Below are 47,369 nucleotides of genomic sequence, written 5' to 3' on the forward strand. Positions count from 1 at the left end.
ATTAATCAGACCTTCCCTAGTTCAAGACTGTCCGGCTCTCCGCCTTCTATACGATTTTGGCAAAACATCAGGTGTCAGCGACGTTGAGCTATCCAGAAGAATCGCCCTTGCACTCGAGATCAAACTTGGTTTCATTCACACCCATTACGATCTCAGCGGTCTGGCAGGGATGGAGAACAAATACTTAGTTCCAGACATCGCGCGCATGAACTATCGTCCCTATGAAAATTTGCAATCGTTCTCCATTGCCTTACGTCGATCACGATCAGCCTTTTCTCTCATCGCAAGAATCCGATCAGTATGGGACAAGACTTTTCTATGGGTTGCAATGGTAACTGAGGGAGCGGACCTGGTCCGACGACTTCAGGGACAGCGAAGCAAGCGAAGATTTTTCTTCACGCACTTCGCTGCTGGGTTTGACGATGTAACTCCGGAGATGGTCGCTCTCGCTAGCGATGCACTAACAAAGTTCGAGCAAGACTTTCGGACGCCTGAGTTGCATGGATTCGGTAACATCAGGGGATGGGCCTTTGATTCACCTTCTGATTGGCTTTCGCAACACTCTAGCGATCTTATGGGACATTGGGCCGTCCTTTCGGAGTTTCTCTTTGCTGTTTTTGCTAAAAGCAGCACCCAGTGGTCATCATTTGATTGAGAGTAGTCCACCTGGCCAGCCATTAATGGTTTGCGACATTGCTTGACACATTCAATCAGTCGAGTGGACGTCCCAGAGAATCTTCCTCCCCTATTGCGGAACCCAGTCCTCGGCATTTATTGAGCAGATTTCTTGGTCGGCGGTTGCACTCACACAAAACCAGATACCGTCCTCCTAGCCAAGCGTTCTTACCTCCATGCAGTAGATATGCTGCCGCCTACTCTGCAGTAGAATGGCAGCCCCTGCCCGTGAACATCTACGGGCTAGAAGCACAAGATTACGCCAACACCACCGATATCAACTGAGCCCTCAACTGATCTCGAATAAGGGGGGCCGTCGGTTTGATCCCAGTGGGAATTGCCTCCCCGAAAACGCCAACCTCCTCCGGCCTCTCTCTGCATGTATCGGAACCACCCCGCGTCGAGATTCGGCCAAACCATGGTACAGTGGGAGCTGCGGAGTGATTGGAGGAAATCATGCTACGACGACTATCTGTGGTCCTGCTTTGCTGCGCGGGTCTGACTGCATGCGGGGAAAGCGGTGACAGCGCCGGTTCCGGCCTCAAGCCGGTGGGAGAATGGGCCAAGATCGGCGAGACGGACAGCTACGTCTACTACGCCGATTACGCCAGCATCAAGAAAGCCGATGAAACCGTCGTGATGCTCGACCTGTTCGATTACAAGAGCGCACAGACAGAAGGTGGAAACGCTCCCGCTCTTTCCAAAGCCACACAGCGCGAATACGACTGCCAAAACAAGAAAAGCCAGTCGCTCAAGTCGAGCTGGTTTTCCGGGCAAATGGGAGCCGGCACTATCGTGCGCTCCGGCGGCACCTCGAACCAGTGGTCTGCAGCCACACAGGGCACCGCCACCGGGGGGCTCTTGAAAGCCGCCTGCGGGAGTTCCTAGCCCGACTATCAGATTGGGCCGTCCAAGGCAATCTCCACCGGCGCCTCTGCCCAGATGGCCTTGGCACTCTCCGCCTGCTCCCTACTCCACGCACGACGCGTAGACCTTGGGACAGGTCGGATTGAGCCCACGGGCCTGGCCGTCCGCCGCAGACAGCCCACTCATAAATTCCAACACCTTGGGGTAGTAGTTCGGGGCGCGGGTCCAAAAAATGTAGTTCGCCCGTAACCGGTCTCGCGCAAACGCGAACAACTCGGCGATGGTCGGTACTCTCCCTCGTCCGTCGTGTTGCGTGTTCTCATAGTTGGACTGCATCACCGAGGGCGTCAACGGCACGACGCCGGACAACGGCGCATAAAAATGGTATGCCCCTTTAGGCTTATTCGGACGGTCGAAGTTCAAGCCGGGGTCGTCGATGAACACATCAGGCCCGCCCAACGCCGTCCCGATTGTGCGCATCTGGCCGACAAACGAGGGCAACATCTCGCGCGGATAGTTTACAAACTGATACGTCATCGTGTTCGGGAACGCCGCGCGCATCGCTTGCTGCACACTGAGCAGATTGTCGTACTGTCGCTCGACGTCACGCTTGGACACCGGGACGAGCGGTTGTCCCATCGCAGTTTCGGGAAGACCTATGCCCTCGAAATGCGCATGGCCGTTGAAGCGCTTCCCCAATTCACGAATGAGCGCAACGAGGCGATCACGAACCGCCGGGTTCCAGAGTTTCAGATTATTTCCGCGTGGCGCATCCGTACCGTAACTGCTGAACGGGAACGCCCCTCCCTCATATGTCTCGCTTGCCATGTAGAATGGCACGGGCAACACCTGAGGCTTGAAGGATTTCAGCTCCAACAGCACAATCAGCCGCTTGTTGTGCGGCGCCAGTTCGGCCAATACCCGCTCAATTGCCGTAAAGTCATACTGACCTTCCTCAGGTTCCAACTCCGGCCACTCAACACGCATCTGCAGCCCGCGCAACGCGGGGGTCGCCTGCAGCTCGCGATAGACTTGTGCCATGATCTTCGGGTTGGTCCGCATGAACGACATCGGCGCATAGTAGTGGCCGGGGTGCCATTTCACCGCACCGGGATCCGACACATCCGCAGCCGCGGTCTTTACCGGCCAGATTCCCGTACACGCCATGGCGCAGAGCACCACCAGCAAGATGCGCATGGCGGTGTGATGCCTTGGAATCGCCGCGATCACTCCTGGCCGGCCATTGCTCGCGTCCTGCCCATCATCGTACATCTTGCCTCCCTTCATCACTCCCTTGAGACCAGGGCGTCCTGACTGCAGCCACTTGAGCGGCGGTCGACGAGCGACTATTGTGGCAGTACGGAGGTGATGCCGCCATACCAAGCCGCACGGCTTCGGCGTCGTAGCAATGAGGACGCTCTGTAACCACCGGACAACCGGTCGAGACCAGCGGCGGATGATGAGTCCACTACCAGTCGCCGCATGATATGGTGGGGAAGAGGTGCGGCGCCGAGGAATACTCCAGAGCGCCGCCACGGCAAGACCGCAGTACACGGGAGGGCCGGTCGCAGATTGAGGTACGCCGGCGCCTTCCCGTGAACCGGATGAAGCTGATGAACCCGACCAATCTATTATTAGAGTTCGAGCATTTTCTGGTACGCGCGGAGGAGATCTCCCACGGATAACACCCCGATGATCGTGCCGTCTTCCGTCACCGGCAGGTGGCGAATGCCTTCTTTCTTCATCAGCCGGAGAGCCTCCTTGATGGGCTCGCTGTCTTCGATGGTGATCACCACCTTGCTCATACACGACATCACCGTCGTCGTGTTCGGATCCAACCCCTTGGCCACTGCTTTTCGGCTCAGATCCGTATCCGTAATGATGCCGAGATAACGGGAACCGTCGTCGACGAGCAACGATCCGATGCGCCACTTCTGCAGCAGGCGACCGGCCTCTTTAATGGACGCGCCTTTGTGGACGCTTCGGACCTCGGATGACATGAATTCCGCCACCGTACGGCCGTCGATCCGCTCTCCAAGCGTTCGCCGCCAATCACGGCCGATCCTGGTGCTGCGCTTCAGTTCAAGCTGCGCCAGGCAACTTTCCAGCACCTGCTTGCGTTGATGCAGGCTCTCACGATCGAGATTGTGCGTACCCGCCTCCTGCGCCTCCTCCGGAAGAATCGCCGCCTCGCCAAGCTTGGCGTACTGATACGCCTCCAGTTCCTCCGAGGCCCCACCAAACGCCTCGCTCAGCAGTTCCTCGGCCTGCTCGTCAAATGCCTCCAGCGACGCATTCCCCTTCCGCCGAGATAAGAACGTCTGAAAGGTCGCTAGTGTTCCACGGACATCTTCGATATGCCGGCTGAGCACATCAGCCGGTTCCTGGCTCGACTTGAGTTTCTTGGCCATACTGCCTCCTTGTTGAGCCCAGGAGAATAACTCAAGTCCGAAATCGGCTCAAGCCTTACGCCGAAAAGGGTTGCGGCGTGAGGCCGGGCAGGATGGCAGCCCTCTCATTGTCTGACGCCGGTTTCGCCGCGCTCCCGGCCTTGGGCACGACCTTTCCACGAACCCGATGCATTTTGTCCCGCGTATGATACGGCATCACATTTTCCAGTACCGCCGGAAGCTTGTCGCAGGGCACATCCTCCATGATCTTTATGGCCAACTTCGGATCCGGCCCCGAACGGCCACCGACAAAGATGTCGACAGCATCGACGACTTTGCCGTTCACTCGGGCCTTTTTGCCGAGCAATCCAACATCCGCCACGAGATGATTGCCGCAGCCGGCAGGACAGCCTGACCAATGGACGGTGATCGGCTTGAGGGTATCGCCCAACCTCCGCTCCAGCGTCCGCGCCGTTTCCACGGCCCGGCTTTTGGTTTCAATGACGGCCAGGTTGCAATAGTCGCTGCCGACGCAACTCACCAACCCCTTGTAGAGGGCCGATGGATTGTACGCGAATTGCTTCACCAGCGGCTCTTCCGCCAGTTCACCCACCAGCCGGTCGCTGATATGTGGGATGACGAACGCTTGCGCGGGTGAGAGTCGCACTTCACCTGTCCCATATCGATCCGCCAACCCGGCGATGCCGTGTAGCTCCGCGGCTTTGATCCGTCCCACCAGCACTTTGAGCCCGACATAGTTCATGCCACGTTGCTTTTGGCGGAAGATTCCGATGTGATCGCGCTCCGCCGCCGCTCGAGCATCGACGCCCGCAGCAGGCAGCGCTCGCCCCATCCGCACCTCCACCTCATGACGCAGCCGTGCCTCGCCCCAGGCTTCGACCAGAAATGCGAACCGCGCTTGCGTGCGATTCTCTCGTGGCCCGTGGTCCCGATAGATGTGCAGCAGCGTCCGGCACACGTCAAAGGCCTCCGCCGGATTGACGAACATATCCAACGAACTGGCGATGCGATAGCCGCCGGAGCCCAACTTCCCGCCTACCAGGACGTTGTAGCCGTAACACTTGTCGTGGCCCAAGTCGTGATAGGCCGGCACCAACGCGATGTCTTGCGTCTCCGTGTGGAGACAATTGTCCGCGCAGCCGGTCACCGCGATATTGCACTTGCGCGGCAAATTCGTATAGGCCGCATTTCCCAGCACTTCGTGATTGATCGCGCGCACGATGTCGGTTCCGTCGAGCAGTTCGTTGGGATTCAGACCGGCCACTGGGCACGTCATGATATTCCGCACGCTGTCCATGCCGGTTTGCATCGACGTGAGCCCCACCTCCGTCAGCTTGTCGAACACCGCAGGCACCGCTGCGATCGTGAGATGGCGCACTTGCACTTGTTGCCTGGTCGTCACATCGATCACGCCGTTGCCATGCGCCAGCGCGATGTCCGCCAGTACGTGGAGTTGAGCCGCCGTCGTGTGGCCGCCCGGCATGCGCACCCGCAGCATGAAGTACCCGGGCGTGGGATTCCGCAGGAACAGACCGTACCATTTCAACCGTTGAACATCGTCTTCCGGGATGGCCTCCCACCCAGCTTGCGCATAGTGTGCCAGCCTGTCACGAACCGATAATCCGTCTTGTTCCGACTTGATCGCTTCAATTTTGTTCATCACGCGCCCCCCAATGCGACGGAATAGTCCGGTCCGGATTTCCTCAACACCACCGCGCCCTCCCGACTCAACCGATCCACCACCAGCAAGATCTGTGATGCGCTGAGACCGGACAAGGCCACCAACTCTTCGAAGGACTGAGGCGCCTGTCGCTCGAGCAGCGTCAACACCGCCGTTTCTGCAGTCGTCTTCATGGTGTCCTCCCTTCTGTGGGTGCCGTCTCAGCGGCATCACCCGGTTCGTCAACTAGAACGTTTTGTATTCGAGCCACTTCCCATTGAGCGTGATCTTGCACCGGGCCTCGCCCTGGCTGCCGGTCACCTTTTCCATATCCAAGGTAAAATCAATAGCGCTCATGATCCCGTCACCGAACATTTCATTCGCCATCTCCCGCAGTGAGTCGCCGTAGACCCCGATGACTTCCAATAGGCGATACTTAAATGGATCCGTCGCATTCGGGAAATCGGCCCGGACGGGAAATGCGCTCAGCGAACTGATTTGTTCTTTATCCAAATCCAGCAGCTTCCCCACTTTGCCCGCTTCCTCCGGTGATAGGCGGTGGTTCCCGTTCAACGCCGCGGCGACGAACGTCGGATTCTTCCCGACCGTCTTCGCCACCTCTGCAATCGTGACCTTCTTGTTCAACCGCTGCGTCTTTATCGCCTTGCGTACTGCTGCTTTTTCCATTGTGATCTCCCTTTCGTGATTCGCCCGTGAATGCACGCCGCACCGCGCTTCATTACGATCCTGCCACCGCCGACGCCACCGGTTGAGCCACCGGGGCCGCCGTCGCTTCCGTCACGCGATAGGGGCTCACCATCCAATAGAGACCCCCGACAAACAATCCGCCGCCCACCAGGTTCCCCAGCACGACGAACAGCTGGTTGTACCAAAAAGCCCCCCAACTCACAGCGGCGTCATGCGGCAGAAACAACGCCATGCCCAACAACGATTGATTCGCGATGCTATGCTCGAACCCGGTGCCGATGAATGCGAACAGGCACCAGAAGATCAGGAGAATCTTCGCCGTATCGTTGTTCGTTCGACCCGTCATCCAGACTGCCAGACAGATCAGCCAATTGCAGAGAATGCCCCGCACGAACAGCTCCCAGGCAGGCAGCGACATTTTTACCGAAGCCACTTTCTCGATCAGTTCCGTCGTCGGCCCTTTGGCAAACACGCCCGATTGGACAATGAGCCAGGCCAACCCCAACGAACCTGCCAAATTGCCAATCCAGGACCAGGCATTGAGTTGAATGACTTGCGCCCAGCTGAGACTTCTTGTCAGACCACCGATCGTGCCGATGAGGTTGTTGCCGGTGAACAACTCAGACCCCGCGAAGATCACCAGCGTCAAGGCAATCCCGAACGACACCCCCATCACGAGTTTGACCACCGGAGACGCGACCGCCGCCAACGGTCCCCCCACACTGAAGATCAACGCAATTCCAAACCCGAGATAGATCCCGGCCAAAGCCGAAAGGATGAGATATCCGCCCGGTGACCGTTCGAAAAACGACCACTTCCTTGCTGCCACCCCTGCGATCCGCTCGTGATCCGCTGTATGCATGAGGCTCTCCTTTCGGTGGTCATTGCGCCCGAACAATTTAAAAAAAAAGACGTCCCTATCCCCGCAAGTGGGGGAAAGGACGTCTTTGTCCTGCTTGGCGAGGTTGCTGCAACCTCGCCCGGTGCTGTCAGCCGACTTCAACGTCGGCAAAAACGAAAACGGCGTCCGCCACTCTTGGAAGAATGACGGACGCCATTGTCCGTGTACCGTATATGGAGCAGGTTTACAACCAGGCGCCGTTGCCTGTGCTCACCCGCATTCGGCATGTATACCACCGCCTCAAAGATTCGTCAAGCGCCCTCGACGAAGAGGCGATAGATCTACACGTCGTAGTACAGGAAGAATTCGTACGGGTGCGGCCGCAACCGCATCGTATCGACTTCCTTGGTGCGCTTGTAGCCGATCCAGGCCTCAATGAGGTCCTCGCTGAACACCCCGCCCTTGAGGAGGAACTGATGATCCTTCTCCAAGTGGTTGAGCGCCTCGTCGAGGCTGCCCGGCATCGTGCGGATCTTCGCGGCTTCCTTCGCCTCGAGATCGTACAGGTCCTTCTCCGCTGGCTCTCCGGGATTGATCTTGTTCTCGATCCCGTCCAGGCCGGCCATCAACATCGCAGCAAAAGCCAAATAGGGATTGGCAGCCGGATCTGGGAAGCGCACTTCAATCCGCTTGGCCTTCGGGCTGGGGGAATACATCGGAATCCGAATACCAGCCGACCGGTTGCGGCTCGAATAGGCCAACAACACCGGCGCCTCGAAGCCAGGAGTGAGGCGCTTGTATGAGTTGGTCGATGGGTTGGTGAAGGCGGCCAGCGCGGGCGCATGCTTCAAGATACCGCCAATGTAGTGCAGGCACATCTGCGAGACGCCGGCATATTCCTTCCCGGCAAACAGCGGCTTGCCGTCCTTCCAAATGCTCTGGTGGGTATGCATGCCCGATCCGTTGTCGCCAAAAATCGGCTTCGGCATAAAGGTCACGGTCTTGCCGTGCCGACGCGCGACATTCTTGACGATGTATTTGAACATCATCATCTTGTCGGCGGTTCTCAGCAGGCTGTCGAAGCGAATGTCAATTTCGGCCTGCCCTGCCGTCGCCACTTCGTGATGATGCTTTTCAGTGGCGATGCCTGCCTTTTCCATCTCAAGAATCATTTCGGTGCGGATATCCTGCTGCGTATCCGTCGGCGCCACCGGAAAGTAACCTTCCTTGTGGCGAATCTTTCCACCGAGATTGACCCCCTCCTGCCCCATATTCCACACGCCCTCATCGGAATCAATGTGGTAGTAGGCGCTGTGGTTCGTCTGGTCGTACCGCGCATGATCGAAGATAAAGAATTCAGCTTCCGGTCCCCAGTAGGAGGTGTCGCCGATCTTGGTGCTCTGGAGATATTTCTCCGCCTTCTGGGCGATGAACCGCGGGTCGCGGTCGTACATTTCCCGGGTGATCGGATCGACCACGTTGCCGATAAGGCTCAACGTCGGCACCGAACAAAACGGATCCATGCAGGCGGTCGCCGGGTCCGGCACGAGCAGCATGTCGCTGTTGTTGATCGCCCTCCAGCCGCGAATCGATGACCCGTCGAGCCCGGAGCCGTCCTTGAACAGGCCTTCCGTCAGTTCACTGACCGGAATCGTAAAATGCTGCCAGGTGCCGATCAGGTCCACGAACTTCATGTCCACGACCTGGACCTTGTTCTTCTTTGCAAAATCTAACACCTCACGAACGTTCATTCCCTCCTCCTTTCAACCGCCGATAAAAAAACACCTTCACTCGCCGTCCTTACGCCGCATGAGCCCCAAGAAACACTTCAATCTCATTAAGGATCGACGCCCGGATGGTTTCCAGACGGCCGACCTCTTCCACTTTTTTCCCGTCCATACTGGTCACATAGAACACGTCGGCCACCTGATCCAGCCTGGTGGAAATCCGGGACGCATGCACCGACAACCCTAACTGAAAAATGGCGTTCGTGATAATGTACAGCAATCCCTGCCGATCATCCGCAAAAACATCAAGAATGGTAAAGCGGTCGGATGTCTCGTTGTCGATCCGCACTTCCGCCGGCTGTCTGTGAGCGGGCAACGATCGCCCCAGACTCAACCGGGCTCCACGCCGCATCACCGCCTCGATCGATTGCCGACCGGTCAGCACGTCCGTAATCGTTGCCGCAATCGACTCGCGCCGGTCCATAGGAGGCTCACCCTGGTAATCCGGGTCGGCGACCTGAAAGGTATCCACGACCACACCATCCCTTCGTGTCACAATTTGCGCATCCAGGATCTGCAGCCCGCCCGCCGCCATGACCCCGGCGATCTTTGAGAACAAGCCCGGGATCACATCGTTATGCGCTATGACGGCATATTCACAGGTACCCAGCGGCGCGTTGAATTCCGTTTCGATCACGACGCCGCCCGGTTGCAGACGGCGAATGGCGCCCAGATGGACGGCAATCCGCCTCGGACTCGTGCCGTAGGCATACCGCAGAGGGAATTGTTCGAGTTCTGATCGAATCCAGGCCTTGTCGTTCGGCAGATTTTGGTTGTCCGATGCCTGTGCCACCACGTCATCGGCGATGCGCGCCAACCGCTGCGGCTCATCCGCGGTTTCACGCTCGCCGGAGACCTCCTGCATCGCCCGCAGATACAACTCCACGAGCAAAGACTCTTTCCATTTCGTGAGCACATCCGGACCGACCGCTGCGATGTCCGCAGCCGTCAGCGCCAAGAGTTTTCGCAAGACCTCCGGCGTCCCGACTTCGCGGGCAAAGGGAAGCAGCACCTTCTCGTCATACGGATCGCGACGAAATGCCGTGTGAGCCATCAGCAGGTGGCGATGAACGAGCATCACTAGGGTTCGTGACTCCCGCTCATCGAACCCTAGACGTGCGGCAGTCTCTTCCGCCAACCGCTTCCCGACCTCACTGTGGTCTTCTTCATGGCCTTTTCCCAAATCATGAAGGAGCAGGGCCAAATGCAGCAGGTCCTTCCGCTTAATCTCTCGGTACACGTCCCCTAACACGCCGGGATGCTCGGCCAGGGCCTCGGCCTTCGCCACCGCCAGTAAACTATGCTCGTCGACGGTGTACTTGTGGTACTGATTGAACTGCATCAGCCCACGGACCCGCGAGAAGGCCGGCACGAGTTTCTCCAGCAGATGCGCGCGATGCATTGATTCCAAAGCTTTTGCCGTACCGGGCCCGGCCAGAATCGACAGGAAGGTGCGTCCGGTCTCCGGCGAATGGAACTGCTCGACGGACAGTGTTTCGGCATGCCGGTGAATGTCTTCCAGCAGTGACGGATCGATGCTCAGCTTGCGCGATCGCGCGAGATCAAACAGCGTCAGGAGTAATGCCGGTTTTCCCAACACCTGGGAGCGCGACTCGGCGGGCACCGTCAAGGCTTCGCCGTCGATGGCGAAATATCGCTCGATCCGCTGAGCCGGCAACCACCGCGACACCCGCTGCCACAAGGTTCGACGCCGACATCGTTCGACAAATCGCATCAAGGCCGCATGCAGCCCCATGGTGTGCCGGTAGTACTGCTGCATGAACTGTTCGACGGCCAGCAGATGAGGTCGATCGGTGAAGCCCAACTGGTTCGCCAGCCAGACCTGCTCATCAAAGGTGAGAATTTCCTGTGCCATGCCGGCACGAATGTGGAGAAACGAGCGCACGCGGAGGAGAAACTCCCGCGCCTCTTTGAGCGCACGATAGTCGGCCTGGGACAGAATGCCGCGATCGGACAGTTCCCGGATGGTGGGCGCGTGGAACCGGGCCGAACCAATCCATTGCAACAGGTGCAGATCTCGCAAGCCGCCTTGACTCTTCTTGACGTTCGGCTCCAGAAGATACACCGTCTCGCCGAACTTCTGGTATTCACGCTGACGCTCGGCCACTTTCTGTTCGAGATAGGCATCGAACCCGCTCGACACGACTTTCCGCACATACCGCGCATGAAACTGCTGAAACAGTTCGGGGCTCCCCGCAAGAAACCGGGCCTCCATCATCGAGGTCCGGACCGTGAGATCCGCTAAACCCAAATCGATACAGTCCTGAATAGTCCGTACGCTATGTCCGACCTGGAACCCGCTGTCCCAGAGCGGATGGAGCACCTGTTTCACCAACTCCGGCATCACCTTGGCGGCATCCGGATGAAAGAGAAACATCAGATCGATATCGGAATGCGGCGCCAATTCCCGCCGCCCATACCCTCCGATGGCGACCAGACAGCACTGCTGAAAGCCCACCGTCGTCAGCGCTTCGCCGCCGGCGCGGGCTGCAGTCCGGTAGCGGCCGACAATCAGCCCGTCCACCAAATCCGTCGTAGCCGTCACCACCTCCTCACCCGAGGCACCGGCCAGCAATCGCTGCTGAATCGCCTGGCGTTGTTCGGCCAGCAGTTGGGACACCACCAGTGGGGCCTCGTGCACCATATGCGAATCTGCATTCAAGGCGTGCGACATACGTTAGAGGGCGCTTTCCCCCGTTTCACCCGTCCGAATCCTGACAGCGGAGGTGAGCTCCCGCACGAAGATTTTTCCGTCGCCGATGCTGCCCGTTTTCGCCGCACGCGTGATGGTCTCGAGCACGCGTTGGACCTGCCCATCGTTCACCGCGACTTCGATTTTCACCTTCGGCACGAATTCAATGGTGTACTCCTGGCCGCGGTAGGTTTCCTTATGCCCCTTCTGACGGCCGAAGCCCTTCACTTCCGTGACCGTCATGCCCTGAATCCCGATTTCAAGGAGGGCGTCTTTCACTTCGTCGAGCTTGAACGGTTTGACGATGGCTTCGATTAATTTCATCCTTGCCTCCAGAGGTAGCTGTCAGCTCTCAGCTGCCAGCTCTCAGCTAAAAGAAAGACGCTCCAAGCATCATGCTGAAGGCTGACTGCTGATCGCCGTCGGCTTCACTCATGAGTACGCGCGTTCATTATGTTGGCTCAAATCCAACCCGGTCGCTTCCTCCTCGGACGAAACCCGCAATCCTGTCAGGGCATCAACCAGTTTGAGGATGACAAAGGTAGCGACCAAAGAGAAGACCGTGGTCACGATCACAACCAGGACTTGGACGCCGAAGAACCCAGGACTCCCGAAGAACAATCCATCAGCGCCTCCGGGATTGACGACCTTGCTGGCACAGAGGCCTGTAGCCAGCACCCCGATCACCCCTCCGACTCCGTGGATGCCCACGACGTCAAGCGAGTCATCATAGCCGAATCGCCCCTTCCAGACAATTGCCGCATAGCAGGACATGCCGGCCACCAAGCCGATGCCGATCGCGGATAACGGGCCGATATACCCGGCCGCGGGCGTCACCGTCGCCAGGCCGGCGACCGCACCGCTGGCCACACCCAGGACCGTCGGTTTTCCGCGATGCATCCATTCGGCTCCACACCAGGAAATTGCTCCCATAGCCGCCGCGGCATGGGTGGCGAGAATGGCCGACACCGCAATCCCATTCGCGCCCAACGCACTGCCGCCGTTAAACCCGAACCATCCGAACCAGAGAAACCCGGCCCCCAGGAGGGTCATCGGCAAATTGTGGGGTGCCATATAGTCCGTGCCGTACCCTCGCCGTTTGCCCAAGACAATCGCACAGACCAGAGCCGCCGCGCCGGAACTGATATGAATCACGGCGCCTCCGGCAAAGTCTAACGCCCCCATCTGGGCCAGCCACCCTCCGCCCCAGATCCAATGGGCCAACGGCACATAGACCAGCACCGACCAGAGGGCGCCGAACAGCACGGCCGAGGTAAACCGTTTGCGTTCGGCAAACGCACCGGTGATCAACGCCGGCGCAATGGCCGCAAACATCATCTGAAACAGCATGAAGGCCTGGTGCGGAATCGTCGGCGCGTAACTCGGATGGGGCTGACTGCCGACCCCGCTGAGGCCGATCCAATCCAATCCCCCGATCACCCCGCCCTTGTCCGGCCCGAACGCCAAACTGTAGCCACACAGAATCCACAAGAGGCTGACCACACTCAAAATCATGACGCTCTGCATGATCGTGCCCAGCACGTTCTTCGTGCGCACGAGCCCGCCATAAAACAGCGCCAACCCCGGCATCAGCATCGCCAGCACGAATGCCGACGACACCAGCACCCATGCCGTATCACCACTATCCACCTTGAGCGTTGTCGCGTCCGCCCAGGCTTGCCCGCCTCCGAGCCCCGTGAGCAGGACCAAGCCCGCTGCCGCACCCACGATGACCGTTTTCCGCTGTGCCGATGCCTTCACCATGTCCTCCTTCGGCTGTGCCGCCTGCCCCAAGGCCTCCCCCTTCACGCCGCGAAGGAGGAGGCCAGGACGGGAGCTTAAAACGTCTTCGTGAACTTCAGCTTATAGAAATCTTGATTGTCTGTCAGGTCTTTCCCCGCCGTGAACCGGAAAGCCATGTTGCCCGGCAACTTCATTTCAACGTACGGACCGATCCAGCGGTAATAGTCTTGCGCTGCGCCGGGAGCACTGCTGTCACGCGTGGTCAGCAGATGTTCGTAATGCGCGCCGAGGGACCACATGCTGTTCATGCGCACACCCGCGCTGACCCAGTAGTGGAGAAAGTCCCACGTGCCCCGGCCACCGGTCTGACTGGTGCCCAAGCAATTGGTATCGACGAGCCCGCTGCACCCGGTCGCCCCGCCGCCTCCGCTGCCGCCTTCGCTACGGATTGCCTTGTAGTAGCCCAGATAGAACTCGCCTTCGAAACGATCGTCCACATAGTTCGCGATGATGTTCGGCACCGCACCTTCAAAGGCCGTGGTCCGCTCATTCACACTGCCGCCGCCGTTGGGAAAGAAGCCGCCGCGCGAAGACAGAAGGCTGCCATGCACAAACCCGATCATCGGGGTGACGGACAGGCGTTTGTCGAGGAATGTAAAGTTCAGACCCACGTCCGTTTCGAGCCAGGGCGCATTGTCATGTACGCCCACACCGTTGATCATGGTCCAATAGGTGAAGTTGAAGGCGAGTGCGATGTTATCGGTCAATCCGTAGGTGCCGTATATGGAGGGATTAAACCCGAAAAAACTGTCGGCCTGCATCGCCATGGTCACCGACACGGGGTGTTTGGTCGTATCCATCAGGTCGTCCGTCGTCGCGGCGTGTGCCTCGACGAGCACGCTTCCCGTACCACCCGCCAGCAATGCCAATCCCAACACCCATGCCCGTGCCTTCCGCCCAACCAGCATATTCATGACGCCTCCAAAGAGAGAAGAAGTAAATGTGCCCTGCTCCTGAACCGTCGTACACGACGATTTGTGAGCCCCGTCTCTCTGGCGCCATTGCCAGTGTTGCTGACCGACGTCGTTGTCGGTCGTGAAGATACCCGAGCTACTACCGATATCCGTTGGTAATTGGCATCCGGCGATCTTTGCCGAATGCCCGATGCGTAATCTTGATGCCGAGCGGGGCCTGCCGCCGCTTGTACTCACTGCGATCGACCATCACCATGACCCGTGCGACCGTCTCCCGATCGAACCCCATCGCGACGATGTCTTCCAGTGCGCGATCTTCCTCGACATAGGCTTTCAAAATCGGATCAAGTATGGAATACGGCGGCAGACTGTCTTCGTCCTTTTGGTCGGGGCGCAGCTCCGCGGTCGGTGCTCGCTCCAGCACGCGTTTGGGAATGACCGGCTCCGGCCCGACCAGATTTCGCAGATGCGACAGCTCATACACCATGGTCTTCGGCACGTCCTTGATGACGGCGAATCCTCCGGCCATGTCGCCGTACAACGTGGCGTATCCGACGCTCATCTCGCTCTTATTCCCGGTGGTCAGCACCAGATGGCCGAACTTATTCGAATAGGCCATCAGCAGATTTCCCCTGATCCGGGCCTGCAGATTCTCCTCGGTTGTGTCGGGGCGACTGCCGGCGAACGGCTTCGACAACGTCCTGAGGTAACTCTTGAAGGTCGTCGTGATCGACAGGGTCTCCACCTGAATGCGCAGGCGCCGGGCCAGATCAGCCACATCTTCCCGACTCGCTCGCGACGTGTAGGGCGAGGGCATGAACACCCCCAGCACATTGTCTGCGCCCAATGCATCGACCGCGATGACCGCCGTCAAGGCCGAATCCACGCCGCCGCTGAGCCCTATAACGACCCGCCTGAAGCCGTTCTTGAGCACATAATCCTGCACCCCGAGCACCAGGGCACGGTAGGCCTCATCCACACGCTCCAACGGGAGCCCCAGAGGCGGGACCACCGTGGACGACGATTTTCGCGCCGGCACCCGTACCTCCACCCGATCAATCAGGGCCGCCACGCGCGGCGGCACGGGCTTCTTCCGCCCCTCACCTTGGCGCGCCCGCCCGACAGCCGCCACGTCAAGGTCCGCAACCAACAGATCCTGTGCGAAGGCTTTGCCCCTCGCAACGATCTCACCCGTCTGATCCACGATCACGCTGCAGCCGTCAAAGACCAGTTCATCCTGCCCGCCTACTGTGTTCGTGTAGGTGACGAACACACGATTCTCACGGGCGCGCGTCGCCAAGACCTGCTCTCGCACGCGGCTTTTCCCGACATGAAACGGCGAGGCATTGATGTTGACGATCACCTCGGCGCCAGCCGCCGCTTGCGCGCGAGAGGGACCTTCTGGATACCAGATGTCTTCGCAAATGTTGACCCCGATCGTGGTGCCATTGAGGATCAGCAGGGGAAGGCGAGTGCCGGGATGAAAGTACCGGCTTTCATCGAACACCCCGTAATTCGGCAGGTGTCGTTTGCAGTAATTGGCGACGATCCGGCGTTCGGCCAGCACTGCCGCAGCGTTGTATAAGTCATGCCGACCGGCAGATGGCATGGCCGCCGCCTCGGACGCGGTCACCCCGGTCCCTTCACGGCCGACATAACCCACGACCACCACCAATCCATGGGCCTCCGCTGTAATCGCCTTCAACGCACGCTGCGTGTCATCGATAAAGCGGGCCTTGAACAACAGGTCCTCCGGCGGATAGCCGGTAATGGCCAATTCAGGAAATGCCACGATGTCCGGCTTGGCCCGCCGCGCTTCCTTAATCCAGGCCTTAATCAGCGCCGTATTCCCGTCGATATCACCGACGGTGGGGTTGATCTGAGCCATGGCGATTCGCAGCGATCGCATTAGCGGGCTTCCCCTGCAATCACAGCATGCTCAAATCGGCCATTCAACGAGGCCGCAAGGAGCTCAGACGCCGAGGCGTACTGTGAGTCGTACGTCGAGGTGGATGAGAGACTGAGAACGAAGTTGAGGGCCGATTTCAGCATGCTGATAATAAAAAAAAAGTCCTCAGACCCACCTCGGTGGATCGGAGGACGTCGTTGTCCTGCGCCATCTCTGTAAAGGAGACTTTTCGAAGACTCCGTTGTCCCCGAAAAAGCTGGCGAACAATACCACCGGCCACAATCGGCTGTCAACCGACCTTCACCGGCGTTTTCCCCCAGAGCATGCAGCGTCGGCGCGCCCCATATGCTAGAATCCAGCCCCATGCGCACTCTACCGCACCAGGCTCACGGAGCATTCCGACGCCCCTTACAGGTCTGGCACATAAGCCTGGCCCTCTTCACATGCCTCCATGTAGTCGCCTGCAGCACCGGCTCACCCCTCACCCCGGTCGGGGAAGGCCCGCTTGGAAAGGTAGCGCTCGAGCGGTTAGCCAGCCGGGGGACCACCGCAAAATACGGGAGCCCACAGACGGCCTTTCAGGCCTCGCATCCGGCGACGATCCCGGTTTCGGTGATCTCCCACCTCCTGGCTGGCTTGTCTGTCTCAGGCATTGAGAGGCCAGGAAACGCCGCGACACAGCAGGTTTACCCGCTGTTCTCCCACGAGGAAATGGAGTTCTTGGGCCCCCTCCTCGTCCGCGCCCTTGCAGAGGCACAGGCGGATCAGCGAATACGTTTCACCTTGCACGATGACGGCCTCCGAACGCAGGGCACGATCTATGTGCAAAAATCTCTACTGCGAGTAAGCCTCTCACACTATCGCGCAAGACCCGCACAGACAGACACTCGACCAGCGACGCTGGCGCTCTCCTTTTCGCCGACACAGGCCTTGGTACGTACCGATGTCCCCCAGTCCTGGATGAACATCGAACCGGACCAGCCGCATGTGGCGGTCTCAATTGAGGCGTTGGCCCAACTCCCTCCGTGGCCCACCGCCCCTTCCGAGCACCAGTCGGTCGTAGAGGTCGCTCCGCCGCCTATTCCTGTCGCAAACGAGCAGACAAGGTTGCACCAAGAACTGCAGGCCACGAAGGACCTGGTGGTCAAACAGGCCGAGGAACTGCAGCAGCTCAAGACCGAACTCGACATGCTGAAACGCCAACTCGCGGAGAAAGAGTCGCCCGCCTCCAAGGCCAAGCCCAAACCGGCCCCTCGCAAATCTGCCCCGACTCCATAACCGCTCCCTCTGCCTGATGCGTTAATCGCCGCTCAAGACAACTGCCGACCGGGCCAGCACGTCCCTGGCATCGTAGACATCGTCTGCCCAAACCGGTTTCTGGCCCTTATACATTGTCACCGTCATGGACGTTCGACGCGAGAACGCCAGAACATCGGCGCGCTGAGCCAAGTGAAAAATGTCATACCCTTCGCGCAGCGTCAGTTCGGCACAACGGCGCTGCAAGTATGCGTCCAACTGTGATTGCGAGGTAAACGAACTGACACTGTACTCGACGCGATAGACATTGTCCTTGAGTTGCTCAACTTCCTCTCTCGCAGCTCCCGCCAGCGGCTGGTATTGCCCCGTCGCGCAGGCAGTGGTCGCGACCATCATCAGGAGGAGAACGGCATCCCTCACCCTCGACATGGATCCCTCATCACAGTTCGACTGCTTCATACGAGTGAAGGGCGTCCTCCCCCGACGGCATTTCGACGACATCCAGCTGTGGTAACGATCTGTCATGCATAACTCGCATCTGAGGACTCACCGCGCCGGCTAGTGGCTCGCCTCCAATCCTGCCGCCGACTCTAGGGGTGAATAGTAATATGACGCCCTCATGAGTTCAATTGAGACTGCAGCTCACCGACATGTCTTGCTGTTCGCTCGCACCTGCGCCGCACAGGCTAGCCGGCAAAGACCAACCTCTCCGTCAGGCGCTACCGCGTCGGCGCCAACGGCTTCTCAGCGACTCACTGGTGCAAGGCAACAAAGACACCTGGAATTCAGGGAGTGGGTATGGGCACTACCGGCAGGCATATAGACGCTGGGCAAGACGCGCCGAGATTCCCACACTGGGGGCGCAACGGCTCGCTCGATCGTGGGAGGGAAAGTTCGGCCTCCCCGTTACCCTCTATTCTTATCGGCCCGATCTTCAATCTCGCCGGCCAACAAAATCGCTTCGGCAATTTCGCGCATGGATTTCCGGAGGTCCATGCTCTGCCGCTGAATGAGCTTGAACGCCTCTTCTTCGGACAGGCGCTTCGCCCGCATGAGATAGCCCTTGGCCCGATCGAGCAGCTTGCGGACCTGTAATGCCTCCTGCATCTCGAACGACTTCTCCAACAGCGTCGTGTGCTCGATGGAAATCGCCGCCTGATTGGCGATGGCCTGCATCAGCTTCACTTCTTCGGCCGTGAAGGTGTGCGGCGTGGACGTATAGGTATTGATAACGCCGATCGCCTTTTCCCGTACCAGCATCGGCACGCACAGCAACGAACAGAGCCCTTCTTTCGCGGCCATGTCCGGATACATGTACGAACCTTCTTTGGTCACATCCGGCACAATAATCGGCCGACGGTCTTGCACCGCCCGACCGCTGATGCTCTGGCCAACCTTCACATTCGGTTTTCGTCGATATTCCTCACTGAGGCTTTGCGTGGCGGCGATGCGAAGTTCGCCTGTCGTTTGATCCAACAAGATAATGGAACAGATTTTCGATCCCATCATCTGGGCCGTCATCGTCACGATCAATTGCAGCACGTCTTCGATCAAACGATTGGAGGAGAGGGTCTCCGACACTTGCGACAAGGTATCCAACTGGAGAGCCTTCCGCGTCATCTGGTCATAGAGGCGAGCATTCTCAATCGCCCCGCCGACTTGCGTCGCAATAGTCGACAGGAGCGCCAATTCATCCATGCGATAGCGTCGTGAGCGCTTGTGCTGCACATTGATCACGCCGACCACTTCCTGTTTAGTCGTGATAGGCACGGAGACGAACGCTTGGTAGCGGTCCTCAGGAAGGTTATGAAAAAATTTGAAGCGCGAGTCATCGCTGGCGCTGTTTGGAATCACGACCCGGGTCCGTTCTCGCGCGACCCAGCCGGTAATACCTTCGCCCATTCCGATGGTGATGCGACCGATCAGCTTAGGATGGGGATTCTTCGAGGCTCGTAAAATCAGTTCGTCCCTCTTGTCGGACAGCAGATACAAGAGACAGGCATCGGCCTTCGTCGCTTCCACCACGACGTCGACGATATGACGAAGCACGGATTCCAGATCGAGCGTGCTGCTGATCGACTCACTGATGCGGTGCAGCACATCGACTTCCCGCGTTTTCTCCCGCAAGGCCTGTTCCAATTGAGGCACGGTTCGCTTCGGCGCCATGAGACTCCTACCGCACCCGCCGCCTGCCGGCGACGGCGCTCCGGACGCGTGGTTCACGGCGGCGAACGGTCGCAAACCAGGCCCGTGTCTCCTGCTGGGGAAGGGCGACAACCCGCACCGCTCCGATTGATTCGGGAACTACGCAATAGACTGTTCCAGCGGACACCTTCTTGTCCTGCTGCATGGCGCTCCACAGGTCTTGGAACGTCACGTCGGGCATACGCGCGGGTAGGCCGGACGCTTCCACCAGCCGACGTAACCGATCCACCACCTCCTGGCCGCAGTAGCCGAGGTGTCGTGCCAGATCGGCCTCATACACCATACCAACCGCAACCGCCTCACCGTGAATGAGTCCCTTGTACCCGCCAAGCGATTCCAATGCATGCCCGATCGTATGCCCAAAATTCAGAATACGCCGCCGATCGGCTTCGCGCTCGTCTTCCGACACGACCTCCGCCTTGATTTCACAAGACCGCCTCACAATGTGCGCGACCACCACGTCGTCCAGCGTGAGGATCCGCGCCATGTGCTGCTCCAAATACTCAAAAAACGGTGCGTCCGCGATCACTCCATACTTAATGACTTCCGCCAGCCCTGCGACCCATTCACGCGGGGGCAACGTATGGAGCGTAGCCGGATCGATCAGCACGGCCTTCGGCTGGTTGAAGGCGCCGATCAAGTTCTTTCCTTTGGGATGATCTACCCCAGTTTTCCCCCCCACGCTGGAGTCGACTTGCGCCACCAAACTGGTCGGGACCTGCACAAAGGGAATACCTCGCTGATAGATCGCTGCGGCAAATCCGGTCAAATCCCCCACCACGCCGCCTCCCAAGGCCAGCAACGTGGAACTCCGTTCAAAGCGAGCGTCCACCAATGCATCCATTACCTTCGCGATGGAGCGAAGCGTTTTCGTTTGCTCTCCTGGAGGCAAGATAATCGGTGTGACTGTGAACCCGGCAGCCTTCAACACACGCATCACCGGCTTCAGGTAATGGCCGGCAAGATGCCGATCGGTGATCACCCCGACTTTTCCTGTGCGACGAAGCCGGGTTAGTTCTACGCCAAGATCGTTCACCAGCCCACGCCGGATGCGAATGTCGTAGCTCCGCGTACCGAGCGCAACGTGGATGGTCTGCTGAGCCATATCTGTCTTGTCTTTCTCCATGATTCGCCAATCAGAAACTCGGATTGGGGCTGATCGCACTGAGTGCGATATGACACCGCTCACAGGAAGTCGTCTGGACCGATCCGGCAGCCATCCGTCCAAGACCCAGTCGGAGAGCCGATTACAAACCTGCGTGTTGACTGGAAGAAGCGACTCGGAAGGAGCGCCCCTCAGGAGGGGGGAAGAGATCATATAAATGGGAATCGCCCCCATTGAGACGGCGCACCATCTTCAATGGGGGCGATTATTAACGTGCCGTGCCGGAACCTGTCAAGTTGCCGACCGGACGATCGTCGGCGTCAGGAAAATCAGGAGTTCCTGTTTCGACACGTTCTCGGTCTTGTTCTTAAACAGCCAGCCTAATACCGGGATCCGCGAGAGATAGGGAATTCCGGCGACGTTGTTTGATTGGGTATCAACGAAGACACCGCCGATCACCATGGTTTCGCCGTCACGGACCAGCACCTGGGTCGTGGCTTCACGACGATCGATGCTCGGACCGGCCGGGTTGCTCCGGGCACCGACGGCATTCCGGGTCGCCCGCACCTTCATGAGGATCTGCTTTCCGATCTCTTTCGGATCGCGAGAGGTGATCTGGGGCGTCACGTTCAACTCAAGATTGGCGTCGACGAAGGTGGTCTGTGTTCCTTGCAGCGACGTGGTCTGGAACGGAATAGATTCACCCTGCGCAATCTTGGCATCTCGCTTATCCAGTGTCGTAATCTTGGGGGCTGCGATCACCTTGGTCAACCCCAACAATTCGCCGGCTGACAATCGCACATCCAGCATGGCCCCGTCGGTTTTCCCAATCGAGAATCCGGCACCAGGCACAGACGGCAAACCGGGATTCGCCGGTAGGTTGATCAGGAAATCCGAGACCTGCGCACCGAAGGGTCCGGTGGTGCCGGTCTTGAACGCGGAGGTTCCGCTGGCACCACCAAGCTGATTAACGTTCTGAATGCCCCATTGCACGCCGAGTGAACGCGTATAGGTCGTATCCGCTTGGACGATCCGGGCCTCAATCTGCACTTGCGGGACTTCGAGGTCGACGCCATCCAACAATTGGCGCAGGACCTCCAGCTTGGATTCCGTGTCGCTGATGATCAGCGCGTTGCTCGCGGCACTGACCGTCATTGTGCCCCGGGGACTCAGATTCTGTCGCAACGACGTATGGACCTCCGTGGCGTTCAGATTGCGGATGTAGAAGACGCGCGTCACGATCGGCTCGGCCTTGGCTCTGGAGTCTTTGGCTCGCGCTTCTTCGTCCTGCTGTTTCGAAATATTCTGCAGGGTATCGACCCACACGATATTGCCTTGGCGAATCATGCCCAGGGCGTTCATCTTCAGCAACATGTCGAGCGCCTGATCCCATGGCACATTGGCCAACTTCATAGTCACTTTGCTCTTGACGCCTTCACCGACGACGATATTGAAACCGCTGACCTCAGCGATCAGTCGCAGGACATTGCTGATGTCGGCCTGCTGAAAATCCAGCGAGATGCGCCGTCCGACGAACCGCGATGACCCATTTACCACCTCGTTGGCCTCCGGCTTTCGGTCTTCCTTCTGCACGGACTCGGAGGTCAATTGCACCGGCATGACACGGAACAGTGCTTTGGGCGCCTTATGAACCACCGGCATTGAAGGGGGCACGACGACCGGTTCGGCCATCACACCGGCATCCGGATCTGCGGGCTTGGCATCGGTCGACGCCTTCGGCGCGAGCGTCAACACGAGACGTCCGTCGGTTGAATCAATCGTATGTTCAGCAGGCTGTGCGAGATCAAGCACCAACCGCACCTTATCCTGATGATACCCGAACCGCACCCGTGATAAGAGGGCATGTCCGATGGACAGTTGGGACTGCTGCCGCTCAGATTGGAGGTTCGGCATATCGAGCACCATCCGGCGATCTCCGACCATCTTGACCGTGTGCGCAAACACTCCGTTGCCGGTCAGGACCAGCGAGAATCGCGCGCCCTCAGGCTTGGCTTCGACCTTGGTCAGCATCGTGGCAGTCTGGCCGACTGCGACCGGGTGCGCTGGGTCTAGTGCGGCACTATCCGCAGGAGCTGCAACCTGCTGGTCGGCGGCCTGTGCGAACCCGGCCAATCCCGTCGTTTCGGCCGACGCAACAATCGGTACATACCCGGCAAGCCCAAGGATTCCGGCCATCACGGTGATACTCAGCAGCGGATGAACACCAACCTGTGTTTGTTTCATTCTGTACCCTCTTTCGGGTGCAGGAGCTTCACGTATTCACGCTCCTGTTTATTCCCGTACACGTCCGTGAACCGCTCTTGAACGATGATGCCTCGTTCGGTGATTGAACTAACCACGCCGTTGTTCGGCCCGATTCGCGTCCCGCGGCGGATGCTGTACCCCTTGCCGTCCGGCGTCTGAACCATAGCCGTGTACCCGTAATTACCCCAAAGCACGCCGATTAAACTCAATTCCGTGAGGCCGACACGTTGCAGCGGGGGCAGACTTGCGTCTTGCTCCGCCTGCTGTCCGAGCTGAATCATCGGCAGGAACGGATCACGACGTCCCGAGGGGTCATAGGAAGTTCCCGAAAACTCCATCGACAGCGAATCCCCAGGTTGAGCGACTGCGGCCTCGGCTCGCGGAGCCGGAAGATCGACAGTCGGCGCCGGCTTTTGCGCCTCCGGCAACGGCATGACTTTCAGAGAATCGGCTGGCCGCATGGATGCGACCTGCCGCAAGTGCGGAAGCGTCTTGGACTCGACCGGGAGCGAACTCCCGACGAGCGTCGCCACGACCGCCCCGATACTCACCGGTCGTATCCACTGATTCCACCATACTCGTGTGTTCACGATGCGTCCCCCTGCGTTGGGCATGAGCTGGGATCCATTTCTCACTTCGGCTTCGCTGCAGGCGCCGGCGTAGCGGGCTTCTTCTCCTGCGGGGCGGCGTACGCGACCAGATCAAAGACCGTTTGCGTGACCACGCGACCTTGATCGACTCGCGCCGCGCCGATCCGCACATCTTGTACGGTCACGATGCGGGACAACTTGCTGATTCGATCGAAGAAGATCGCAGCCGTATGGTATCCGCCTGCCACCTCCACGTTGATGGGCATGCGGATGAACAACTTAGATGGATCTTCGGCTTGCACGCCCGGTTTCCAGAGCCGGACATCCAACCCCAGACGCAACCCTAAATCGGAGACCTGCTTGAGCAACATCACCGCTTCCTCTTCAGGCGGGAGGCGCTCCTTCTTCGCAGCCAGCTCAATTTCCAATTGTTTGCTGGCCGCCACCAACTCATCCAGGTGCTTGACCTTGAGCGTCAGGTTCTGGATTTCAGTATCCAACTGCGCCACTTGCCCTTGAACGGCCTCCAGTTCGACCGTCTTGGGATCGACCACGTAAAAGTAGAATCCCACCAGAATCGCCGCCACCAACAATCCGAGCAGCGCGACCTTTTGGCCCGTCGGAATGCTACGGAGGCTGTCTAAGCTGATTGCATTCAGACTCATGTTAGCCTTTCATCGACAGGTCGAGACGGAATTGATAGGTGTTCATCTTGTTGTCTTGGCCAGCCCGGCTTTCCATCAGCTTGATGGCGCCAAACTGATCGGTCCGGCGGAGGTTGTTCACGAATTCAACCACATCATCGTTGGTTAAGGCGCGGCCTTCTAGTTCGACGCTGTTGCCTTTGAGATTCATACGCACCAACCAGACCTTCAACGGATTCAGGCTCTGGCTGACGTGGTCCAACACTTTGACCGGGCCGGTTCGACTTTTTTCCAATTGATCGATAATGCGGTTCTTGGCTTCCAGTTGCTTTTTCTTTTCTTCGAAGTCCTGAACGGCCTTCACTTGCTCTTTCAGCTGCGCCACCTGCTTGTCCTTGAGTTGCTTCTCCGCCTGCTTGGCCTGGATGTCCTCATCCAGCGCCGACGCATAGAACCAGCAACCGGTAAGGGTGATCAGCAACACACCGACACCGATCAATGCCTCGGCCCGGACATCCCATTGCGGCTTGGCTTTTCTGGACCGAGGTCCAGTCGCGAGCAAGTTGATTCTAATCATCGGTCCCCCACCGTCCGCAGTGCGAGGCCTACCCCGACTGCCGCAAGCGGCCCCATCTCCGTCAACTGATCAGGATCGACGTTGCACTGTGAGGTGTCGATCTCATTAAAGGTATTCGCGATTTCTACGTCCAGATGCATTCGATCGCGAAGCTGTTGAGCCAAGCCCTTCACCTTGGCTCCCCCACCGAACAGCAAGACCCGCGCGATATCACTGTCGGACGATGTCGTCTTGAAGTAGTCGATCGTGCGCGCGATCTCCGATGCCACCTCGGCATTGACACTTTCCATCACGGCCGCAAGTGTATGATCGTCATCCTGCTCGCTTTTCTTGAGTTGCTCCGCTTCCTCGAACGACACCCCCATCTCCCGTTGCACCGCTTCAGAATAGCGGTTGCCGCCTAGGGGAATGTCACGCGTAAAGAGGGAGACCCCGCCGCCCACGATATTCACGTTCATGACGCTGGCTCCGATGTTCACCAGAATCGTGGTGTCGTCCTGGGTCGCCGGGGAAGTCACGCCGTACATGTTTTCCACCGCGAAGGCATCCACGTCCATGACGATGGGAACCAGTCCCGCAGCTTTGACCAACTCCGTCAATTCATTGATTTTGTCCTTCTTCGCGGCCACGAGCACAATCGACATTTCCGCTTGCTCGTCCGGGTTCTCAGGCGGCGGCAACACATAAAAATCAAGATTAACTTCGTTGATATCGAAGGGGATGTACTGCTCTGCAGCCAGTTTTACCTGCGCATCCAGCTCTTCATCGGGCATCGGCGGCAGGGTGATTTTTTTCACAATCACCGCGTGGCCGGAAATCGACACCGCCACCTGCTTCAATTTCACATTCTGTTCGGCCAGCAATTCCTTGATGGCCGACACGACTCGTCCCTCATCCATGACCGTGCCGTCCACGATCACCTCGGGCTCCAATTCCTTCACGCCGAATTTTTGCAGGGTGTAGTGGCCACGATGCTCTTTGATCTGCACGAGTTTGATGCTGCTCGAACCGATGTCGAGCCCCAGTAGTTGCCGCTGTGGGGAAAACATCGACAGGAATTCCATACCCGCCAGGTGCTTCAGTGAATCCAGCATGCTCACGTCCTCTCTACGCGACCTCTTTACGCCCGCCACTCATCACATGCTTGATTTGTTCGACGTTCTCCACCGTATAGAGGCGCCAGTTGCGCCAATCGCGGGGCGGTCCCGTAATCAACCCCTCGCGCTCCCAGCGAAACAGGGTCGCGCGCGAGATATCGAACATCTCGCAGACCTCATTGGTCTTGTACAATTTCTTTTTCGGAACATCGTTCACTTTCTTCACGTACCGCCTCAAACGCCACTATTCATCGCATGATTCGAGCCCACGAAATTAAGTATAGTTGATATAGTCCACCTGTCAAGAAAGTGGACGACGAGGCGATGTGAGGAGAGACAATGACGAAACAGCGTGCTGGGCTAGGGCTTTTGGAGGTCCCGGTTCATCACGGTGACGTCATATCCGAGAGCGGCAAATTGTGCCTGGAGGCGCAAGGCAATGGTCACGGATCGATGCCTCCCGCCGGTACAGCCGATGCCGATATTGAGGTAGCTGCGTTGGTCCCGCTCGTACAGAGGAATGAGAAACCCGAAGAGTTTCCCCAGATGTTCCAGAAGTTGACCGGTCATGGGATCGCCAAATACATATTGCTGGACTCTGGCATCTTCACCCGTCAGCGCCTTCAACTCCGGAACGAAGAACGGATTTCGAATGAAGCGTACATCGAAGAGCAGATCAATGTCGTAGGGCACCCCGAACTTATAACCGAAGGTCACAAGGGAGATGGTCATGCGACGGGCGGTCGATTCCTGCCGGAATTCGCGGATCAGCAGGTCGCGTAACTCATGCACCGTCAGGGTGGAGGTATCGATCACACGGTCGGCATGCTTTCGCAGTTCGCTGAGACGTTCGCGCTCAAATCTCACGCCCTCCAACACGGGCATATGGGGCAGCAGCGGGTGCGGGCGGCGGCTCTCTGAAAACCGGCGGACCAGCACTTCCTCCCGCGCCTCGAGAAACACTAACTGCAACGCATGTCCCTGCGCTTTGAGTTCACTGAGGACCTGCGCTAAATCACCGAAGAACACCCGTTCCCGAATGTCGATCCCGAGGGCGACATTCTTAATCTCCCCTCCCTGTTGATTGCACAGTTCGACAAATGTAGGCAGCAATGCCGGTGGAAGGTTATCGACGCAAAAGTAGCCCGCATCTTCGAAGGCTTTCAGGGCATGGCTCTTTCCGGATCCGGAAAGACCGCTGATGACGACGAGATTAAGCGCGGCCATGAGAGGTGCGAGCACGATCGCTCGCAGGATCGATCAGAGACAATCTGCCGTTCGGCAATCGCTGCAACACCTGGATCGTACCCGACAACGCATTCACGAACATCAACAGACCAAGTTTGGATGCGTTGAGCGCGTCAACCGCTTCCTCTAACGTCAGGAACTCAAGTTTCGGACGGACGATTTCCAGCCCGTTGTTCTCCGACCGCGGAGCCTTTCTCGTCACGGCACGCACGCGGGGCAAATCGCCGAATTTGTGATTGACCTTCCGCTCCTTCAGCTTTCGCAGTTGTGCGCCCAGCTTATCGACCACCTCGTCGATCGACGCATACATTTCTTCTGTCGAGGTCTTCGCCTGTAACCGTCGCCCCTGTACGACGCCCACCACCTCAGCAACATGGTGAAACTTTTCGAGACTGAGGAGGATTTGCAGCGTGCCAAGCTTGAGGCCATAGCGATCGAGCCGCTCCATGCGTGTTTCGATATAGTCCCGCAGCGCAGGGGTGACCGCTACATGTCGTCCCGTGATCATCAATCGCATGCCATCCTCGTTTCTCGGGCCGCCGGCACTCACCGTGCACAGGCCCGTCGCAACATTGTCCCCTCACGAAGCCGTCTCCGTGGGATTCCTCGTCGAGCCAATCAGAAAAATTTCCGTCGTTGTGTCGCGGAGGGGATATTGTCTTCTGCACGATACTTGGCGACGGTCCGACGGGCGATCAATACCTGCTGCGTGCGCAGTTTGGCGGCGATCTCTTCATCCTTCAGGGGCTTGCGCGCATCTTCCGCCGCCACTAGTTGACGAATCATTTCCCGCACCGTGAGCGACGACAGCATATCCGTCGGCTGGTCTGCCCGCTGCAACCCGGCATTGAAAAAAAACTTCAGTTCCAACATTCCCTGAGGACAATACATATACTTATTCGCCGTGACCCGGCTGATGGTCGACTCGTGCATGCCGATGTCTTCCGCCACCTGCTTCAACACGAGCGGTTTCAGATGCTGGATCCCCTGCTCGAAAAATCCTTCCTGAAATTTCACAATACTGGAGACGACCTTGACGATGGTTTTATTGCGCTGCTCGATGCTCCTGATCACCCATTGAGCTGCGCGCAGCTTATCATCCAAATAGGCCTTGGTCTCCGCCGACCCCGACTGCCCTGAGGCCATCAGCTGCTTGTAATAGGGACTGATGCGCATACGCGGGAGGCCGTCGTCATTGAGTAACACTTCCCACACCCCTTCGTTCTTGACGACAAACACGTCCGGCACGATGGCATAATTCTGGGTATTGGAGAAGGGCCGCCCGGGCTTTGGTTCGAGCCCCTCGATAATTCGGGTCGCTTCGAACACATCGTCCATAGAGATATTCAACGCCTTGGCAATGCGATTATATTGCTTCTTCTCCAGATCCTTGAGGTGGTGAAGCACGATCGCCTCCAGCACCGACCCTTTCAGCACGCCAGGCCTGGCGCCCAGCGAGCCGATTTGGCTTCGTCCCAAGAACTTCAACTGAAGCAACAGGCACTCTGAGAGGTCTCTCGCCGCCACGCCGTTCGGATCGAATCCCTGAACGTCCTGCAGTACCGACTCCGCTTCCGCTACGGAGTACTCGGTCCCCGCAACCAGTTCTTCCATCGTCATCCGCAGATACCCGTCATCGTCAAGGTTCCCAATGATGAGACGTCCGATTGCCTTCTCCCGATCGGACAAACCCGACAAGGACAATTGCCAGACGAGATGATCTTCCAACGAGGTGGATTTCGCGACGGTTTGCTCATAGGACGGAAACTCTTCTTTGGACGAGGAGCTGTACTCGGTCTCCCCCCTGCGCATATCCGTGTCGAAGTAATCCTCCCAACTCGAGGCTGAAAACTCCTCCGCGTTCTCGCCACTCTCCGCAGGCTTATCATCCGCTTCCCCGCGAGCCTCACCGGACACCGTGGTCGTCGTGTCAGGTTGTTCACGCTCCGTCGTTGCCGTTTCTTCGGCCTCCTCGGTCTCTGCGACCAATTCATCCAGCAAGGGATTTTCCATGAGGTGCTGCTGCAGGCTTTGCTGAAGCTCCAAACGTGACAATTGCAGCAATTTGATCGCCTGCTGCAATTGCGGCGTCATGATCAGTTTTTGACTGAGCCGAAGATCCAGTCGCAGCTTCATCGCACACTCACTCCCTGTCTGCTACAGGCGAAATCCTTCGCCCAAATACACGGCCCTGGCCATTTCGCTTTTCTCGATTACCCCGGGAGGGCCGGCCTCCAGAATCGTGCCCTCATTAATGATGTAGGCGCGATCGGTGATCGACAAGGTTTCCCTCACATTGTGGTCCGTAATCAACACGCCGATGTGGCGCTGTTTCAGCCGGATGATGATCTGCTGAATATCGGCCACGGCAATGGGGTCAATACCGGCAAAGGGTTCATCCAACAGCATGAACGACGGATTGGTTGCCAAAGCTCGGGTGATCTCAAGGCGCCGACGCTCGCCGCCAGACAATGCATAGGCCTTACTTTTTCGAATATGCACCAAATCCAGTTCTTTCAGCAACGTTTCTACTCGTTCCGCTCGCTCACTTCTCGAATATCCCAGCATCTCGAGAATCGCAAGGATATTGTGCTCCACCGACAACCGACGGAACACCGAGGACTCCTGCGGGAGGTAGCCGATTCCCCGCCTGGCCCGTCGATACATCGGCAAATCGGTAATCTCGCTCCCGCTTAGGGCGATTGTCCCCTCATCCGGCTGACACAGGCCCACCATCATATCGAAGATCGTAGTCTTTCCCGCGCCGTTCGGCCCAAGCAGTCCAACCACCTCACCGGCCTGTACGTCGAGCGAGACACCTTTGACGACTTTTCGTCCGCGAAAACTCTTCACGAGCCCGCTGGCAGCCAGTCGCTCCGGCACTCCGGCGGAAACAGTACTCGTGTCCCGCGAGAGGTGATTCACGGCCTTCATGTCGATCACCGCTTGCCACCGCTTTCGCCCTCGATAATTACACGGGAGTCGCCCTCGACGACACTACGATCTTCATCCAGGAACATGATGATCTGCTTCCCTGAGACACGAGTCCCCTTCTGCCAGGCGACCGGATCACCCGTCAGGACAATCTTCTTCTGATCTTCGTAATACACAGCTCTTTGGCACGTAGCATGGCCATCTTCTTTTTGGATGTTTACCCGCCCCGTGGCTTCGACCATTCGAATACTGCGCTCAGACACAGCCGGGGCGGTGTCCCGATCTTTTTGGTCTTGGCCAGTGGCACGCACACTGGGCGGCAGCTTTGCACTCGTTGCACCCGCGGGGTTTCTGCTTTCGGCACCGTTCCGGCTGGGATGAAACGATACCACCATGTGATCGGAATGCACGACCAGTCGCCCCCGAGTCAAAACCACAGACCCATCAAAAATTGCCGTGTTTTCTTGATTGCTGACGGTCATGGTTCGAGAAGTGATCGTCGTGGGTGCGGCGTTGCCCGCAGGCTCTTTGGACGGTCGAGTGTCGGCGCCATGCACCAGCGGAACGACAATTCCGCCACTAAGAAGCAGGCACCACATCCACCCGTACATCATCCAAGACCTGGAATTCCTCCGTGTCCATTTTCCCCAATAACCCTCTGCCGGTAACTTGCAATCCATGCCCTTGAATCGTGACATGGTCTGGAGTTTGGATTTCATGCCGCGCATCCGTCCACGCAAGATGATTTGTCTGAATGGTATAGCCACTTTGCATTTCAACCACAATCGGCGTGGTTTTGTTTGAAAGCTGAAAGTTTTTACTTTGAGTATCCAGCGTGCCTTCGTCGCCTGACAAGGTCAACTCTTTCCCCTGAACCCCATAGAGTGTGATGTGCACGTTGCTCAGGACAGCCCGGCTCTCCTTTTCGTACAAACGAGCCTGTTCCGCCTGCACCTTCCACTGAACCAGGTCGCCTTTGGTCTGGGTAAAGGTGAAATCCTGGATCCTGGCGTCGGCTGCCTCCTTGCCGACAGGAGTAACTGATCGTGACGATGCACCGGGATTCGAGCGTGTGATGAGCAAAAATCCGAGAAATGCCGCCAAAACCACACTGAGTGTGAGGAGACCTCGTCGAACCCAACGTTCCCACATGGAAAAAAGCCCATAATTTAAAGAGCTTCCCAGCCAAGAGCCTGGTGGCATGATAGTAGCATTCCAGGAAGTCCAAGTAAACAAAGCACCTGGCACTCAGCGGGGAAAATGATTGAGCGGCGGAGGGGAAGAAGAACTGGAAGGATCACAGGCCACGGCGACTTCAACGGCCGCCGTGGCACGTTTGCGTTTAGTTTTCTGCAGGAGCAGTCGACTTATCGGCCGTCTCTTTTTTCTCTGTCGCCGCAACATCAGTGGACGACACGGCTTTTGGCTTCTCCGGCCTGGTCACGAGTTCAATAGCTACCATCTCTGCCGCATCGCCAATCCGACGACGTGTGCGGATGATCCGCGTGTAGCCACCTGGGCGATCACGGAATCGAGACGCGACGTCACTGAACAATTTTGACACCACAGCCTTGCTGCGCAAGAAGCTGAGGGCACGCCGACGAGCAGGTAAACTTCCCTCTTTCCCGAGGGAAATCATCCGATCGGTGAACCCGCGAATTTCTTTCGCCTTCGCTTCCGTGGTTTCGATCCGTTCCTGCTCTAACAGCGAGGTCACAAGACTCCGGAACAGAGCCCATCGGTGTTTGGTTTGACGTCCGAGCTGTCGACCCTTCTTTTTGTGGCGCACGGTAGTCCTGTTCCTTTCTTACTCTGAACGCACGCCCGCATCGCCGGACGGCAAGGCGTCTACTTTCATTCCAAGGCTCAGTCCCATTTCAGTCAGGATTTCCTTGATTTCATTGAGCGACTTTTTGCCAAAATTCTTTGTCTTCAACATTTCGGCTTCAGTCTTCTGTACCAAATCGGCAATCGTTTTGATATTCGCATTCTTCAGGCAATTGGCTGCCCGAACGGACAACTCGAGCTCGTTCACGCTACGATAGAGATTCTTATTCACTTCATCGGACAGATCTTCACCGCCCGCAGCGGGCTTCGCATCAGTCCGCTCCTCGGGATTGATGAAGATATCGAGATGCTCGCGAAGAATGCCCGCTGCGTTGGACAACGCATCCCGCGGTGAGATCGTCCCATCCGTCCAGATTTCAAGAGTCAACTTGTCGTAATCGGTCATGCGGCCGACACGGGCGTTCTCAACATGAAAGTTGACTCGCTTGATCGGAGAGAAAATCGAATCGATTGCGATAACCCCAATCGGCAACCCCTCTTCCTTGTTCCGCTCCGCCGGGACAAACCCTCGACCATGCTTAATGGTCATCTCCATATCGAGCGCGGCATCCTTGTCGAGCGTGGCAATATGGAGATCTGGCGTGAGGATAGCCACATCCCCGTCGTGAGTAATATCGGACCCTTTGGCCTCCCCTGGTCCCTTCTTCTTCAGGCGAATCGTCTTCGGCTTGTCACCCTGCAAGGCCAGTCGAAGACTTTTCACATTCAAAATAATCGTCGTGACGTCCTCAGTAACCCCAGGAATGGTGGAGAATTCGTGTAACACGCCTTCAATCTTGACGGTTGTAACTGCAGCCCCTGTCAGAGAAGACAACAGCACACGGCGCAGAGAATTCCCCACCGTTGTGCCGAATCCTCGCTCAAATGCCTCGGTCGTAAATCTGCCGAATGTCGGGGAAAGAGTGTCCTTGTCGACTTCCACCCGCATGGGGATCTGAAAGTCTTTCATCGCTTTAATCATGACTCCCCCTTCATTAACTCGTGTGTGCCCATATATCGTTCAGCCATGGTGACGGAAGTCAGCAGACCAACCATGGGTTCCTACCGTGAATAGAGTTCAACGACCATCTGTTCGTTGACCGGCAGCACGATGTGCTCCTTGGTGGGCAAAGACCGGATGGTCCCCTTACACCCCGCCCTGTCCAATTCCAGCCATTCCGGAATACCACGGCCATCAACGGCTGCCAATGCGCCCTGAATGGGGAGCAACTCCCGGCTCTTCTGTCGAACTTCAATCGAATCCCCGGCTTTCACAAGGGCACCGGGTGCCTTCACCTTGCGCCCATTGAGCATCAGGTGGCCATGATTCACCAACTGCCTGGCCTCTTTTCTTGAGGCACCGAAACCAAGCCGATATACGACGTTATCCAGTCGGCATTCCAGCAAACGCAACAGGGTATCGCCCGTCACGCCAGCTTGACGCTCAGCCCGCTCAAAGATGCCGCGGAATTGACATTCTTGAAGTCCATAAATTCTTTTCAATTTCTGTTTCTCGCGCAACTGCAGACTGTAGTCGGATGTCCGCTGGCGAGCCTGACCATGCTGCCCAGGGGGATAACTCCGGCGCTCAATGGCGCACTTCTCGGTCATGCAACGAGACCCCTTCAAGAAGAGCTTTTCTCCCTCTCTCCGACACAAGCGGCAGACAGGTCCACTATATTTTGCCACGCTACTACCCCTCCTCTACCTCAACAACGTACGTACGACTGAACCGGCAACGACTGTATTTTTACGCGGTAAGACTGCCCTAGACACGCCGACGCTTCGGAGGTCGACATCCGTTGTGAGGAATCGGCGTGACGTCGCGAATCAAATTAATCCGCAGTCCTGCACTCTGCAGCGAACGAATGGCGGATTCTCGTCCTGCGCCTGGCCCGTTGACATACACATCAACCTGGCGCATCCCGTTCTCCATCGCTTTCCTTGCCGCGGCCTCTCCCGCTCGCTGAGCCGCGAACGGCGTGCTCTTACGTGATCCCTTAAATCCTTGATTTCCCGAGCTGGCCCAAACCACCGTGTTGCCGCTCATATCGGTAATGGTCACGATCGTGTTATTGAACGATGCCTGGACGTGCGCCACCCCGCTCTGGACAATCTTGCGTTCCTTCTTCTTCCCCTTCTTCACACTCATAGCATCTCCCTCAGCGCATGGCGCCTGATCGTTCTACCCTGTTACGCTCTGGAACCTGCGGGCTTTTGTGGCTTGCTTCCCACACCAGCACGTCTACCCTTACGGGTTCGCGCATTGGTTTTCGTCCGCTGTCCGCGAACAGGCAATCCTTTGCGATGCCGGAGTCCGCGAAACGTTCCGGTATCGACTAATCGCTTGATGTTCATGGAGACTTCTTTGCGCAAGTCGCCTTCGACCCGGTAGTCACGTTCAATGACTTCTCGAATCTTCACGATCTTGTCCTCACTGACATCTTTCACGCGAATCGAGCCATCGACCCCGGCCTTCTTGAGAATCTCTCGGGCCGCAACCCGCCCGATTCCATACACATAGGTCAACCCGATTTCGATCCGCTTGTCTTTTGGCAAATCTACGCCAGCAATACGTGCCATAATTACCCCCTAATTCCCCCGCTCACCCGCATCATAGACTGGCTCGCCCAGTGCCGCATTCCTGCGCATTTCGTCAAATGGCACCAGATCTTTGCAAACAGCTCGAGACGAGGCAGTCCACCTGGAGCTATCCCTGCCGCTGTTTATGGCGAGGGTTTGCGCACAACACGCGCACGACGCCTCGCCTACGGACGACTTTGCATTTCGCACAAATCGGCTTCACTGACGACTTGACCTTCATAGCAATTCCATTTCTCCACTACTTGAAGCGATAAGTAATTCTGCCCCGTGTTAGGTCATAGGGCGATAACTGTACCGTCACCTTATCGCCGGGAAGGATACGGATAAAATGCATCCGCATTTTTCCTGAAATGTGCGCCAAAATGCGATGACCATGCTCCAACTCTACGCGGAACATTGCGTTCGGAAGCGTTTCAGCTACCGTGCCGGTCACTTCTATAACATCTTCTTTGGGCACGTATTGGCAAACCTCCCCGTCTTATTGTGACAATTGTGAAAGAATTCTGGCAGGCCCACTTGGCTGAATGGCGATTGTGTGCTCGAAATGAGCCGACAAGCGTCCATCCTCGGTCACTGCCGTCCATCGGTCTTCCAAAATACGAACCGCACTCCCGCCCATGTTCACCATCGGCTCAATGGCGAGCACCATTCCAACCTGTAGTCGGGGCCCCTGTCCAGGACGTCCGTAATTGGGAACCTGGGGTTCCTCATGGAGTTGCCTTCCTATACCATGACCGACAAATTCCGTCACTACTGCAAACCCTGCCTGCTCTACATGAGTTTGTATAGCATGAGACACATCAGAGAGCCGATTCCCGACCACGGCCTTGGCAATCCCTCTGTACATCGAGTCCTTGGTGATCTGAATCAAGCGCAACGCCTCAGAATTCACCATCCCTACAGGGACCGTAACGGCAGAATCCCCATAAAAGCCAGAGACAATCGCTCCGAGGTCTAACCCAATAATGTCGCCTTCTTTCAACTTGCGCTTCGAAGGAATGCCGTGCACCACCTGTTCATTGACTGAGGCACAAAGGGTCTTGGGGTAGTTGCGATAGCCCTTAAAGGCCGGTATCGCCCCTCTGGCACGAATGGCCTCTTCAGCCATACGATCCAGATCATCGGTGGTGATTCCCGGGACAACCTGCTCTTTCAGTAACTCCAAGACCTCCGCGACAACCCGGGAGGCCTGCGCCATTACGGCGACCTCATCCGGAGTTTTAAATACGATCATTGAGCGCCAAGCCCGGCGAGCAGGGTAGATAGTCTGCCGTATACTTGATCCATCCGACCGGCACCATCGAGATGGCTTAAGTTACCCTTCTCCTCGTAATACGAGATCAAGGGCGCCGTTTGCTCGTCATACACCTTCAATCGGGCTTCGATCGTTTCTGGTTTATCATCACTCCGCTGGACGAGACTCCCGCCACATCGATCGCATTGCCCGTCAACCCTTGGTGGTGCAAAGTCTACATGGAACACGCTCTGGCATTTTTGGCAACTGCGTCTGCCACTCAGTCGCTGGACAACATCCTTCCTGGAAACTCGAAAATTCACGACACGATCGAGTTTCAACCCCTTCTCGCGCATGATAGTACTCAACTCTTCAGCTTGCGCAACGGTTCGGGGGAATCCATCGAGAACAAAGCCGTTTTTACAGGAGCCATCCGCCAACTTTTCTCGAACCATTCCGATAACCACCGTGTCCGGTACGAGCTTGCCGGCGTCCATACTTTTTTTTGCTTCTAGCCCTAGTGGCGTCTGATTGCGGACTGCCTCGCGCAACAGGTCCCCAGTAGAGATCTTCGGCCAACCGAATTGAGCCGTGACTCGATCAGCCTGAGTTCCCTTGCCGACACCTGGAGCACCAAGAAATACGATTCGCATGCGAATGGCCTTAGGTCGTGCGACCCCGGAGTTTTCCCTTTTGGAGGAACCCATCGTAGTTTCGGTTCAAGAGATGGGATTCAATCTGCTGAGCGGTATCCAACCCCACTCCGATCACAATCAAGAGGGAGGTGCCCCCGAAGTAAAATGGCATATTCAATTTGTAGATCAGGAATTCCGGAATGACACACACGATCGCTAAATAGATGGCCCCCGCAAACGTAATTTTCGTGAGCACCGAATAAATATAGTCGGACGTTCGCTGGCCGGGCCTAATTCCCGGCACGAATCCCCCATACTTCTTGAGATTGTCAGCCATATCAACAGGATTCATCACGACGGCGGTGTAAAAGAAGCAGAAAAACACTATCAGACCAACGTACATCAGAGTGTACAATAGGGAACCGGGAGCAAGTTGCGACCCAATCGCCTTGATCCATGGGGTTTCAAAAAACCCGGCAATAGTTGCGGGAAAGGCAATAATGGAGGATGCAAAGATAGGAGGAATCACCCCAGCCGTGTTGATTTTGAGCGGGATGTGCGTGCTCTGTCCACCATATACTCTTCGTCCTATGACACGCTTGGCATATTGAACCGGAACTTTTCGGCGACCACTCTCCAAAAACACGATAGCCGCAACAACGCCGAACATCACGACGGTCAAGGCCACCAACAACGGAAAGCTCAACTGCCCAACCTTGTATAAATCAAACGTCTGGGCCACGGCCGCAGGCAGTCTTGCGACAATGCCTGCAAAAATAATCAAGGAAATCCCGTTCCCGATACCCCGTTCGGTGATCTGCTCGCCCAACCACATCAAAAATCCCGTTCCCGCGCAGAGGGTGATGACTGTCATAAAACGGAACCCCCAACCTGGGCTCAGGACAAAAGCCCCTTGGTTCATCTGCTCGAGTCCTACCGCTATGCCAAACCCCTGAATCAAGGCAATGACGATTGTCCCAAAACGGGTATATTGAATAATTTTCTTTCGCCCGCGCTCTCCCTCTTTCGCCAACTTTGATAAATGGGGGATGACAACAGTGAGTAGTTGAAGAATGATCGAAGCACTGATGTAGGGCATAATGCCCAGGGCAAAGATCGTCAACCTCGACAGGGACCCTCCAGAAAAAATGTCCAAGAAACCAAGCAACGCTCCACCTTGCTTCTGAAGGAAATCAGACAAGGCTTCGCCATTGATCCCAGGCGTAGGAATATGAGCGCCGACGCGGTAGACAATCAGCATACCAAGCGTGAACAGTACGCGCGTACGGAGCTCAGGAATCTTGAAAATGTTTTGGAAACTGGCTAGCAAACGCTCAAACACAGGGAATGACCTCGGCCCTCCCCCCGGCTGCCTGAATCTTTGCCTCCGCTGATTTGCTGAATTTATGAGCCTGGATCACAAGTGGCTTTGTGAGCTCACCCTGGGCCAGGATCTTAATCAGCTCTCCTTTGCGTCGAACAAGGCCTTCATTCATCAAGAGTTGGGGCGTAATGGCTTCAGTCGTTTCGAGACCAGCCAAACTTTTTAAATTAATGATCGTGTATTCTGTGCGAAATTGATTGGTGAAGCCATACTTAGGGACACGACGGATCAACGGCATCTGGCCGCCCTCAAATCCCGGGCGCTTCCCACCGCCGGACCTGGCTTTTAATCCCTTGTGCCCCTTGGTAGCGGTTTTCCCATGGCCAGATCCAGGCCCGCGTCCAATCCGTTTTCTTTTGTGCTTCGCCCCACGGGAGGGAGCAAGATCATGCAACTTCATTGGGGACTCACTTCCAGTAAATAGCCTACCTTGGCGATCATACCTTTGACTTGGTCGCTTGCTGGTCTGAGAACGGTGGCATTGAGTTTCCTCAACCCCAGTCCTCTGAGGACCAAGCGATGTTTGTAGGGCGTTCCGATTGGACTGCGCTTTAGGGTGATACGAAGGCTCTGTTGAGCCCCTGGGGATTTCTTTTCAGTAGTCATTAGACATGCACCTGCGCTTCGCTGCCAAGTGTGCGCCGAAGTCGCATAATTTCCTGCGGATCGCACAGCTGTTGCAGCCCGTTAAGAGTCGCTCTGACGGCGTTGAAGGGGTTGCCCCTTCCAAGAGTCTTCGCAATAATGTTGTGGGCTCCGGCAAGCTCGACGACGGCACGAACGGCACCCCCGGCAATAATGCCGGTCCCATCCGCAGCCGGTTTCAAGAGTACGTGTTCAGCGCCAAAAAGTCCGTGCACTTCATGGGGAATCGTACCGGCCTTGATTGGGACCTTCACCAAATGTTTCTTGGCCTGCTCAACCGCCTTTGAAATAGCAACTGGAACTTCGGCCGCCTTTCCTTTGCCAACGCCGACATACCCTTGGCCATCGCCGACTACGACCAGTGCGCAAAAGTTGAAGCGCTTACCGCCCTTGACAACTTTTGCGACGCGGTTGATAAATACCACCTTGTCTTTTAAGCTTAAATCTTCCGGATTCACTCGCACAACGTCATTCTCCTTTAGGTCGTCTCATTTGCTACCAATGAATGGAGATCGGCAGCTTGCTAGACATAAGGTTCACCTAAAACTGAAGGCCTCCTTCACGAGAGGCATCGGCCAAGGCCTTCACGCGTCCATGGTATAATCGACCCCCTCGGTCAAAAACAACCGTGGAGACCTTGGCTGCTTTTGCGCGTTCGGCGATCAGCTTTCCAACGGCCTTCGCTCCCTCAATCCCTCCAGTCGACTTCACTGATTGGCGCAATGATTCATCCAGGGTCGACGCTGCCGCGACTGTGTGACCACGAAGGTCATCAATGATTTGCGCATAAATATGAGCGCGGCTGCGGAATACATTCAGACGCGGACGATCGCTCGTCCCAACCACAGATTTTCGGACTCGCTGTTTCCGCCGGGCTAGTTTTCTATTTTTCTCTTGGGTATTCATGAAATGCCTCTATTTGCCGGTTTTGCCGGCCTTTTTCCTCAAGACTTCGCCGGCGTACCGAATGCCCTTCTGCTTGTACACGTCAGGGGGTTTAATCGATCGAATATTTGCGGCGACCTGCCCGACCAGACGCTTGTCAATTCCGCGAATGGAAATCAGTGTCTGCTTGTCGACTTTGACATCAATTCCCTGAGGGACGGTATAGGTCACGGGGTTGATATACCCGACATTAAAACTCATTTCTCGGCCCTGAAGCTGAGCCTTGTACCCAACACCTGTGATTTCTAACGCCTTTTCGTAACCCTTGGTCACGCCTTGAATGATATTGCTGAGCTCAGCGCGAACCAAGCCATGCATGGCCCGAAGTTCCCTCGCGTCGCCCGATCGATTGACGACAAGATGCCCCTCGTTCACAGCAACATTCAAGCCATCGGCTAATCGCCAGTCAAGCTTTCCCATTGGCCCCTTGACCGACACAACACGACCGGCAACTTTAACATCTACCCCGGTTGGCACTGAAATAGGTTTCCGCCCAATCCTCGACATACGATCCCCGTTACGTTTCAACGACCAAGTTAGTACTCCGCGTCAAGTTCCTGCTTACCACACAGAACAAAGAACCTCTCCACCCAACCCTGCTCGCCTGGAATCAGTATCGGTCATGAGACCCTTGGAGGTGGAGATAACAGCCACCCCTATCCCATTCCTGACTTTTGGGACATCGTCTCTTCCCACATACACGCGACGACCAGGCTTACTGATTCTCCGCATTCCGGTAATCATCGGGCGCGCTTCATCAACATACCGAAGCTGAACTGAGAAGATCGGCAAACCCTTTTCCTTTTGCTCATCGTAGCCTAGGATAAAGCCTTCCCTCCCCAGAATATTGAGAATCTGCCGCTTCACCTTGGAAACCGGGACCTTGACGACATCTTGGCGACGGCGAGCGGCATTCCCGAGACGCACCAACAAATCAGCAATGGGATCAGTAATCATGAATTCCTCTTCTACCCTTACAGGCCACAGCCTACTCCTCTGCGGGGATTACCAACTCGACTTACGTACCCCAGGGATCTCTCCCTTGAGGCTCAAAAATCTAAAACAAATACGGCACATGCGAAACCGGCGCAAGAAACCTCGCACCCTCCCGCAAATACCACATCGGTGATAATCGCGGCACGAAAACTTTGCTTTGACTGCCGCCTTATTCTTTAGCGCTAATCTTGACACGCAACCCCCCTTAATCGCGCCCTACGGAATTTTGGAAAAGCTGTTCATGACGGCTACGCACGAAACGGCATGCCAAGGTGCTTTAACAGCGCCTTCCCTTCATCATTCGTCCGAGCGGTCGTGACGATGGTAATATCCATCCCATGAATGGAGGCGACACTATCATATTCAATCTCAGGAAAAATTAACTGTTCCTTCAATCCAAGAGTGTAGTTGCCACGACCATCAAAGGCCTTAGGGGAAATCCCACGAAAATCACGAATGCGCGGAAGCGCGAGGGTAATCAGTCTATCCAGAAACTCCCACATCCTTCGGCTTCGAAGGGTGACCTTGGCTCCAATCGGCATCCCTTGACGTAGTTTAAAGCCGGCGATCGCCTTCTTCGCTCTCGTAGTTATAGGTTTTTGCCCTGTGATAATCCCCAGTTCGGTAGCGGCACTCTCCAGCAATTTCACATTCTGGATCGCCTCGCCCATGCCGACGTTTAAGACAATTCTGTCGAGCCGTGGCACTTGCATCAGATTGCCATAGCCAAATTCTTTCATCAGAGCTGGAATCACCTGCTCACGATAGGTATCCCTCAGCCTCGGAGAGAACTGATGTTCAGTGCCCGCATCCCGGGACACTTCAGGCGAAGTCACTTCTTTCTTGCTGGACGATTTGGGCGCAGCTCCCTTTCCGCCCTTACCCTTCTCTACTTTTGCCATGAACGTTTTCCTGTTCCGACTATTCGACAGTTTCTTTTGACTTCTTACTCAGCCTGATCCGTCGCCCATCTTCTTGGCGCTTGATCCCCAACCGAGTAGGTTTCTTCGTTACTGGACACAAAAACATGACATTGGAAATAGACAGAGGTGCTTCACGCTCAAGTATCCCACCTTGCCGCAACTTTTGGTTAGGCTTCGTGTGACGCTTGATCATGTTGAGCTTCTCTACGAGCACCTTGCCGTTCACGGTATCGACCGACAGCACTTTGCCGGACTTCCCTCGCTCGCGACCGGTTGTCACGACTACAGTGTCGCCCTTGCGAATTTTTGTTTTGATTCGTGCCATCCCTACCAGAACCTTTCTTCCGTCGACTACAGGACTTCCGGCGCAAGCGAAATAATTTTCATGAACTTCTTCCAGCGAAGTTCACGAGCCACTGGGCCGAAAATGCGTGTTCCTACAGGCTCTCCTTGGGCATTAATCAACACACAGGCGTTACGGTCAAATTTGATGTACGAACCATCATCCCGACGCACTTCTTTGGTCGTCCGCACAATGACGGCTCGACTGACATCGCCCTTCTTGACACCCGCCTGCGGAATTGCTTCCTTCACAGCTACTACCACGATATCCCCAAGCGACCCATACCGACGCCGGGTTCCACCAAGAACGTGAAAACACATGACTTGCTTCGCGCCGGAATTATCGGCCACATCCATGTATGTGTAATTCTGAATCATGCCCTGCCCTACTCACTGCCGAAGAGTGCGATCCCTCGGCTGATGAAGTGTGATCCGCGGTTACTTTTCCGGTTGGCCCTTGACCATGACGCGCACAACGCGCCAGTGCTTGTCCTTGCTGATTGGGCGCGTTTCGCTCAACTCAACTCGGTCCCCGACTTTACACAAATTCCCCTCATCATGGGCCTTTAGCTTCGTGACCCGGCGGAGAACCTTCTTATACACTGGATGAATGACCGATCGCTCGACGGCAACAACGACGGTTTTATTCATCTTGTTACTGACGACATTTCCGTACCATTGACGTCGATGCTCTTGACTTTCCTTCATACGACCTTTCTCTCTTACTTCTCGACCGCTTGACCGGTCTGTCCCTGCAGCAATTCCAACTGGCGCTTGACTGTCTTCACCCGTGCGATGTCACGCTTGGTTGCGCGAACTTGCATAGGATTTTCAAGTCGACCAATGCCGAGCTGAAATCGAAAATTAAAGAGCTCTTGTCGCAGCTGCTTTTCCTTCTGTGTCAACTCTTCAATTGAGAGCGCACTGAGATCTTTCACATCCATCACATCACCACTCACACGGAACTACAGGTTACTGAAATTCACCGCGGATAACGAATTTCGTCGCAATCGGCAGCTTGTAAGAAGCTAACCGCAGGGCCTGCTTCGCAATATCCGGAGCCACCCCGCTCATCTCATACATGATGCGGCCCGGCTTCACCACAGCCACCCAATACTCAGGGTTTCCCTTGCCCTTACCCATACGAGTTTCGGCCGGCTTCTTTGTAATAGGCTTGTCCGGGAAAATCCTCGTCCACACCTGTCCGCCACGCTTCACAAAACGCGTGATGGCGATACGAGCGGCTTCAATCTGGCGACTCGTGACCCACCCCGGCTCAAGTGCTTTTAACCCGAACTCACCCAGCGTGATTGCCCCGCCCCGGTAGGCTTTCCCCCGCATGCGGCCTTTCTGCATTTTCCGAAACTTAACTTTCTTTGGCGCTAACACAAACCCACCTTTTCCTTGTCAAAGTTCTTTAGCCTAGCCGGCCAAGGGTGGCATCTGGCTTCAATTGAAGGGCGGGCAGCATTTCACCCTTATAGATCCAGGTCTTCACCCCGATCTGCCCCATGGTAGTATGAGCCTCGGCGAAGCCGTAATCGACCTCGGCCCGAAGGGTGTGAAGCGGGACACGGCCCTCACGATACCATTCGGTACGAGCGATTTCGGCACCACCCAATCTCCCAGCAACCATGATTTTGATACCTTGCGCCCCGAGCCTTAGCGCAGACTGCACACTTCGTTTCATAGCCCGCCGAAACGCAACGCGCTTTTCTAACTGAGTGGCAACATTCTCACTAACCAATTGGGCGTCGAGCTCAGGCTTTTTTATCTCCTTGACGGTAATATAAGCCTGACCGGCGTATTCCTTCTCCAATGCCGCCTTAAGCTTATCGACCTCCGCGCCCTTGCGGCCAATGATGATGCCGGGTCGAGCGGTGTGAATGATCACTCGAGTCTGATCGCCGGAACGCTCGATTTCGACCTTAGCAACGCCAGCATGGTAAAGCTTTGCTTTCACCATCTTTCTTATCTTGATGTCCTGGTGCAACAACTTGGCGTAGTCTTTATCGGCATACCACCGGGAACTCCAGGTATAGTTGTAGCCAATGCGGTAACCAATTGGATGTGTCTTCTGACCCATGAAGAATAACCCTCAGTCTAAATGTAAAAGCGTTAGCTATTCTGAGCGGTGCCCGGAGCGGCTACAGCGATCGTAATATGGCTGGTGCGTTTTTGAATCGAATTCGCACGTCCCATCGATCTTGCCCTAAAGCGCTTATAAATAGGGCCGCAATTGACGACGGCTTGTGACACCCACATGTCATCGCTATCACCCAACTCTTTTTGTTCGGCATTCGCGACGGCGGATCGCAACAATTTCTCAATTACCCGTGCGGCATGCTTAGGGGTATGCCGCAACATAGCCAGAGCCATGGGCACTTGCTGCCCTCGAATCATGTCGATCACAACCCGGGCTTTTCTCGGCGTTACTCGGACGAATCGTAAATTTGCTTTTGCTTCTGCCATAGCTGACTCTCCACCCACACCCGCCGACCCTCATCGGGCCAACTATTACTTACTTTAACGCCACTGCCTTCTCTGTCTTCGCCTGCCCGTGTCCTTTGAAAAAGCGGGTAGGCGCGAATTCCCCCAGCTTATGGCCAACCATATTCTCCGTGACAAACACTGGAATAAACTTCTTTCCATTGTGGACCGCGAAGGTGTGACCGATCATGTCCGGAATGACCGTTGAGCGCCGAGACCAGGTCTTGATCAGCTTACGGTCCTTGGACTGATTCATCTGCTCAACTTTTTTCAACAGATGATCGTCTACGAACGGGCCCTTAGTAATTGAACGAGGCATCTTCCGCTCCTACTTCTTCCTGCGCGCAATGATGAACTTATCAGTCGCCTTGTTCTTTCGTGTCTTATACCCCTTGGTGGGGGTACCCCACGGAGAGACAGGATGCGGGTTTCCTTGCCCGGATTTCCCCTCACCACCACCGTGCGGGTGGTCGACAGGGTTCATGACCACCCCGCGCACATGGGGCCGCTTTCCCTTCCAGCGCGAGCGACCAGCCTTCCCAACGATGACATTTTCGTGATCCACATTGCCGACCTGGCCAACAGTGGCCATACAGGTTGACAAGATTTTGCGCATCTCTCCAGATTTCAGGCGAATCTGAACATACGCACCATCCCGCCCCATCACTTGCGCCGAACCACCTGCACTGCGAATGAGCTGGCCGCCTTTGCCAGGCTTCAATTCGATATTGTGAATGGTAGTACCGAGCGGCATACTGACCAAGGGAAGAGCATTGCCAGGCCTCACCTCTGCGCCGTCGCCTGACTGAATCGTATCTCCTATCGACAGACCCACAGGCGCCAGAATGTACCGCTTCTCACCATCGACATAGTGCAACAACGCGATCCGCGAAGAACGATTAGGATCGTACTCAATGGCGGCCACTTTCGCCGGGATACCAGACTTGTCCCGACGAAAATCTATTTGCCGATAGAGGCGCTTATGCCCCCCGCCACGGAAACGAATCGTTTGACGGCCATCATTATTCCGCCCACCGGTTCTGAGATGAAACCCGGTTAACGATTTTTCAGGCTTCTTCTTGGTGAGCTCTTCGTCCCGGAGAGCGGTCATTCCGCGACGCCCAGGCGATGTAGGCTTGTAAACCTTAAGTGGCATAGCTGATTCTCACTTTACCGAGCAGTTTAAACGCTTTCGAAAAGCTCTAACTTCTCGCCTTCCCTCAACGTAACAAAGGCTTTCTTCCAATCCGAACGCCGACCAACGAATCGGCCCAGACGCTTCACCTTGCCACGAATATTGACAACATTGACCCTGGCAACCTTCACCTTCAAAAGTGATTCGACGGCCTGCCTTATCTGAATTTTATTGGCGCCTGGATGAACCAAGAACCCGACTGTGTTGCTCTGCTCTCGAAGGGCGGTAATCTTTTCGGTTAATAATGGCTGAATCAGCACTTGATGGAGGTCGCCCTTCATGACCACACCTCCTTCACTCGATCCAACTCCCCCTGAGGAATCACGAGCGAGCGACATCGCAGCACGTCATAGACATTGAGATCCTCTGGACGCAGGACCGTCACATTCGAAAGATTCTTTCCAGCTTGAACTACGTGGGAATTTTGATCCCCAACCACCAGCAATGCATGACCACCAATTTCGAGTTGCGCCAAGGCAGCTGCCAAGAGCTTTGTTTTAGCCTCAGCAATAACCAATTCCGCGACCACAATGACACCACCTTCTGACACCTTAGCCGACAGGGCGCTCTGAATCGCTGCGCGATATTTTTTCTTGGGCATCCCGACAGCATAGCTTCTTGGCTTTGGCCCAAAGACCGTGCCACCATGCCGCCAAACGGGTGAGCGGAGCGATCCCGCGCGGGCGCGGCCCGTATGCTTTTGCTTCCAAGGCTTCTTGCCCGAGCCGCTGACTTCTCCGCGTCGCAAGGTCGAGGCAGTTCCCTGACGACCGCAGGCACGCTGCATGACCACTGCTTCGTGAACAAGTGAACCATGGGGCTTACAGCCAAACACTTCGTTCGGCAAATCCACAGTCCCTATTTTCTTCTTCTTCGTGTCTACCACATCAACGATCGGCATAGATCAACTCTTCTTAGACTTCCGCACAACCAGGAGCCCATTTACACCACCGGGCACTGCTCCGCGGACAAACAACAGGTTTTCGTCTGGACGAGCTTCAACTACTTTTAGGCGCTGAACAGTCACTCGCTCATCCCCCATATGACCAGGCAATGCTTTATTCTTCCAAACACGAGAAGGATACGAGCTCGCACCAATCGATCCTGGAGCTCGATGAAACATAGATCCATGAGTCTCCGGACCACCAGCATAATTGTGCCTCCGCACAACACCCTGAAAGCCCTTGCCCTTCGAAACTCCGACAACATCCACCCAGTCGCCCTTTTTAAAAATATCAACCTTAATGGTTTCCCCGACGGCCACATCACCCATCTTGGGAAACTCTCTCAGCCAACGACTCGCAGGAGCCTGATTCTTCTTCAAATGCCCAAGCTCGCCGCGTGACAAACGACTGTCTTTCACTTCACCGAAGGACAGCTGAACCGCCTCATAGCCGTCACGCTCCCTAGTCTTCAACGACACTACTCGGCAAGGCCCTGCCTCGATGACCGTCACCGGCGCGAGGACGCTTTCGTCATAGATCTGGGTCATCCCCAGTTTCTTACCCAATAATCCGTTTGTCATAGCTTTCCTGTCAGCTCACAAAAAGATCGAAAACAACGCCATCAGAGCTTAATCTCAACATCCACGCCAGCAGCCAAATTCAACTTCATCAAAGAGTCCATTGTTTCTGGCGTCGGCTCCATAATATCCAAAAGGCGCTTGTGCGTGCGGATCTCGAACTGCTCCCGAGACTTCTTGTCCACGTGAGTCGATCGCTGCACAGTAAACTTCTCAATGCGAGTCGGCAATGGAATCGGACCCACCACCCTCGCTCCGCTACGCCTGACCGTTTCCACAATTTCCACCACAGACTGATCAAGCACGCGGTAATCGAATCCGCGCAACCTGATACGAATTCTTTGATCGACTTTCACGCTCAACTCCTCACATGCCGACCTGACGGCCGGAACATCACTACGCTAGAATTTCCGTGAC

At 56.3% G+C, this 47,369-nt stretch carries 61 protein-coding genes; 3 read left to right on the forward strand and 58 right to left on the reverse strand.

Annotated elements, in window-relative coordinates; translation table 11 throughout:
- Both KJA79_RS09950 and KJA79_RS09955 read left to right on the forward strand, forming a co-directional pair.
- On the forward strand, positions 1 to 655 hold a 655-nt coding region (locus KJA79_RS09950; protein ID WP_213041895.1), incomplete at its 5' end, for a hypothetical protein.
- 476 nt (positions 656 to 1,131) lie between these two features.
- Complete coding sequence (locus KJA79_RS09955) at positions 1,132 to 1,563, forward strand: surface-adhesin E family protein (RefSeq protein WP_213041896.1); 432 nt, start codon at positions 1,132 to 1,134, stop codon at positions 1,561 to 1,563.
- An 81-nt stretch (positions 1,564 to 1,644) separates the two neighbouring features.
- On the opposite strand, the gene KJA79_RS09960 is transcribed toward KJA79_RS09955, so the two are convergent.
- From KJA79_RS09960 to KJA79_RS10015, 12 genes are all read right to left on the reverse strand, one after another.
- Entirely contained in the window at positions 1,645 to 2,829 is a 1,185-nt protein-coding gene (locus tag KJA79_RS09960; protein ID WP_246507553.1) for a glycoside hydrolase, read from the reverse strand.
- Between the two features lie 347 nt (positions 2,830 to 3,176).
- Positions 3,177 to 3,953, reverse strand: a complete 777-nt coding sequence (locus tag KJA79_RS09965; protein ID WP_213041897.1) for a CBS domain-containing protein — start codon at positions 3,951 to 3,953, stop codon at positions 3,177 to 3,179.
- A gap of 55 nt (positions 3,954 to 4,008) precedes the next feature.
- A complete protein-coding gene (locus KJA79_RS09970) occupies positions 4,009 to 5,613 on the reverse strand; it encodes a ferredoxin--nitrite reductase (RefSeq protein WP_213041898.1) in 1,605 nt (534 codons plus the stop codon).
- Entirely contained in the window at positions 5,613 to 5,807 is a 195-nt protein-coding gene (locus KJA79_RS09975) for a hypothetical protein (protein WP_213041899.1), read from the reverse strand. The genes KJA79_RS09970 and KJA79_RS09975 overlap by 1 nt, the downstream gene beginning before the upstream one ends.
- Positions 5,808 to 5,859: 52 nt before the next feature.
- Positions 5,860 to 6,300, reverse strand: a complete 441-nt coding sequence (cynS, locus tag KJA79_RS09980) for a cyanase (RefSeq protein WP_213041900.1) — start codon at positions 6,298 to 6,300, stop codon at positions 5,860 to 5,862.
- Positions 6,301 to 6,352: 52 nt separating this feature from the next.
- The gene (locus tag KJA79_RS09985) at positions 6,353 to 7,183 is read right to left on the reverse strand and encodes a formate/nitrite transporter family protein (RefSeq protein WP_213041901.1); all 831 of its coding nucleotides are present in this window, start codon (positions 7,181 to 7,183) and stop codon (positions 6,353 to 6,355) included.
- Positions 7,184 to 7,503: 320 nt separating this feature from the next.
- A complete protein-coding gene (glnA, locus tag KJA79_RS09990; RefSeq protein WP_213041902.1) occupies positions 7,504 to 8,913 on the reverse strand; it encodes a type I glutamate--ammonia ligase in 1,410 nt (469 codons plus the stop codon).
- 49 nt (positions 8,914 to 8,962) lie between these two features.
- The gene (gene glnD / locus KJA79_RS09995; protein WP_246507555.1) at positions 8,963 to 11,614 is read right to left on the reverse strand and encodes a [protein-PII] uridylyltransferase; all 2,652 of its coding nucleotides are present in this window, start codon (positions 11,612 to 11,614) and stop codon (positions 8,963 to 8,965) included.
- A 33-nt stretch (positions 11,615 to 11,647) separates the two neighbouring features.
- Positions 11,648 to 11,986, reverse strand: a complete 339-nt coding sequence (locus KJA79_RS10000) for a P-II family nitrogen regulator (RefSeq protein ID WP_213041904.1) — start codon at positions 11,984 to 11,986, stop codon at positions 11,648 to 11,650.
- 108 nt (positions 11,987 to 12,094) lie between these two features.
- Positions 12,095 to 13,426 carry an ammonium transporter gene (locus KJA79_RS10005; RefSeq protein ID WP_246507557.1) on the reverse strand — a complete coding sequence of 444 codons (1,332 nt, stop codon included), beginning with the start codon at positions 13,424 to 13,426 and terminating at the stop codon, positions 12,095 to 12,097.
- Between the two features lie 74 nt (positions 13,427 to 13,500).
- The gene (locus KJA79_RS10010) at positions 13,501 to 14,379 is read right to left on the reverse strand and encodes a DUF6733 family protein (protein ID WP_213041905.1); all 879 of its coding nucleotides are present in this window, start codon (positions 14,377 to 14,379) and stop codon (positions 13,501 to 13,503) included.
- Between the two features lie 139 nt (positions 14,380 to 14,518).
- Positions 14,519 to 16,288 carry an NAD+ synthase gene (locus tag KJA79_RS10015; RefSeq protein ID WP_213041906.1) on the reverse strand — a complete coding sequence of 590 codons (1,770 nt, stop codon included), beginning with the start codon at positions 16,286 to 16,288 and terminating at the stop codon, positions 14,519 to 14,521.
- A gap of 363 nt (positions 16,289 to 16,651) precedes the next feature.
- Here KJA79_RS10015 and KJA79_RS10020 point away from each other — a divergent pair, with 363 nt between their 5' ends.
- Positions 16,652 to 17,566 (forward strand): hypothetical protein, encoded by a 915-nt coding sequence (locus KJA79_RS10020; protein ID WP_213041907.1) that lies wholly within the window; start codon positions 16,652 to 16,654, stop codon positions 17,564 to 17,566.
- A 21-nt stretch (positions 17,567 to 17,587) separates the two neighbouring features.
- Here the strand turns inward: KJA79_RS10020 and KJA79_RS10025 are convergent, their stop codons facing one another.
- The 46 genes from KJA79_RS10025 to rpsJ form a co-directional block, all read right to left on the reverse strand.
- Positions 17,588 to 17,974 (reverse strand): CC0125/CC1285 family lipoprotein, encoded by a 387-nt coding sequence (locus KJA79_RS10025; RefSeq protein WP_213041908.1) that lies wholly within the window; start codon positions 17,972 to 17,974, stop codon positions 17,588 to 17,590.
- A 477-nt stretch (positions 17,975 to 18,451) separates the two neighbouring features.
- Positions 18,452 to 19,711, reverse strand: a complete 1,260-nt coding sequence (locus KJA79_RS10030; protein ID WP_213041909.1) for a GAF and ANTAR domain-containing protein — start codon at positions 19,709 to 19,711, stop codon at positions 18,452 to 18,454.
- Positions 19,712 to 19,718: 7 nt separating this feature from the next.
- Entirely contained in the window at positions 19,719 to 20,855 is a 1,137-nt protein-coding gene (gene aroB / locus KJA79_RS10035) for a 3-dehydroquinate synthase (RefSeq protein WP_213041910.1), read from the reverse strand.
- Between the two features lie 291 nt (positions 20,856 to 21,146).
- A complete protein-coding gene (locus KJA79_RS10040; protein WP_213041911.1) occupies positions 21,147 to 23,099 on the reverse strand; it encodes a type IV pilus secretin PilQ in 1,953 nt (650 codons plus the stop codon).
- On the reverse strand, positions 23,096 to 23,710 hold the full coding sequence (locus KJA79_RS10045; protein WP_213041912.1) for a pilus assembly protein PilP: 615 nt from the start codon (positions 23,708 to 23,710) through the stop codon (positions 23,096 to 23,098). The genes KJA79_RS10040 and KJA79_RS10045 overlap by 4 nt, the downstream gene beginning before the upstream one ends.
- Before the next feature lie 41 nt (positions 23,711 to 23,751).
- Positions 23,752 to 24,375, reverse strand: coding sequence for a type IV pilus inner membrane component PilO (locus KJA79_RS10050; RefSeq protein ID WP_213041913.1), 624 nt, complete (start codon positions 24,373 to 24,375; stop codon positions 23,752 to 23,754).
- 1 nt (position 24,376) lies between these two features.
- A complete protein-coding gene (locus KJA79_RS10055; RefSeq protein WP_213041914.1) occupies positions 24,377 to 24,931 on the reverse strand; it encodes a PilN domain-containing protein in 555 nt (184 codons plus the stop codon).
- A complete protein-coding gene (gene pilM / locus KJA79_RS10060) occupies positions 24,928 to 26,025 on the reverse strand; it encodes a type IV pilus assembly protein PilM (RefSeq protein WP_213041915.1) in 1,098 nt (365 codons plus the stop codon). The genes KJA79_RS10055 and pilM overlap by 4 nt, the downstream gene beginning before the upstream one ends.
- A 13-nt stretch (positions 26,026 to 26,038) precedes the next feature.
- On the reverse strand, positions 26,039 to 26,254 hold the full coding sequence (locus tag KJA79_RS10065) for a MerR family transcriptional regulator (RefSeq protein WP_213041916.1): 216 nt from the start codon (positions 26,252 to 26,254) through the stop codon (positions 26,039 to 26,041).
- Positions 26,255 to 26,388: 134 nt separating this feature from the next.
- Positions 26,389 to 27,255: an RNase adapter RapZ gene (rapZ, locus tag KJA79_RS10070; RefSeq protein WP_246507559.1), complete on the reverse strand. Its 867-nt coding sequence runs from the start codon at positions 27,253 to 27,255 to the stop codon at positions 26,389 to 26,391.
- Positions 27,242 to 27,793 carry a ribosome hibernation-promoting factor, HPF/YfiA family gene (gene hpf, locus KJA79_RS10075; protein WP_213041918.1) on the reverse strand — a complete coding sequence of 184 codons (552 nt, stop codon included), beginning with the start codon at positions 27,791 to 27,793 and terminating at the stop codon, positions 27,242 to 27,244. Before hpf ends, rapZ begins: the two co-directional genes overlap by 14 nt.
- Before the next feature lie 101 nt (positions 27,794 to 27,894).
- Positions 27,895 to 29,412 carry an RNA polymerase factor sigma-54 gene (rpoN, locus tag KJA79_RS10080; protein WP_213041919.1) on the reverse strand — a complete coding sequence of 506 codons (1,518 nt, stop codon included), beginning with the start codon at positions 29,410 to 29,412 and terminating at the stop codon, positions 27,895 to 27,897.
- A gap of 21 nt (positions 29,413 to 29,433) precedes the next feature.
- Positions 29,434 to 30,210: an LPS export ABC transporter ATP-binding protein gene (lptB, locus tag KJA79_RS10085; protein WP_246507561.1), complete on the reverse strand. Its 777-nt coding sequence runs from the start codon at positions 30,208 to 30,210 to the stop codon at positions 29,434 to 29,436.
- Positions 30,211 to 30,215: 5 nt separating this feature from the next.
- Positions 30,216 to 30,908, reverse strand: coding sequence for an LptA/OstA family protein (locus KJA79_RS10090; protein ID WP_343224248.1), 693 nt, complete (start codon positions 30,906 to 30,908; stop codon positions 30,216 to 30,218).
- The gene (gene lptC, locus KJA79_RS22805; RefSeq protein WP_246507563.1) at positions 30,790 to 31,362 is read right to left on the reverse strand and encodes an LPS export ABC transporter periplasmic protein LptC; all 573 of its coding nucleotides are present in this window, start codon (positions 31,360 to 31,362) and stop codon (positions 30,790 to 30,792) included. Before lptC ends, KJA79_RS10090 begins: the two co-directional genes overlap by 119 nt.
- Positions 31,363 to 31,552: 190 nt before the next feature.
- On the reverse strand, positions 31,553 to 31,999 hold the full coding sequence (gene rplQ, locus KJA79_RS10095; protein WP_213041921.1) for a 50S ribosomal protein L17: 447 nt from the start codon (positions 31,997 to 31,999) through the stop codon (positions 31,553 to 31,555).
- An 18-nt stretch (positions 32,000 to 32,017) separates the two neighbouring features.
- Complete coding sequence (locus KJA79_RS10100) at positions 32,018 to 33,019, reverse strand: DNA-directed RNA polymerase subunit alpha (RefSeq protein WP_281412673.1); 1,002 nt, start codon at positions 33,017 to 33,019, stop codon at positions 32,018 to 32,020.
- Positions 33,020 to 33,099: 80 nt separating this feature from the next.
- Positions 33,100 to 33,726 carry a 30S ribosomal protein S4 gene (rpsD, locus tag KJA79_RS10105; protein ID WP_213041922.1) on the reverse strand — a complete coding sequence of 209 codons (627 nt, stop codon included), beginning with the start codon at positions 33,724 to 33,726 and terminating at the stop codon, positions 33,100 to 33,102.
- Positions 33,727 to 33,805: 79 nt separating this feature from the next.
- Complete coding sequence (rpsK, locus tag KJA79_RS10110; protein ID WP_013247912.1) at positions 33,806 to 34,189, reverse strand: 30S ribosomal protein S11; 384 nt, start codon at positions 34,187 to 34,189, stop codon at positions 33,806 to 33,808.
- A gap of 41 nt (positions 34,190 to 34,230) precedes the next feature.
- On the reverse strand, positions 34,231 to 34,620 hold the full coding sequence (rpsM, locus tag KJA79_RS10115; RefSeq protein WP_213041923.1) for a 30S ribosomal protein S13: 390 nt from the start codon (positions 34,618 to 34,620) through the stop codon (positions 34,231 to 34,233).
- A gap of 127 nt (positions 34,621 to 34,747) precedes the next feature.
- Entirely contained in the window at positions 34,748 to 34,861 is a 114-nt protein-coding gene (rpmJ, locus tag KJA79_RS10120) for a 50S ribosomal protein L36 (RefSeq protein WP_080878354.1), read from the reverse strand.
- Positions 34,862 to 34,879: 18 nt separating this feature from the next.
- The gene (gene infA / locus KJA79_RS10125) at positions 34,880 to 35,098 is read right to left on the reverse strand and encodes a translation initiation factor IF-1 (protein WP_013247909.1); all 219 of its coding nucleotides are present in this window, start codon (positions 35,096 to 35,098) and stop codon (positions 34,880 to 34,882) included.
- A 21-nt stretch (positions 35,099 to 35,119) separates the two neighbouring features.
- On the reverse strand, positions 35,120 to 35,875 hold the full coding sequence (gene map / locus KJA79_RS10130) for a type I methionyl aminopeptidase (protein ID WP_213041924.1): 756 nt from the start codon (positions 35,873 to 35,875) through the stop codon (positions 35,120 to 35,122).
- On the reverse strand, positions 35,872 to 36,528 hold the full coding sequence (locus tag KJA79_RS10135; RefSeq protein ID WP_213041925.1) for an adenylate kinase: 657 nt from the start codon (positions 36,526 to 36,528) through the stop codon (positions 35,872 to 35,874). The genes map and KJA79_RS10135 overlap by 4 nt, the downstream gene beginning before the upstream one ends.
- 10 nt (positions 36,529 to 36,538) lie before the next feature.
- Positions 36,539 to 37,852 (reverse strand): preprotein translocase subunit SecY, encoded by a 1,314-nt coding sequence (gene secY, locus KJA79_RS10140; protein WP_213041926.1) that lies wholly within the window; start codon positions 37,850 to 37,852, stop codon positions 36,539 to 36,541.
- Positions 37,845 to 38,294: a 50S ribosomal protein L15 gene (gene rplO, locus KJA79_RS10145; RefSeq protein WP_213041927.1), complete on the reverse strand. Its 450-nt coding sequence runs from the start codon at positions 38,292 to 38,294 to the stop codon at positions 37,845 to 37,847. The genes secY and rplO overlap by 8 nt, the downstream gene beginning before the upstream one ends.
- Positions 38,291 to 38,500, reverse strand: a complete 210-nt coding sequence (gene rpmD, locus KJA79_RS22970) for a 50S ribosomal protein L30 (RefSeq protein ID WP_213041928.1) — start codon at positions 38,498 to 38,500, stop codon at positions 38,291 to 38,293. The genes rplO and rpmD overlap by 4 nt, the downstream gene beginning before the upstream one ends.
- The gene (gene rpsE / locus KJA79_RS10155) at positions 38,500 to 39,003 is read right to left on the reverse strand and encodes a 30S ribosomal protein S5 (RefSeq protein WP_213041929.1); all 504 of its coding nucleotides are present in this window, start codon (positions 39,001 to 39,003) and stop codon (positions 38,500 to 38,502) included. Before rpsE ends, rpmD begins: the two co-directional genes overlap by 1 nt.
- A gap of 76 nt (positions 39,004 to 39,079) precedes the next feature.
- Complete coding sequence (gene rplR, locus KJA79_RS10160) at positions 39,080 to 39,445, reverse strand: 50S ribosomal protein L18 (RefSeq protein WP_213041930.1); 366 nt, start codon at positions 39,443 to 39,445, stop codon at positions 39,080 to 39,082.
- Positions 39,446 to 39,454: 9 nt separating this feature from the next.
- Positions 39,455 to 39,991 (reverse strand): 50S ribosomal protein L6, encoded by a 537-nt coding sequence (rplF, locus tag KJA79_RS10165; protein WP_213041931.1) that lies wholly within the window; start codon positions 39,989 to 39,991, stop codon positions 39,455 to 39,457.
- 54 nt (positions 39,992 to 40,045) lie between these two features.
- Positions 40,046 to 40,441 carry a 30S ribosomal protein S8 gene (gene rpsH, locus KJA79_RS10170; RefSeq protein ID WP_213041932.1) on the reverse strand — a complete coding sequence of 132 codons (396 nt, stop codon included), beginning with the start codon at positions 40,439 to 40,441 and terminating at the stop codon, positions 40,046 to 40,048.
- A gap of 48 nt (positions 40,442 to 40,489) precedes the next feature.
- The gene (locus KJA79_RS10175) at positions 40,490 to 40,675 is read right to left on the reverse strand and encodes a type Z 30S ribosomal protein S14 (RefSeq protein ID WP_213041933.1); all 186 of its coding nucleotides are present in this window, start codon (positions 40,673 to 40,675) and stop codon (positions 40,490 to 40,492) included.
- 53 nt (positions 40,676 to 40,728) lie between these two features.
- Positions 40,729 to 41,382 carry a 50S ribosomal protein L5 gene (gene rplE, locus KJA79_RS10180; protein ID WP_281412674.1) on the reverse strand — a complete coding sequence of 218 codons (654 nt, stop codon included), beginning with the start codon at positions 41,380 to 41,382 and terminating at the stop codon, positions 40,729 to 40,731.
- Positions 41,383 to 41,401: 19 nt separating this feature from the next.
- The gene (gene rplX / locus KJA79_RS10185) at positions 41,402 to 41,728 is read right to left on the reverse strand and encodes a 50S ribosomal protein L24 (RefSeq protein ID WP_213041934.1); all 327 of its coding nucleotides are present in this window, start codon (positions 41,726 to 41,728) and stop codon (positions 41,402 to 41,404) included.
- Between the two features lie 26 nt (positions 41,729 to 41,754).
- Complete coding sequence (gene rplN / locus KJA79_RS10190; RefSeq protein ID WP_013247896.1) at positions 41,755 to 42,123, reverse strand: 50S ribosomal protein L14; 369 nt, start codon at positions 42,121 to 42,123, stop codon at positions 41,755 to 41,757.
- 60 nt (positions 42,124 to 42,183) lie between these two features.
- Positions 42,184 to 42,453, reverse strand: coding sequence for a 30S ribosomal protein S17 (gene rpsQ / locus KJA79_RS10195; protein WP_213041935.1), 270 nt, complete (start codon positions 42,451 to 42,453; stop codon positions 42,184 to 42,186).
- Between the two features lie 14 nt (positions 42,454 to 42,467).
- Entirely contained in the window at positions 42,468 to 42,689 is a 222-nt protein-coding gene (rpmC, locus tag KJA79_RS10200; protein ID WP_213041949.1) for a 50S ribosomal protein L29, read from the reverse strand.
- 28 nt (positions 42,690 to 42,717) lie between these two features.
- Positions 42,718 to 43,134 (reverse strand): 50S ribosomal protein L16, encoded by a 417-nt coding sequence (rplP, locus tag KJA79_RS10205; RefSeq protein ID WP_213041936.1) that lies wholly within the window; start codon positions 43,132 to 43,134, stop codon positions 42,718 to 42,720.
- Between the two features lie 28 nt (positions 43,135 to 43,162).
- The gene (rpsC, locus tag KJA79_RS10210; protein WP_213041937.1) at positions 43,163 to 43,831 is read right to left on the reverse strand and encodes a 30S ribosomal protein S3; all 669 of its coding nucleotides are present in this window, start codon (positions 43,829 to 43,831) and stop codon (positions 43,163 to 43,165) included.
- A gap of 32 nt (positions 43,832 to 43,863) precedes the next feature.
- Entirely contained in the window at positions 43,864 to 44,217 is a 354-nt protein-coding gene (gene rplV, locus KJA79_RS10215; protein WP_213041938.1) for a 50S ribosomal protein L22, read from the reverse strand.
- Positions 44,218 to 44,266: 49 nt separating this feature from the next.
- Complete coding sequence (gene rpsS, locus KJA79_RS10220; RefSeq protein ID WP_213041939.1) at positions 44,267 to 44,554, reverse strand: 30S ribosomal protein S19; 288 nt, start codon at positions 44,552 to 44,554, stop codon at positions 44,267 to 44,269.
- Between the two features lie 9 nt (positions 44,555 to 44,563).
- Entirely contained in the window at positions 44,564 to 45,391 is an 828-nt protein-coding gene (gene rplB, locus KJA79_RS10225; RefSeq protein WP_213041940.1) for a 50S ribosomal protein L2, read from the reverse strand.
- A 26-nt stretch (positions 45,392 to 45,417) separates the two neighbouring features.
- Entirely contained in the window at positions 45,418 to 45,711 is a 294-nt protein-coding gene (locus tag KJA79_RS10230) for a 50S ribosomal protein L23 (protein ID WP_213041941.1), read from the reverse strand.
- Entirely contained in the window at positions 45,708 to 46,331 is a 624-nt protein-coding gene (gene rplD / locus KJA79_RS10235) for a 50S ribosomal protein L4 (protein ID WP_213041942.1), read from the reverse strand. The genes KJA79_RS10230 and rplD overlap by 4 nt, the downstream gene beginning before the upstream one ends.
- Before the next feature lie 3 nt (positions 46,332 to 46,334).
- Complete coding sequence (gene rplC / locus KJA79_RS10240; protein WP_213041943.1) at positions 46,335 to 46,955, reverse strand: 50S ribosomal protein L3; 621 nt, start codon at positions 46,953 to 46,955, stop codon at positions 46,335 to 46,337.
- Between the two features lie 41 nt (positions 46,956 to 46,996).
- Positions 46,997 to 47,308 (reverse strand): 30S ribosomal protein S10, encoded by a 312-nt coding sequence (rpsJ, locus tag KJA79_RS10245; RefSeq protein WP_013247885.1) that lies wholly within the window; start codon positions 47,306 to 47,308, stop codon positions 46,997 to 46,999.
- Positions 47,309 to 47,369: the final 61 nt, after the last annotated feature.

It is taken from the genome of Nitrospira defluvii (genome assembly GCF_905220995.1).
In the GTDB taxonomy this organism is placed as follows: Bacteria; Nitrospirota; Nitrospiria; order Nitrospirales; family Nitrospiraceae; genus Nitrospira_A; species Nitrospira_A defluvii_C.

What these genes read in the sequence shown, in the direction of transcription:
- rplD (WP_213041942.1), bottom strand. Translation starts at nt 46,331, where the DNA reads ATGCCGATCGTTGATGTGGTAGACACGAAGAAGAAGAAAATAGGGACT.
- KJA79_RS10090 (WP_343224248.1), bottom strand. Translation starts at nt 30,908, where the DNA reads ATGTCACGATTCAAGGGCATGGATTGCAAGTTACCGGCAGAGGGTTAT.
- rplE (WP_281412674.1), bottom strand. Translation starts at nt 41,382, where the DNA reads ATGGCAAAAGTAGAGAAGGGTAAGGGCGGAAAGGGAGCTGCGCCCAAA.
- rapZ (WP_246507559.1), bottom strand. Translation starts at nt 27,255, where the DNA reads ATGGCCGCGCTTAATCTCGTCGTCATCAGCGGTCTTTCCGGATCCGGA.
- KJA79_RS09975 (WP_213041899.1), bottom strand. Translation starts at nt 5,807, where the DNA reads ATGAAGACGACTGCAGAAACGGCGGTGTTGACGCTGCTCGAGCGACAG.
- rplB (WP_213041940.1), bottom strand. Translation starts at nt 45,391, where the DNA reads ATGCCACTTAAGGTTTACAAGCCTACATCGCCTGGGCGTCGCGGAATG.
- rplR (WP_213041930.1), bottom strand. Translation starts at nt 39,445, where the DNA reads ATGAATACCCAAGAGAAAAATAGAAAACTAGCCCGGCGGAAACAGCGA.
- KJA79_RS09960 (WP_246507553.1), bottom strand. Translation starts at nt 2,829, where the DNA reads ATGAAGGGAGGCAAGATGTACGATGATGGGCAGGACGCGAGCAATGGC.
- rplN (WP_013247896.1), bottom strand. Translation starts at nt 42,123, where the DNA reads ATGATTCAGAATTACACATACATGGATGTGGCCGATAATTCCGGCGCG.
- KJA79_RS10030 (WP_213041909.1), bottom strand. Translation starts at nt 19,711, where the DNA reads ATGGCGCCGAAGCGAACCGTGCCTCAATTGGAACAGGCCTTGCGGGAG.
- hpf (WP_213041918.1), bottom strand. Translation starts at nt 27,793, where the DNA reads ATGCGATTGATGATCACGGGACGACATGTAGCGGTCACCCCTGCGCTG.
- rpmC (WP_213041949.1), bottom strand. Translation starts at nt 42,689, where the DNA reads ATGGATGTGAAAGATCTCAGTGCGCTCTCAATTGAAGAGTTGACACAG.
- rpsQ (WP_213041935.1), bottom strand. Translation starts at nt 42,453, where the DNA reads ATGAAGGAAAGTCAAGAGCATCGACGTCAATGGTACGGAAATGTCGTC.
- rplX (WP_213041934.1), bottom strand. Translation starts at nt 41,728, where the DNA reads ATGGCACGAATCAAAACAAAAATTCGCAAGGGCGACACTGTAGTCGTG.
- rplF (WP_213041931.1), bottom strand. Translation starts at nt 39,991, where the DNA reads ATGTCGAGGATTGGGCGGAAACCTATTTCAGTGCCAACCGGGGTAGAT.
- rplO (WP_213041927.1), bottom strand. Translation starts at nt 38,294, where the DNA reads ATGAAGTTGCATGATCTTGCTCCCTCCCGTGGGGCGAAGCACAAAAGA.
- rpmJ (WP_080878354.1), bottom strand. Translation starts at nt 34,861, where the DNA reads ATGAAGGTCAAGTCGTCAGTGAAGCCGATTTGTGCGAAATGCAAAGTC.
- map (WP_213041924.1), bottom strand. Translation starts at nt 35,875, where the DNA reads ATGATCGTATTTAAAACTCCGGATGAGGTCGCCGTAATGGCGCAGGCC.
- KJA79_RS10010 (WP_213041905.1), bottom strand. Translation starts at nt 14,379, where the DNA reads ATGAATATGCTGGTTGGGCGGAAGGCACGGGCATGGGTGTTGGGATTG.
- glnD (WP_246507555.1), bottom strand. Translation starts at nt 11,614, where the DNA reads ATGGTGCACGAGGCCCCACTGGTGGTGTCCCAACTGCTGGCCGAACAA.
- rpsS (WP_213041939.1), bottom strand. Translation starts at nt 44,554, where the DNA reads ATGCCTCGTTCAATTACTAAGGGCCCGTTCGTAGACGATCATCTGTTG.
- KJA79_RS09970 (WP_213041898.1), bottom strand. Translation starts at nt 5,613, where the DNA reads ATGAACAAAATTGAAGCGATCAAGTCGGAACAAGACGGATTATCGGTT.
- KJA79_RS10055 (WP_213041914.1), bottom strand. Translation starts at nt 24,931, where the DNA reads ATGATTAGAATCAACTTGCTCGCGACTGGACCTCGGTCCAGAAAAGCC.
- KJA79_RS10000 (WP_213041904.1), bottom strand. Translation starts at nt 11,986, where the DNA reads ATGAAATTAATCGAAGCCATCGTCAAACCGTTCAAGCTCGACGAAGTG.
- KJA79_RS10015 (WP_213041906.1), bottom strand. Translation starts at nt 16,288, where the DNA reads ATGCGATCGCTGCGAATCGCCATGGCTCAGATCAACCCCACCGTCGGT.
- cynS (WP_213041900.1), bottom strand. Translation starts at nt 6,300, where the DNA reads ATGGAAAAAGCAGCAGTACGCAAGGCGATAAAGACGCAGCGGTTGAAC.
- lptB (WP_246507561.1), bottom strand. Translation starts at nt 30,210, where the DNA reads ATGAAGGCCGTGAATCACCTCTCGCGGGACACGAGTACTGTTTCCGCC.
- rplC (WP_213041943.1), bottom strand. Translation starts at nt 46,955, where the DNA reads ATGACAAACGGATTATTGGGTAAGAAACTGGGGATGACCCAGATCTAT.
- KJA79_RS10230 (WP_213041941.1), bottom strand. Translation starts at nt 45,711, where the DNA reads ATGAAGGGCGACCTCCATCAAGTGCTGATTCAGCCATTATTAACCGAA.
- rpsK (WP_013247912.1), bottom strand. Translation starts at nt 34,189, where the DNA reads ATGAGTGTGAAGAAGGGGAAGAAGAAGGAACGCAAGATTGTCCAGAGC.
- KJA79_RS09985 (WP_213041901.1), bottom strand. Translation starts at nt 7,183, where the DNA reads ATGCATACAGCGGATCACGAGCGGATCGCAGGGGTGGCAGCAAGGAAG.
- KJA79_RS10040 (WP_213041911.1), bottom strand. Translation starts at nt 23,099, where the DNA reads ATGAAACAAACACAGGTTGGTGTTCATCCGCTGCTGAGTATCACCGTG.
- KJA79_RS10025 (WP_213041908.1), bottom strand. Translation starts at nt 17,974, where the DNA reads ATGTCGAGGGTGAGGGATGCCGTTCTCCTCCTGATGATGGTCGCGACC.
- rpsH (WP_213041932.1), bottom strand. Translation starts at nt 40,441, where the DNA reads ATGATTACTGATCCCATTGCTGATTTGTTGGTGCGTCTCGGGAATGCC.
- glnA (WP_213041902.1), bottom strand. Translation starts at nt 8,913, where the DNA reads ATGAACGTTCGTGAGGTGTTAGATTTTGCAAAGAAGAACAAGGTCCAG.
- KJA79_RS10005 (WP_246507557.1), bottom strand. Translation starts at nt 13,426, where the DNA reads ATGGTGAAGGCATCGGCACAGCGGAAAACGGTCATCGTGGGTGCGGCA.
- rpsM (WP_213041923.1), bottom strand. Translation starts at nt 34,620, where the DNA reads ATGGCACGTATTGCTGGCGTAGATTTGCCAAAAGACAAGCGGATCGAA.
- KJA79_RS10100 (WP_281412673.1), bottom strand. Translation starts at nt 33,019, where the DNA reads ATGATTAAAGCGATGAAAGACTTTCAGATCCCCATGCGGGTGGAAGTC.
- rpoN (WP_213041919.1), bottom strand. Translation starts at nt 29,412, where the DNA reads ATGAAGCTGCGACTGGATCTTCGGCTCAGTCAAAAACTGATCATGACG.
- KJA79_RS10135 (WP_213041925.1), bottom strand. Translation starts at nt 36,528, where the DNA reads ATGCGAATCGTATTTCTTGGTGCTCCAGGTGTCGGCAAGGGAACTCAG.
- aroB (WP_213041910.1), bottom strand. Translation starts at nt 20,855, where the DNA reads ATGGCTCAGCAGACCATCCACGTTGCGCTCGGTACGCGGAGCTACGAC.
- lptC (WP_246507563.1), bottom strand. Translation starts at nt 31,362, where the DNA reads ATGTGGGAACGTTGGGTTCGACGAGGTCTCCTCACACTCAGTGTGGTT.
- pilM (WP_213041915.1), bottom strand. Translation starts at nt 26,025, where the DNA reads ATGCTGGATTCACTGAAGCACCTGGCGGGTATGGAATTCCTGTCGATG.
- KJA79_RS10020 (WP_213041907.1), top strand. Translation starts at nt 16,652, where the DNA reads ATGCGCACTCTACCGCACCAGGCTCACGGAGCATTCCGACGCCCCTTA.
- rpmD (WP_213041928.1), bottom strand. Translation starts at nt 38,500, where the DNA reads ATGACTACTGAAAAGAAATCCCCAGGGGCTCAACAGAGCCTTCGTATC.
- KJA79_RS09965 (WP_213041897.1), bottom strand. Translation starts at nt 3,953, where the DNA reads ATGGCCAAGAAACTCAAGTCGAGCCAGGAACCGGCTGATGTGCTCAGC.
- rplV (WP_213041938.1), bottom strand. Translation starts at nt 44,217, where the DNA reads ATGGCAGAAGCAAAAGCAAATTTACGATTCGTCCGAGTAACGCCGAGA.
- rpsC (WP_213041937.1), bottom strand. Translation starts at nt 43,831, where the DNA reads ATGGGTCAGAAGACACATCCAATTGGTTACCGCATTGGCTACAACTAT.
- KJA79_RS09955 (WP_213041896.1), top strand. Translation starts at nt 1,132, where the DNA reads ATGCTACGACGACTATCTGTGGTCCTGCTTTGCTGCGCGGGTCTGACT.
- KJA79_RS10050 (WP_213041913.1), bottom strand. Translation starts at nt 24,375, where the DNA reads ATGAGTCTGAATGCAATCAGCTTAGACAGCCTCCGTAGCATTCCGACG.